Source organism: Citrobacter sp. L55, assembly GCF_002850715.1.
Taxonomy (GTDB): domain Bacteria; phylum Pseudomonadota; class Gammaproteobacteria; order Enterobacterales; family Enterobacteriaceae; genus Citrobacter; species Citrobacter braakii.
Genome location: NZ_KZ559408.1, coordinates 57,672 through 115,342, shown reverse-complemented (window position 1 = coordinate 115,342; position 57,671 = coordinate 57,672). Strand labels below are relative to the sequence as shown.

Here is a 57,671-nt window from a genome sequence, read left to right as displayed (position 1 = left end):
ACACTTCGGTTGGATAGGTAATTTGGCGAGATTATACGATGATCAAACAAAGGACTCTTAAACGTATCGTTCAGGCGACTGGCGTCGGTTTGCATACCGGCAAAAAAGTCACCCTGACATTACGCCCTGCGCCGGCCAACACCGGGGTCATCTATCGTCGCACCGACTTGAATCCTCCGGTAGATTTCCCGGCCGATGCCAAATCTGTGCGTGATACCATGCTCTGTACGTGTCTGGTCAATGAGCATGATGTGCGGATTTCAACCGTAGAGCACCTTAATGCTGCTCTGGCGGGCTTAGGTATCGATAACATCGTTATTGAAGTTAACGCCCCGGAAATCCCGATTATGGATGGCAGTGCCGCTCCGTTCGTTTACCTGCTGCTTGATGCAGGTATTGAAGAACTGAGCAGCGCCAAAAAATTTGTTCGCATCAAAGAGACCGTTCGTGTCGAAGATGGCGATAAGTGGGCTGAGTTTAAGCCGTATAATGGTTTTACGTTGGATTTCACCATCGACTTTAACCATCCGGCGATCGACTCCAGTACGCAGCGCTACGCGATGAACTTCTCTGCGGATGCGTTCATGCGCCAGATCAGCCGCGCGCGTACTTTCGGCTTCATGCGTGATATCGAATATCTGCAGTCCCGCGGCCTGTGCCTGGGCGGCAGCTTCGATTGTGCCATCGTTGTTGACGATTATCGCGTATTGAACGAAGACGGCCTGCGTTTTGAAGACGAATTCGTTCGTCACAAAATGCTCGACGCGATTGGTGACTTGTTCATGTGTGGTCACAACATTATTGGTGCATTCACCGCGTATAAATCCGGTCATGCACTGAATAACAAACTATTGCAGGCAGTCCTGGCAAAACAGGAAGCCTGGGAATATGTGACCTTCCAGGACGATGCAGAACTGCCGTTGGCGTTCAAAGCACCTTCGACTGTACTGGCATAACGACATACGCTGTCGCATAAATTCGACTGGTAAATCTGGCACTCTCTCCGGCCAGGTGAGCCAGTCGTTTTTTATCTTTCGATTGCAAAACCACCTTATCTGAAGCGACTTTTTCCCCACCAACAGATTAAAACACCATTCGATCGCTGCTTTCTTAAGCATATTTACCCGCGACTTGCTGTCATTACTGCTGTGGAGCGTACGCTTTAATGGTAATATTTATGCGCAAAAAAATGGTTTTGCATTTGTAACCCCAAACGCAGGGTATATCAGGTGGCAATAACGTGAGTGGAATACTGACGCGTTGGCGACAGTTAGGCAGACGGTACTTCTGGCCGCATCTCCTGTTGGGGATGGTCGCGGCTAGTTTTGGCCTGCCTGCGCTCGGTAATGCTGCTGAACCTAATACTCCCGCGAAGGCGACCGCCAGCAATCACGATCAATCTGCCAAAGTTAACTTTAGCCAGCTTGCTTTGCTGGAGGCGACCAATCGCCGCCCGAATTTTACCGTTGACTACTGGCATCAGCATGCCATTCGTACGGTCATTCGCCATCTTTCTTTTGCCATGGCTCCTCAGGCGCTGCCTGTTGCCGAAGAGCCGTTGCCAATCCAGGCGCACCATCTTGCGTTACTGAATACGCTCAGCGCGATGCTGACGCAAGAAGGCAGACCGCCCGCGACCGTGAGTCGCGTGACATATGCCCATTTTACCTCTCAGGCCGCATTTAGCGTTCCGGTCTGGATCAGCCAGCTGCAGGGTATCCGTGCTGGCCCTCAACGCCTCAGCTAAAAAAGAACCTTCCAACTTATAATTTTTGACTCCGCACCGCGGGGCGTTTGAGATTTTATTATGCTAATCAAATTATTAACAAAAGTATTCGGTAGCCGTAACGAGCGTACGCTGCGTCGTATGCGTAAAGTGGTCAATGTCATCAATGCAATGGAACCGGAGATGGAAAAACTCTCCGATGATGAACTGAAAGCGAAGACCGCTGAATTCCGCGCCCGTCTGGAAAAAGGCGCCAGCGTTGAAAGCCTGATCCCGGAAGCGTTCGCGGTGGTCCGCGAAGCGAGTAAGCGTGTGTTCGGCATGCGTCATTTCGACGTACAGCTGCTGGGTGGTATGGTGCTTAACGATCGCTGCATCGCGGAAATGCGTACCGGTGAAGGTAAAACCCTGACCGCAACGCTGCCAGCCTACCTCAACGCCTTAAGCGGGAAAGGTGTACACGTGGTTACCGTGAACGACTACCTGGCTCAGCGTGACGCCGAAAATAACCGCCCGCTGTTTGAATTCCTCGGCATGACCGTGGGTATCAACATGTCTGGCCTGCCTGCGCCAGCCAAGCGTGAAGCCTACAATGCCGATATTACTTACGGTACCAACAACGAATACGGCTTTGACTACCTGCGCGACAACATGGCGTTTAGCCCGGAAGAGCGCGTTCAGCGTAAACTGCACTATGCGCTGGTCGATGAAGTCGACTCCATCCTGATCGATGAAGCGCGTACGCCGCTGATCATTTCCGGTCCGGCTGAAGACAGCTCGGAAATGTATAAAAAAGTGAATAAAATCATCCCGCACCTGATTCGTCAGGAGAAGGACGATTCCGACACGTTCCAGGGGGAAGGCCACTTCTCTGTTGATGAGAAAGCGCGCCAGGTCAACCTGACCGAACGTGGTCTGGTACTGATTGAAGAGCTGTTGGTTAACGAAGGCATTATGGATGAGGGCGAGTCGCTGTACTCTCCGGGCAACATTATGCTGATGCACCACGTGACTGCTGCACTGCGCGCGCACGTGTTGTTTACCCGCGACGTTGACTATATCGTGAAAGACGGCGAAGTTATCATCGTTGACGAACACACCGGTCGTACTATGCAGGGCCGCCGCTGGTCCGATGGTCTGCACCAGGCTGTTGAAGCCAAAGAAGGCGTAGATATCCAAAACGAGAACCAGACGCTGGCATCTATTACCTTCCAGAACTACTTCCGTTTGTACGAAAAACTGGCCGGTATGACCGGTACAGCAGACACTGAAGCCTTTGAATTCAGCTCCATCTACAAACTGGATACCGTGGTTGTGCCGACCAACCGCCCGATGATCCGTAAGGATTTACCGGATCTGGTGTACATGACTGAAGCGGAAAAAATTCAGGCGATCATTGAAGATATTAAAGAGCGTACCGCAAATGGCCAGCCGGTGCTGGTTGGTACTATCTCTATTGAAAAATCGGAAGTGGTTTCTAATGAGCTGAACAAGGCGGGTATCAAACACAACGTTCTGAACGCCAAGTTCCACGCCAACGAAGCCGCAATCGTCGCCCAGGCGGGTTATCCGTCCGCCGTGACTATCGCGACAAACATGGCGGGTCGTGGTACCGATATCGTGCTGGGTGGTAGCTGGCAGGCGGAAATTGCCGAGCTGGAGGACCCGACTCCAGAACAAATCGCGCAGATCAAAGCCGAGTGGCAGGTTCGCCATGATGCGGTGTTAGCAGCAGGTGGTTTACATATTATCGGTACCGAGCGTCACGAATCTCGTCGTATAGATAACCAGCTGCGTGGTCGTTCTGGTCGTCAGGGGGATGCGGGGTCTTCTCGTTTCTATCTGTCGATGGAAGATGCGCTGATGCGTATTTTTGCTTCTGACCGCGTGTCCGGCATGATGCGTAAACTGGGCATGAAGCCTGGTGAAGCGATTGAACACCCGTGGGTGACTAAAGCGATTGCAAACGCGCAGCGTAAAGTAGAAAGCCGCAACTTCGATATTCGTAAGCAATTGCTGGAATATGATGACGTTGCCAATGACCAGCGTCGCGCAATCTACACCCAGCGTAACGAACTGCTGGACGTCACTGACGTTAGCGAAACCATTAATAGCATCCGTGAGGATGTCTTCAAAGCGACAATTGATGCCTATATTCCACCGCAGTCTCTGGAAGAAATGTGGGATATCCCGGGTCTGCAGGAACGTCTGAAAAACGACTTCGATCTGGAAATGCCTATTTCAGAGTGGCTGGATAAAGAGCCTGAGCTGCATGAGGAAACGCTGCGCGAACGTATTCTGGCAAACGCCATCGAAGTTTATCAGCGTAAAGAAGAAGTTGTGGGCGCGGAGATGATGCGTCACTTCGAAAAAGGCGTGATGCTGCAAACTCTCGATTCTCTGTGGAAAGAGCACCTTGCGGCGATGGATTACCTGCGTCAGGGTATTCACCTGCGTGGTTATGCGCAAAAAGATCCGAAGCAGGAATACAAGCGTGAATCCTTCTCTATGTTTGCATCAATGCTGGAATCACTGAAGTACGAAGTGATCAGCACCCTGAGCAAAGTTCAGGTACGTATGCCTGAAGAAGTAGAAGCGATGGAGCAGCAACGTCGTGAAGACGCTGAACGTTTAGCGCAGATGCAGCAGTTGAGCCATAAAGGTGACGATTCTGCCGCGGCAGAAGAGCTGGCAGCACAAACTGGCGATCGTAAAGTGGGTCGTAACGATCCGTGTCCTTGCGGTTCCGGCAAAAAGTACAAACAGTGCCATGGCCGTCTGAGCTAAGAAAGTAACTTACTGAAAAGGCGCAGAATTCTGCGCCTTTTTTATGGACGATAAAGATGAAAATACTGCAGATCGCCGTCGGGATTATTCGCAACCAGCACCATGAAATTTTTATAACCCAGCGTGCGGCTGATGCCCACATGGCAAATAAGCTGGAGTTCCCCGGCGGGAAAATTGAAGCAGGCGAAACGCCGGAGCAGGCGCTGATTCGCGAGTTACAGGAAGAAGTAGGCATTACGCCGACTCAAAGCTCACTGTTCGAAAAGCTGGAGTACCAGTTTCCGGACCGGCATATCACTCTGTGGTTCTGGCTGGTTGAAAGCTGGGAAGGCGAACCGTGGGGGAAAGAGGGGCAACCGGCGCAGTGGATTGCGCAAGATGCTCTGAATGCAGAAGATTTTCCGCCTGCGAATGCGCCGGTAATTGAAAAGCTGATTGCTGGTTAAAGGTGTTCCTAGGCCGGATTAGGCAACCCCACCATCCGGCAAATTAGGGCGGGGTCGCTACGCTTGCCCGCCCTACGTTTTAGCTGAATTACTTCTGCTCTTCACTCCAGTCGTCGTTTTCCGACAGATCACCAGAGCTTGGGATACGTTTCTCTTCTGCGGCCCACTCACCCAGATCGATTAACTGGCAGCGCTTGCTGCAGAATGGGCGAAACGGGCTGACTTCACCCCACACTACGGGTTTGCCGCAGGTTGGGCAGTTGACGATGGTTTGTTCAGACATGTTGACTCCTTAACAGCACGCCAGATCAAAATCGAGACGCTCAGGCACCTGGCCATTCTCGCTATCCAGCGGCATAAAGCGAATAGCAAAGCGGCTCTTATGACCAGAAATTTGCGGATAAAGCTGCGAATCAAGCGGCAGCTGCAAGCGAAGCAGATCGGCATCTTCGCCGTTGTCCTGATAAAAACCATTCAAGCTGGTTTGCTTACGGAATGGCGCAGAGTTGCGAATTAAATCCAGCACCAGCGACAGTGCCTGATTGAGCGGATTCAGACTTGCAAGCCATGTTTCAACCTGCGCGTCGCGATGCGACTGCGGTAGATGTAACCAAATATGCAGGGTCGGCAGATCGAAGCTGCAGCATCCGCCAGGAATGCTTAAACGCTGACGTACAAGGCCAATCAGACGATCTTCGCGCAGCGTCTGTCCAATACGCGGAGCCGAAATAAGAATGCTGCCCGCGCTTTTTAACTGCTGGCGCAATGCGTCGATCCTGTTTTGATCGACGCCGGGAACTTCAACCCAGGCCTGGAGTTTACGCTGTTGTCTTTCCAGCTCTTTGAGGAGTTCGGTACGGACTTCGCCGCGTTCAAAGACATCCAGTAAGTCTCCGATGTTGCGGAAAAAATGCAGTGCGCCTGCATGGTCCGCTATGGGTACATTAACGGAGAGCTGTTGGATTAAAAACTCTATGCGCAGCCATGTACGCATCTTCTCATTGAGAGGGTGTTCAAAAAGGACCTGGGTGTGCATTACGGTTTTTCCTGTGAGACAAACTGCAACGCGCATTGCAAATAGAGCGCGTGCAGGCGGGCGACATCCGAGGCGATGGCCTCCGGTGCGCCATTATTATCAATAACATCGTCTGCCACGGCCAGACGCGCTTCGCGCGTTGCCTGGGCAGCAAGAATTTGTTCAACATGCTCACGCGTGACGTCATCGCGCTGCATAGTGCGTCTGAGCTGTGTCTCGGGGGTAACATCCACCACGAGTACGCGGTTGGCTTTTTTATACAGCGAATTTTCCACCAGCAAAGGTACAACCCACAACAGATAAGGGGAGGTTGCTTGCTGAAACTGGCGCTGCGTTTCCTGCTGAATAAGTGGATGGAGCAAGGCATTCAACCAGCTTTTTTCCTCAGGACTGGAAAAAATGCGTTCGCGTAAAATGCGTCGCTGCAACGAGCCGTCGGCAGCTATAACTTCGTTACCAAAATGTTCTTCGATCGCCTTAAGGGCTGGGGTACCGGGTTCAACCACCTGACGCGCAATAATATCTGCATCAATGACGTTTATTCCGAGGTCAGCGAACGCATTTGCAACGGTACTTTTACCACTGCCAATGCCGCCGGTTAAGGCTACCGTATACCTCATAGATGCAGATCCTGGAGTTTAAGTTTGATTATCAAACAGTTAAAAGTTAAGCGTGCGACGGCGAGGCTGCTGCAGGATTAACCTACTATTCGCCAGGTAAATTTATGGGATTGTAGCGTAAAAAAAGAGAATTTCGCAGTCTTGCGCGGCATTGATTAGTGCGTATGATAGCGTCACTGGAGTTGTGAGTTTCGATTTTTCGCCATTAACCCCAGGAATCCGCACATGCGTATCGAAGAAGATCTGAAGTTAGGTTTCAAAGACGTTCTTATCCGCCCTAAGCGTTCTACTCTCAAAAGCCGTTCCGATGTTGAGCTGGAACGTCAATTTACCTTTAAGCACTCAGGTCAGACCTGGTCCGGCGTACCGATTATTGCCGCGAACATGGACACTGTCGGGACGTTTGCCATGGCAACGGCGCTGGCATCCTTCGACATCCTGACTGCGGTGCACAAACACTATTCTGTTGAAGACTGGACTGCTTTCATCGCAGAGAGCTCTGCTGATGTGCTCAAACACGTAATGGTTTCAACCGGCACCTCTGATGCAGATTTCGAAAAAACCAAACAGATTCTGGCGCTCAACCCGGCGCTGAACTTTATCTGCATTGATGTGGCAAATGGCTACTCAGAGCATTTTGTTCAGTTTGTGTCGAAAGCGCGTGAAGCATGGCCGACAAAAACAATTTGTGCGGGCAATGTGGTTACTGGAGAAATGTGTGAAGAGCTGGTACTTTCCGGCGCGGACATTGTTAAAGTCGGCATTGGCCCGGGTTCTGTATGTACCACACGTGTAAAAACCGGCGTTGGCTACCCACAGCTTTCTGCGGTTATTGAATGTGCCGATGCCGCTCACGGTCTGGGCGGCATGATTGTCAGTGACGGCGGCTGCACAATGCCGGGTGACGTGGCAAAAGCGTTCGGCGGTGGCGCGGACTTCGTTATGCTCGGCGGTATGTTGGCCGGTCATGAAGAAAGCGGCGGCAAAATTGTTGAAGAGAACGGTGAGAAATTCATGCTGTTCTACGGCATGAGCTCTGAATCAGCCATGACGCGTCACGTCGGTGGTGTTGCACAATACCGCGCTGCGGAAGGTAAAACAGTTAAGTTGCCTCTGCGTGGCCCGGTTGATAATACTGCACGCGATATCCTTGGCGGCCTGCGTTCTGCCTGTACCTATGTCGGTGCATCTCGCCTGAAAGAACTGACCAAACGTACAACGTTTATTCGTGTACAGGAACAAGAAAACCGCGTTTTCAATAGCCTGTAAGAACAGGTAGTACTATGACATGCCGGATAAGCTGTGCGCCATCCGGCATTTGAATTTATCCCACCCCGCTCATCGCATCTCCTAAATGAAAAATCGGCAAATACATCGCAACGACCAGCGTACCGATTATCAGCCCCGTAATGACCAGTAACGCAGGCTCGAGTAGCGCAGCCAGATTCTCTGCCTGAGACAATGTTTTCTCGCCGTGGTGATGGGCGAGATTACGCAGCATTGTATCCAGCGAGCCGGAAGCCTCACCTGTTCTGACCAACTGTATGCACAATGGGCTGAATTCACCGCAATTTTTTAGCGCTAACCAGACCGGTTGTCCGGCGCTGATGTCGTAATGTACCTGCGCTAAGCGTTGCGACCAGAAAGGGTTGGCCAACGTTTCAGTGACGCTCTCAAGGCCTTGCAGAAAAGGAATACCTGCATTTTGCGTTAACGCCAGAACAGTGAAGATCTGCGTGAGTTTTTGCCCTCTCACCATCGGCCCTATGACCGGGAAGCCGAGCAGCAATTTCTGGCGCAGAGTGAGCCAGTATGGCTGCTGCTTCATCAGGTGATATGCCGCACCCGCTACCAGGCTGAATGCTCCCGCCAGCCATCCCCATTGGCTGCTAAAATGCGCGATGGCAATAATCCACTGAGTGAGTGCCGGTAGCGGGGTGTTAAACGACTGGTAAATGGCGGCAAACTCAGGGAGTACAAACTGCAGCATCGCGAACACCACCATCACCGCCATCGTGATAATGAAAATCGGATAGCGTAGAGCTTTTTTAACTTTATCCGCCAGTTGCTGTTGATTCTTCTGCTGGCGGGCGAGTTCAAAGCAGCAGTCGTCCAGCTTACCCGTAAGCTCTCCGGTACGGATCATTGCCTGATAAAGAGGCGGAAAAACGTGTTGCCACTGAGATAGCGAGGTGGAGAGAGAAATACCCTGTTCCATATCGTGAGCCAGCGTACGCAGTAGCGCTTGCCATTGGCTGCTGGGATGCTGTTCAGCCAGCAAAGCTAAACTTGCCGAGAGTGTTAGCCCTGCTTTCAGCAACGTCGCCAGTTGATGTATGGTTTCAGCGCTTTTTTCACGGCTCCAGTGTGAGGCTTTGACACGCATACGATTAATGCGCAGCGGCGTAATATGCCGTTGCTCAAGAGCAAGCATCAATGAGGGGCGGGTATCGGCCCAAAGTACGCCTTCCAGTGGATTACCTTCGTTGCTAATACCTTGCCAGCGCCAAAGCAGTTTAGCTGACATGGGGCATGCCCAGTACGCGTACCAACTCTTCAAATGTTGTTAACCCTTGTTCGACGGCCTTGCAACCATTTTCGAAAAGCGTGCTCATCCCCAGTTGCTGAGCATTCGATTCCACTCCGTCTACGGACGTACCGTTGGCGATGCTCTGGCGCAATGCAGGTGTCACGGGGAGAACTTCAAACAATGCCGTACGGCCATAAAATCCGTGATAGCAATGTTGGCAGCCCGGAGCCTGCCAACGAGGCAGTGGCGTAGGCCAGATCGCTTCCGGGAGCATGATCGGCGTTTCCAGGCGTTGTCGGCAATGGGGACACAATTTTCTCACCAACCGCTGCGCAATAACGAGCGTCAGCGCGGAGGCGATCATCCAGCGTGCAACCCCCATTTGCTGCAAGCGTATTAGTGTTTCTGTGGTGGAATTGGTATGCAGTGTTGATAGAACCAGATGACCGGTTTGTGCGGCTTTAAGGGCTATTTCAGCCGTTTCGCCATCACGGATTTCACCCACCATGATAATGTCGGGATCCTGGCGCAGCAGCGCGCGCAATACTCCCTGAAAAGTGAGACCGGCACGTGGATGAATTTGTGTCTGGTTAAGACCTGCGATCGGGATCTCTACTGGATCTTCCACGCTACAGAGGTTAACGTCCGGAGTGTTTCGGGTCTGCAGCGCACTGTACAGCGTGACCGTTTTACCGCTTCCGGTCGGTCCGGTGACCAGAATCAGCCCCTGAGGCTGCTGCAACGCTTGTGAAAATGCTGCCAGCTGCGCGTCCTGCATTCCCAGCGCGGTGATTTCCAGCGCTTGATCGACCTGATGCAGTAGCCGTAGCACCACTTTTTCGCCAAAGCGACAGGGCAAGGTGGCGATGCGAAACGAGACCGGCTCTCCTGAAATTTCAACGGTAAATTGGCCGTCTTGCGCAAGTCGGTGCTCGGCAATATCCAGACTGCCTAAAACTTTTAGTCTGGCAGTGATGGCGATACCCATCTCGGTCGTGACGTCCGGTAAAGCATGCAGTACGCCATCCACACGTAATCTGATTCGATAGTGATTTTCCGCTGGCTCAAAATGAATATCAGAAGCCCGTTGCACCAGGGCGGATTGAAACGTCTGATTCAGCAAATCTGCTGCGCTGGCGCTGCTTTTCGTGACCACTGCCGGGAGCATTTTCTGTGGCGTATGCGTGTGGCCTTCCATTTGTTGACGCGTCCAGCAGACGATGTCGATACGTCGGGTGGTGGCAAAATGCAGTGCGTCCAGCAATTCGTGGGACGGAGCGTCCACGACGGCGATGTGCACCACTTCATTGTCTGCATCCAGTAATATTCCCTGATGACGTTGGCACAGCGCCGTAAGTTGGGTGGTATTCATCTCTTTTCCTTAATTGATATCGAAACGGAAAACGTCTTCACAGGCCTGTTGCAATGCGCTGTCATTCTGGATAACGCAGTTACGACTCCAGCCGGTAATACCGTTGGCATTGTCCCAACCCGGCGTCATGGTGATGCTTAACCCGTTCAGGCTTTCTTGTCCGCTGAGGCTGACCACCCCTTTTTCAACGCTCATGGCTGAGACATAACGGGTGGTGGCTGGAGAAGGGATGCCATTCGTTCCGGCATCACAGGTTGTTGTTCCGCCATGCTCCAGCGCACAGAGCTCAACCGCCGTGCGATAGGGAACAAAGGTTTGCAGCATGTCTGTTAACGCGGCTTTGCGCAGATAGTTTTGATAAGCCGGAATACCGATGGCGCTAAGGATGGCAATAATGCCAATGACCACCATGAGTTCGATAAGTGTGAAGCCTCGTTGCTTGTCCATCGTTCGCTCCTTGAGTTAGCTGGCGCTACTTTGGCAAACGCTCGGGGTCACGGCGAGAGGCAAAAAACAGAACGGGAAGGCGGGTTCCGAGGATTTTTATGAAATTACAGAGTCAGACACCGTATTTGCGAAGAGGCTCCAAGAAACAGCCGTATGGCGGCGGAAACGCTTTATCCGGCCGATAGAAAAACCGACGTGATGGGCCCGATAAGTGAAAGTACTATCGGGCTACACCATCAGTAATTAGCGAAAACGCATAGAGAGATCGAGCGCGCGAACATGCTTGGTCAGCGCGCCAACAGAGATGAAATCCACGCCGGTTTCGGCAAATTCGCGCAGAGTTTCATGAGTGACGTTACCCGACACTTCCAGACGCGCCTGGCCGTTGGTGCGTTTTACCGCTTCCCGCATTTGGTCAGTTTCGAAGTTATCGAGCATGATGATGTCGGCCCCTGCTTTCAGCGCGTCGTCCAGTTCATCCAGGCTTTCTACTTCGACTTCAACCGGCACATCCGGGTGCAGCCAGAAGGCTTTTTCAACGGCCTGACGTACCGAACCTGAAGCAATAATGTGGTTTTCTTTAATCAGGAAAGCGTCAGAAAGGCCCAGACGATGATTTGCGCCGCCGCCGCATAATACGGCGTATTTCAGCGCGGTACGCAGCCCCGGCAGAGTTTTACGTGTATCCAGCAGTTGGGTTTTTGTTCCCGCCAGCAGGTCGACATATTTACGCACCTCGCTCGCCACACCCGAAAGCGTCTGTACAAAATTAAGCGCGGTACGTTCGCCAGTTAGCAGCACGCGGGAAGGGCCGTCCAGTTCAAATAGCGGCTGATTGGTCTTAATGCTGTCGCCATCTTCGACATGCCAGTTGATGTTGACATCATCGCCAGCCAGTTGAATAAAGACCTCTTCCACCCAACGTTTTCCACAAAAAATGCCATCTTCGCGGGTGATCACGGTGGCGTGGGAGCGCATCTCCGCGGGTAAAAGCTGTGCGGTGATATCGTTATTGGCATCAACTTCTCCGCCTAAATCTTCACGCAGCGCCTGAGCTACAGCGGCAGGGATATCCAGATTTATGCGTTCCAACAGCGCGTCACGTCGGTAGTCAGGGTTATAGCGGCGAGGCGGCATGATAAAACTCCAAATTGCTAACGAATCATAAGGTGGAAACATGCTACCCTGAACCTGATATGAGCACCACCAATAAGGAGATTCTGCATGTTGTTAGACGAGGGCTGGCTGGCAGAGGCGCGACGCGTTCCCTCTCCTCATTACGATTGCCGCCCGGATGACGAAAACCCTTCTCTGCTGGTGGTGCATAATATCAGCCTGCCGCCCGGCGAGTTTGGCGGCCCGTGGATCGATGCGCTGTTTACGGGCACGATTGATCCCAATGCCCATCCTTATTTTGCCGGGATCGCCCATTTGCGCGTTTCGGCACATTGTTTAATTCGCCGTGACGGTGAAATCGTGCAGTATGTCCCCTTTGATAAACGCGCCTGGCATGCTGGCGTGTCGAACTATCAAGGCCGCGAACGCTGTAATGATTTCTCAATTGGTATTGAGCTGGAAGGGACGGATACGCTGGCCTATACCGATGCGCAGTATCAGCAACTGGCAGCCGTGACGAATGCCCTGATTACGTGTTATCCGGCCATTGCCAACAACATGACAGGACATTGCAATATTGCGCCCGAGCGTAAGACCGATCCCGGGCCCTCTTTTGACTGGGCAAGGTTTCGCGCCCTGGTCACCCCCTCGTCGCACAAGGAGATGACATGACGCTGTTTACAACATTACTGGTGTTGATTGTTGAACGCCTGTTTAAGCTGGGTGAGCACTGGCAGCTTGATCACCGGGTTGAAGCTTTTTTCCGCCGGGTGAAGCATTTTTCGATGATGCGTACGGTAGGCATGGCCCTTATTGCGATGGGGGTGACATTCCTGCTGCTGCGCGCACTTCAAGGCCTGTTGTTTAACGTGCCTTTGCTGGTGGCGTGGATCTTAATTGGTTTGCTGTGCATCGGCGCTGGCAAGACGCGTCTTCATTATCATGCCTATCTGAACGCGGCTGCTCGCGATGACGCTCACGCCCGTGAAGCGATGGCCAGCGAGCTGACCCTGATTCATGGGATTCCGCCTGAGTGCGATGAGCGTGAGTTCTTGCGCGAACTGCAGAACGCGCTGTTATGGAACAACTTTCGCTTTTATCTGGCGCCGTTATTCTGGCTGATTGTCGGTGGCCCGTGGGGACCGGTGACGCTGGTGGGTTATGCCTTTCTACGTGCCTGGCAGTCCTGGCTGGCGCGCTATCAGACGCCACACCAGCGTTTGCAATCAGGTATCGATGCGATCCTGCATGTGCTGGACTGGATCCCGGTGCGCCTGGCGGGTGTCGTCTATGCGCTGCTGGGGCACGGCGAGAAGGCGTTGCCTGCCTGGTTTGCGTCGCTGGCGGATCTGCATACTTCGCAATATCAGGTGCTTACTCGCCTTGCGCAGTTTTCTTTAGCGCGTGAACCACATACCGATAAAGTCGCAACGCCAAAAGCCGCGGTTTCGATGGCGAAGAAGACCTCGTTTGTGGTGGTGGTGGTCATTGCCGTGTTGACCATTTATGGAACATTAATTTAAGCCATTATTATTGGTGGATGGCGTTGCGCTTATCCGTCGAGGAAAAAAGATTGGCCCGGTCGCTTGGTGCTTGCGGGCCAATCTTTCAAAGCGTATCAGCAGGTGGGATGCCAAAATCTGGCATCCCGTTTTCGTTCCAGCGCACCAGCTTCAGACGAGTGTGGCGGTTTGGGTCGTACAGCGGATCGCCCTCGATTTCAGTGTAATTTCTCGCGTGGTACACCAGCACATCTTCACCTTCCGGCGTTTGCGTAAAGCTGTTGTGCCCCGGCCCGTATTGGCGGTTTTCGTAGCTGGTGGTAAAGACCGGGCGCGGCGATTTGTGCCAGTTCTGCGGGTTGAGCGGATCGGCATTGAGATCAATCCACAATAATCCCATACAGTAGTTCTCATCGGTGGCGCTGGCGGAATAGCTGATAAACAGCTTATCGCCGTGAACCATGACGGCCGGGCCTTCGTTGACCCAAAAACCCCGGCATTCCCAGTCATACTCTGGATGACTGAGCATTACCGGCTCGCCTTTAATCGTCCATGGATTTTCCAGTTCGGCGAGATAGATATTGGAGTTTCCGGCGATATCGGGGGATTTCTGCGCCCACAGATACCACTGTTTTCCCTGATGGTTAAAGGTGGTGGCATCGAGCGCGAAGGTATCAAACTGCGTTTTAATCTGCCCTTTCACTGTCCATTGGCCAGTCAGCGGATCGGCGTCTGCACATTCGAGCGCAAACATACGGTGCTGGAACATCCCCTGCTTGTCGAGCGCCTGTGTGTGGGCGGCGGCAAAATAGATGTACCACTTGCCTGCCAGATGATGGATCTCAGGTGCCCAGATCAGCTGGCTCATGGGGCCGTTTTCTGGTTTGCGCCAGACGACAACCGGGACGGCGGTGCGTAACCCTTCCAGCGAGTCCGCCCGGCGGATCTCCAGACGATCGTATTCGGGCACTGAAGCAATGAAATAGTAGTGGCTACCGTCACGTAAAATAAACGGGTCGGCACGCTGTTCAATAAAGGGGTTTGGCCACTGATTCATTAGGCTTTCCTTACGTTTTCAGTCGTTTTTATATCGTGGTACTCATTCAGTTCACGGTAGTTGGCGCGGCGCTTTTCTAAATCTGTCTGGATTTGTTGCATAAACTCGCGGTCAACTTTCAGCAGACGAACTACGCCTGCGGTAATCAGGTAGCCTACACCCGGTATGATGGTAAACAGCAACATAATACCGTTAATGGCGGAGTCGCTTTGCGCTTTCGCCCCTGCGTCGTAGCCGTACCAGGAGAGCAGGAAACCAACCATCGCTCCGGCAATCGCCAGGCCCAGTTTCAAGAAGAACAGGTTGCCGGAGAAGCTGATTCCGGTGATACGTTTACCGGTTTTCCACTCGCCGTAATCATCGACATCCGCCATCAGCGACCAGTGCAGTGGGGATGGGATCTGATGCAGAATGTTGAGCAGGAAGTAAAGCACCATAATCATCATGGTGGCTTTAGGATCGAAGAAGTAAAACGCGCCGGAGAAAATCGCCAGGATGATATTGGTCCAGAAGAAGACTTTCAGTTTGCACCAGCGATCGGTTAACACCTTCGCCAGCATGCTGCCGATCATCATGCCCACAACGCCAAGGCTGATAAACAGCGTTGCGAACTGAGTGCTTTGCTGCATAACCCAGGTTACGTAGTACATGGTGGCGGCCATGCGAATAAAGCCTGGACAGACGTTGCATAGGGTTAACAGCAGGATTTTTACCCACTGATCGTTCTTCCATACGTCTTTCAGGTCGGCTTTTAAATCGTCGTTAGTCGGGACGGCAGGACGTACGCGCTCACGGACGGTTGCAAAGCAAAACAGGAACATACACATGCCGATGAAGGCCAGCACTGCCATCGCCATCTGATAGCCTTTAGCTTTGTCTTCCCCGCCAAACCAGTCCGCCATTGGCAGTAAGGTGAGGGAGAGCAGAAGGGTTGCAATTCCTACCAACACAAAGCGATATGACTGGCAGGCGACACGTTCCTTTGGATCGTTAGTGATGACGCTGCCGAGCGAGCAGTAAGGGATATTGATCGCCGTATAGGTGATAGAGAGCAGGAAGTAGGTGACGAACGCATAGATTACTTTGCTGTTATATGTCCACTCAGGGGTGGTAAACATGAGTACGCTAAATAATGCGTATGGGAAAGCCATCCACAAAAGCCATGGACGAAATCGACCATATTTGCTGCGGGTGCGGTCGGCCATCGCGCCCATAATAGGGTCGGTAACGGCATCTATAACGCGTACTGAGAGCAGTAACACGCCGACCAGGGCCGGTGCCAGACCAAAAATATCTGTGTAAAAATAGTTAACAAACAACATGATGGCGCCAAAGATGATGTTGCATCCGGCGTCGCCCATTCCATAGCCGATCTTTTCTTTCACCGTGAGCTTACTGGTTTCCATCAACTGCACTCCATTAATAAGATATGGAGATAATTATTGTCTGGCAGAGGTGTTTTTGCGTTGCAGGATAACGCCAGTGATATGGACGAAACAGTCGTGAGTGGGAAAGTGTGAGGCAGGTAACAACCCCCACCTGATGCAGGTGGGGGAGGGAGAATTAATGCGCTTTAGCTACTTTGGCGGTTTTCTGTTTGCACAAATAGCCGATGCCAAGAATGGCAATCCATACCGGGATTAAGTACACCGAAATCGCCATGCCCGGCGTCATCAGCATAATCACCAGCACTGCAGCCATGAAAATCAGACATACCCAGTTACCAAGCGGATAGAGCAGCGCCGGGAAACGGGTGGTAACGCCTTGCTGCTGTTTGGCTTTGCGGAACTTCATGTGCGCCAGGCTAATCATTGCCCAGTTGATCACCAGTGCGGAAACCACCAGCGCCATCAGCAGGCCAAAGGCGGATTCCGGTGCCAGATAGTTGATCAGTACACACAGAGCCGTAACCAGCGCGGAGACCAGAATGGTGTTCACCGGTACGCCGCGTTTGTCGACGTTCATCAGCGCTTTTGGCGCGTTGCCCTGCTGTGCCAGACCGAACAGCATACGGCTATTGCAATATACGCAGCTGTTATAGACAGAAAGGGCAGCGGTCAGCACTACGATGTTCAGAGCATTGGCAACAAAGGTGTCGCCCAGCTCGTGGAAAATAAGGACAAACGGGCTGGTATCAGCCGTGACGCGCGTCCACGGCATCAGGGAAAGCAGAACAGCCAGCGAACCTACATAGAAAATAAGGATACGGTAGATAACCTGGTTGGTTGCTTTGGGAATGCTTTGCTCCGGGTTATCGGCTTCTGCTGCGGTGATCCCGACCAGCTCCAGCCCACCGAAAGAGAACATAATAATAGCCATCATCATCACCAGACCGGTGAAGCCGTGCGGCAGGAAGCCACCCTGACTCCACAGGTTACTGACGCTGGCCTGCGGGCCGCCGTTGCCGCTAAACAGCAACCAGCCGCGAACAGAATCATCGCAACCACGGCAATGACTTTAATAATGGCGAACCAGAACTCCATTTCCCCAAACACTTTCACGTTGGTCAGGTTGATGGCGTTGATCAGCACGAAGAAGGCTGCAGCAGAAACCCAGGTGGGGATCTCCGGATACCAGAACTGGATGTATTTACCTACGGCAGTCAGTTCAGCCATGGCAACCAGGACGTACAGTACCCAATAGTTCCAGCCAGAAGAGAAGCCCGCAAAACCGCCCCAGTATTTATAAGCAAAGTGGCTAAAGGAGCCTGCAACCGGCTCTTCAACCACCATTTCACCTAACTGACGCATAATCAAAAAGGCGATAAAGCCGGCAATTGCGTAACCCAGAATAATACCCGGTCCTGCAGACTGGATAACGGATGCGCTACCGAGGAATAACCCGGTACCAATCGCGCCACCCAGCGCGATTAGCTGTATATGGCGGTTCTTAAGACCGCGCTTGAGCTGATCGCCATGCTGTTGACTTTCCATCATTAAACCTCGTGTGTGGTTTTACTCTTCATATTTCGAGTACTTATTTTTTGAACTACGCAGCAATGCGTGTGTAAGTTTGCAATTCCGTTTGTTGTATTTATTTGTTTACAGATGCTTTAGATAAAATGTTGCCTCAATGCTTTTGTCTTGATCAGAATAATGATATGCGAGCGCGAATGCACCTGCTTTATGCGGGCAAGATGACGAGTTGAATAAAAAGAAACCATTTGTAAATGCGAGTTTATCTACCACAAAATTTCCATTTTGAATTTTTATTCACTAATTGTGGCTAATGTGTCGATAAATAATCAGGTGAATCGGTTCAGATGAGATATTTTTTCGTTTCAATTCCGTTAAAACTACCCCGTGGTGGGTAAATTTAACATTTGTGCATAGTTACATGTTTGAAACGTTATTTCTGTAATGTTGTTAAAATATGCCCCCTTTACTGATTTCAATCAAAACCTGTATGGACAGAAGGTGAATACTTTGTTACTTTAGCGTCAAGAACATGAAATTGGTAAGACCAATTGACTCCGGGCAAATGGCTTAAGACAGGAAATCATGGCCTACAGCAAAATCCGCCAACCAAAACTCTCCGATGTGATTGAGCAGCAGCTGGAGTTTTTAATTCTTGAGGGGACACTTCGCCCCGGAGAAAAACTCCCACCGGAACGCGAGCTGGCAAAACAGTTCGACGTCTCCCGCCCCTCCTTACGCGAGGCGATCCAACGCCTTGAAGCGAAGGGGTTACTGCTTCGTCGTCAGGGCGGTGGCACTTTTGTTCAGAGCAGCCTGTGGCAGAGCTTTAGCGACCCACTGGTAGAGCTGCTCTCCGACCATCCTGAATCCCAGTTTGACCTGCTTGAGACGCGCCATGCGCTGGAAGGTATTGCAGCCTATTACGCTGCACTGCGCAGCACGGATGAAGACAAAACGCGTATCCGTGAACTCCACCATGCGATCGAGCTTGCTCAACAGTCCGGCGATCTTGACGGCGAATCTGACGCGGTACTCCAGTATCAAATTGCTGTCACCGAAGCGGCACATAATGTGGTGCTGCTCCATTTGCTAAGGTGTATGGAGCCAATGCTGGCCCAGAACGTTCGGCAAAACTTCGAATTGCTGTATGCGCGTCGCGAGATGCTGCCGCTGGTGAGCAGTCACCGTACCCGCATCTTTGAAGCAATTATCGCCGGGAAGCCTGAAGAAGCGCGTGAAGCGTCTCACCGTCACCTGGCGTTTATCGAAGAGATTCTGCTGGACAGGAGCCGTGAGGAAAGCCGTCGTGAACGCGCCTTACGCCGTCTGGAGCAACGAAAGAATTAGTGATTTTTCTGGCAGAACGTTAACCAGAAGATGTTGTAAATCAAGCGCTATCGAAAGGCGCGGCAACTAAACGCAGAACCTGTCTTATTACGCTCTCTGGTGAGAACGTAATGGGACAGGTTCCAGATAACTCAACGTATTAGATAGATAAGGAATACCCCCATGTCAGAACGTTTCCCAAATGACGTGGATCCGATCGAAACTCGCGACTGGCTACAGGCGATCGAATCGGTCATCCGTGAAGAAGGTGTTGAGCGTGCTCAGTATCTGATCGACCAACTGCTTTCAGAAGCTCGCAAAGGCGGCGTGAAAGTAGCGGCAGGTGCTGGGGCCAGCAATTATGTAAACACTATTGCCGTTGAAGATGAACCGGAATACCCGGGCAATCTGGAGCTGGAGCGTCGTATTCGTTCTGCTATCCGCTGGAACGCCATCATGACCGTACTGCGCGCGTCTAAAAAGGACCTCGAGCTGGGTGGCCACATGGCATCCTTCCAGTCCTCCGCAACGGTGTATGATGTTTGCTTCAACCACTTCTTCCGTGCACGCAACGAACAGGATGGCGGCGATCTGGTTTACTTCCAGGGCCACATCTCTCCGGGCATCTACGCTCGCGCATTCCTGGAAGGCCGTCTGACTGAAGAGCAGATGAACAACTTCCGTCAGGAAGTACATGGCAAAGGCCTGTCTTCCTACCCGCACCCGAAACTGATGCCGGAATTCTGGCAGTTCCCGACCGTATCTATGGGTCTGGGCCCAATCGGTGCAATCTACCAGGCTAAATTCCTGAAATATCTGGAACACCGTGGCCTGAAAGATACCTCTAAACAAACCGTTTACGCCTTCCTGGGCGACGGCGAAATGGATGAGCCAGAATCTAAGGGTGCTATCACCATCGCGACCCGTGAGAAACTGGACAACCTGGTCTTTGTTATCAACTGTAACCTTCAGCGTCTTGACGGTCCGGTCACCGGTAACGGCAAGATTGTTAACGAACTGGAAGGCATCTTCGCGGGCGCTGGCTGGAACGTTATCAAAGTCATGTGGGGCGGTCGTTGGGATGAACTGCTGCGTAAAGATACCAGCGGTAAACTGATCCAACTGATGAACGAAACCGTTGACGGCGACTACCAGACCTTTAAATCCAAAGATGGCGCATACGTACGTGAGCACTTCTTCGGTAAATACCCGGAAACCGCAGCTCTGGTTGCTGACTGGACTGACGAGCAGATTTGGGCTCTGAACCGTGGTGGTCACGATCCGAAGAAAGTCTACGCTGCACTGAAGAAAGCGCAGGAAACCAAAGGCAAAGCAACTGTAATCCTGGCCCATACCATCAAAGGTTACGGCATGGGTGACACCGCCGAAGGTAAAAACATCGCTCACCAGGTTAAGAAAATGAACATGGACGGCGTGCGTTATATCCGCGACCGTTTCAACGTTCCTGTGACCGATGAGCAGGTTGAAAACCTGTCTTACATCACCTTCCCGGAAGGTTCTGAAGAGCACACTTATCTGCACGCTCAGCGTCAGAAACTGCACGGCTATCTGCCTGCTCGTCAGCCGAACTTCACCGAGAAGCTGGAACTGCCTGCTCTGGAAGACTTCGGTGCGCTGCTGGAAGAGCAGAACAAAGAAATCTCCACCACTATCGCTTTCGTTCGTGCCCTGAACGTGATGCTGAAGAACAAGTCGATCAAAGATCGTCTGGTTCCGATCATCGCTGACGAAGCGCGTACTTTCGGTATGGAAGGTCTGTTCCGTCAGATCGGTATCTACAGCCCGAACGGTCAGCAGTACACCCCGCAGGACCGTGAGCAGGTTGCTTACTATAAAGAAGACGAGAAAGGTCAGATCCTGCAGGAAGGCATCAACGAACTGGGTGCTGGCGCATCCTGGCTGGCTGCTGCGACCTCCTACAGCACCAACGATCTGCCGATGATTCCGTTCTACATCTACTACTCCATGTTCGGGTTCCAGCGTATCGGTGACCTGTGCTGGCAGGCAGGCGACCAACAGGCTCGCGGCTTCCTGGTAGGGGGAACTTCTGGTCGTACGACGCTGAACGGCGAAGGTCTGCAGCACGAAGATGGTCACAGCCATATTCAGTCTCTGACTATCCCGAACTGTATCTCTTACGATCCGTCTTACGCGTACGAAGTAGCGGTCATCATGCACGATGGTCTGGAGCGTATGTACGGTGAGAAACAAGAGAACGTTTATTACTACATCACCACGCTGAACGAAAACTACCACATGCCGGCAATGCCAGCAGGTGCCGAGGAAGGTATCCGTAAAGGTATCTACAAACTCGAAACCCTCGAAGGTAAGAAAGGTAAAGTTCAGCTGCTGGGCTCCGGTTCTATCCTGCGTCACGTGCGTGAAGCAGCACAGATCCTGGCGAACGACTACGGTGTTGGTTCTGACGTTTACAGCGTAACCTCCTTCACTGAACTGGCGCGTGATGGCCAGGATTGTGAACGCTGGAACATGCTGCACCCGATGGAAACTCCGCGCGTTCCGTACATCGCTCAGGTGATGAACGACGCTCCGGCAGTGGCATCTACTGACTATATGAAACTGTTTGCCGAACAGGTTCGTACTTATGTACCGGCTGATGATTATCGCGTACTGGGTACTGACGGCTTCGGTCGCTCTGACAGCCGTGAAAACCTGCGTCACCACTTCGAAGTTGATGCTTCTTATGTGGTTGTAGCGGCCCTGGGCGAACTGGCTAAACGTGGCGAAATCGATAAGAAAGTGGTTGCTGACGCAATCATCAAATTCAACATCGATGCAGATAAAGTTAACCCGCGTCTGGCGTAAGAGGTAAAAGAATAATGGCTATCGAAATCAATGTACCGGACATCGGGGCTGATGAAGTTGAAATCACCGAGATCCTGGTCAAAGTAGGCGACAAAGTTGAAGCTGAACAGTCGCTGATCACCGTAGAAGGCGACAAAGCCTCTATGGAAGTTCCGTCTCCTCAGGCAGGTATCGTTAAAGAGATCAAAGTCTCTGTTGGCGACAAAACTGAGACCGGCAAACTGATCATGATTTTCGATTCCGCCGATGGTGCAGCAGCCGCTGCACCTGCTCCGGCAGAAGAGAAGAAAGAAGCAGCTCCGGCAGCAGCACCTGCTGCGGCAGCGGCGAAAGAAGTACACGTACCGGACATCGGCGGTGACGAAGTCGAAGTTACCGAGGTTATGGTTAAAGTGGGCGACACCGTTGCGGCTGAACAGTCTCTGATCACCGTTGAAGGCGATAAAGCGTCGATGGAAGTTCCGGCGCCGTTCGCGGGCACCGTTAAAGAGATCAAAATCAACACGGGCGATAAAGTGTCTACCGGTTCTCTGATTATGGTCTTCGAAGTTGCAGGCGCAGCGCCTGCTGCAGCACCGGCTCAGGCGGCAGCTCCAGCAGCAGCGGCGGCTCCGGCAGCTTCTGGCTCGAAAGAGGTTAACGTTCCGGATATCGGCGGTGACGAAGTTGAAGTCACTGAAGTGATGGTTAAAGTGGGCGATAAAATTGCCGCTGAGCAGTCACTGATTACCGTTGAAGGCGATAAAGCGTCGATGGAAGTTCCGGCACCGTTCGCGGGCACCGTGAAAGAAATCAAAATCAGCACTGGCGACAAAGTCAAAACCGGTTCTCTGATTATGATCTTCGAAGTTGAAGGCGCAGCACCTGCTGCCGCTCCAGCTGCCGCGGCTGCTCCAGCCTCTGCAGCTGCACCGGCTCAGGCTGCTAAACCAGCCGCAGCTCCGGCCGCGAAAGCGGAAGGTAAATCTGAGTTCGCTGAGAACGACGCTTACGTTCATGCAACACCGCTGATTCGTCGCCTGGCGCGCGAGTTCGGTGTAAACCTGGCGAAAGTGAAAGGTTCTGGCCGTAAAGGTCGTATCCTGCGTGAAGACGTTCAGGCTTACGTGAAAGACGCGATCAAGCGTGCTGAAGCTGCTCCGGCAGCAGCAGGCGGCGGTATTCCGGGCATGCTGCCTTGGCCGAAAGTGGACTTCAGCAAGTTTGGTGAAATCGAAGAAGTGGAACTGGGTCGTATCCAGAAAATCTCTGGTGCTAACCTGAGCCGTAACTGGGTGATGATCCCGCACGTTACTCACTTCGACAAGACCGATATCACCGATCTGGAAGCGTTCCGTAAACAGCAGAATGCCGAAGCTGAAAAACGTAAACTGGATGTGAAATTCACGCCAGTGGTCTTCATCATGAAAGCCGTTGCCGCCGCTCTGGAACAGATGCCGCGCTTCAACAGCTCTCTGTCTGAAGACGGTCAGCGTCTGACCCTGAAAAAATACATCAACATCGGTGTCGCGGTAGATACGCCGAATGGTCTGGTTGTTCCGGTCTTCAAAGACGTGAACAAGAAGAGCATTACCGAGCTGTCTCGTGAACTGACCACCATCTCCAAGAAAGCGCGTGATGGCAAGCTGACCGCTGGCGAAATGCAGGGCGGTTGCTTCACCATCTCCAGCATCGGTGGCCTGGGTACGACCCACTTCGCGCCGATTGTGAACGCGCCGGAAGTGGCTATCCTCGGTGTCTCCAAGTCCTCTATGGAGCCAGTGTGGAACGGTAAAGAGTTTATGCCGCGTCTGATGATGCCGATTTCGCTCTCCTTCGACCACCGCGTAATCGACGGTGCTGATGGTGCGCGCTTTATCACCATCATCAACAACATGCTGTCTGACATTCGCCGCCTGGTGATGTAAGCGAAAAAGCCGGCCCGACGGCCGGCTTTTTTCTGGTAATCTCATGAAGTCAGTGAGGTTATTGTGCGAAAGACAAATCGGTTGCCGTTTGTTGTTTCAAAATTGTTAACAATTTTGTAAAATACGGGCGGATAGAACGACCCGGTGGACGACGGGTATAAATTAAGAGGTCATGATGAGCACTGAAATCAAAACTCAGGTCGTGGTACTTGGGGCAGGCCCTGCAGGTTACTCTGCTGCCTTCCGTTGCGCAGATTTAGGTCTGGAGACCGTCATCGTAGAACGTTACAGCACCCTCGGTGGTGTTTGTCTGAACGTCGGCTGTATCCCTTCTAAAGCGCTGCTGCACGTAGCAAAAGTTATCGAAGAAGCCAAAGCGCTGGCTGAACACGGTATCGTTTTTGGCGAGCCGAAAACCGATATCGACAAGATTCGTACCTGGAAAGAAAAAGTTATCACTCAACTGACCGGCGGTCTGGCGGGTATGGCCAAAGGCCGTAAAGTGAAAGTGGTTAACGGTCTGGGTAAATTTACCGGGGCGAACACCCTGGAAGTTGAAGGTGAAAACGGCAAAACCGTGATCAACTTTGACAACGCGATCATCGCGGCGGGTTCCCGTCCGATCGAACTGCCATTCATTCCGCATGAAGATCCGCGCGTGTGGGATTCCACCGATGCACTGGAACTGAAAACTGTTCCTAAGCGCCTGCTGGTAATGGGCGGCGGTATCATCGGTCTGGAAATGGGTACCGTGTACCACGCGCTGGGGTCAGAGATCGACGTGGTTGAAATGTTTGACCAGGTTATCCCGGCGGCCGATAAAGACGTGGTTAAAGTCTTTACCAAACGCATCAGCAAGAAATTCAACCTGATGCTGGAAACCAAAGTGACCGCCGTTGAAGCGAAAGAAGACGGTATCTACGTTTCCATGGAAGGCAAAAAAGCGCCTGCTGAAGCTCAGCGTTACGATGCGGTGCTGGTGGCTATCGGTCGTGTACCGAACGGCAAAAACCTCGACGCGGGTAAAGCTGGCGTGGAAGTTGATGACCGTGGCTTCATCCGCGTTGACAAACAGCTGCGCACCAACGTGCCGCACATCTTTGCTATCGGCGATATCGTCGGTCAGCCGATGCTTGCGCACAAAGGTGTTCACGAAGGTCACGTTGCCGCTGAAGTTATCGCCGGTAAGAAACACTACTTCGATCCGAAAGTTATCCCATCCATCGCATACACTGAACCAGAAGTTGCATGGGTTGGCCTGACTGAGAAAGAAGCGAAAGAGAAAGGCATCAGCTTTGAGACCGCCACCTTCCCGTGGGCTGCTTCTGGTCGTGCTATCGCTTCCGACTGCGCAGACGGTATGACTAAACTGATTTTCGACAAAGAATCTCACCGTGTTATCGGTGGTGCGATTGTCGGTACCAACGGCGGCGAGCTGCTGGGTGAAATCGGTCTGGCGATCGAAATGGGTTGTGATGCTGAAGACATCGCGCTGACCATCCACGCGCACCCTACTCTGCACGAGTCTGTGGGCCTGGCGGCAGAAGTGTTCGAAGGTAGCATCACCGACCTGCCAAACCCGAAAGCGAAGAAAAAGTAATCTTCCCGCTTTTGTGAAAACGCCTCTTCGGAGGCGTTTTTTTTGCCTGAAAGCTACCAGTTTTGGTAACGTTGCCGCACTGCGCCAGGGCACGTCCGGTATCAAGCTGCAAACCAGCAGCGCGCAGGGCGATCGCGCAAAATACCAGACCCGCGTCGTGTCTAATGCCAACAAAGTGAACCTGAAGTTCGAAGAAGCGAAACCGGTTCTGGAAGCGCAGCTGGCGAAATCCGTCGCTAACATCCTGTAATCTCTCGTGAGTTGGCCGGAGGGGCTTCGCTTCCCCGGTCAACTCACTATTTGACTGGCATTCAGGGCGCTACGGGCTGCCAGTTTTTATCCAGATGATATGCGGTTAACGCCTGGGCTTTCTGCTGTGCATCAGCGCCGAGATCGGCCTGATAGACTTTATCATCACCGTTAATCATAAAACTCATAACGCCAGTGTGATCGTAGCTGACGGGCCAGGCAACCATCGCAAAGCCGCTGGTTTTATCGGGAAGGATACGGAAACGATAGCCGTGATAGCCCGTGCCAGGCTCCTGCGGACTAAAGGCCGGGCCAAGAGGGCTTGGCGCTTCGCCGGGCGAAACAGGCCAATACAGACCATCTTTTTTCCCTTCAGAACTGACAATCTTTTGCGCGTATTTTTGGTTCATCGCAAAGTAGCTTTGCTGAGCATCTACATAGGCGTGTAATGCTTCAATAGCCGCAAGTTCGTTGCGCCCAATCTCACGGGTCAGGATCTCTTCAGCCGCTTCCTTGATATCAAATTGCCAGCCGGAAGCGGTTTTAACAACCGGGATCGGCAGTTGCCAGTCGCTGTCCCCGACCACCAGGTGTGCGGTATTGCCGTCGATGACGGTATTATGGCGGACCTTCCAGTCGCGCAGGAAGCGATCAACCGCATCAGGATCGACGCCTTCCGGTGGCAGAAACTCGCGCCAGTTTTCCCCGAGCAGGTTGTTCATCGCGCTTTCATTCTGCTCGCTTATCGCGGTTGCCAGGGCATCGGTCGCCTGGTCTGGTGTGCTGAAGGATTGCTGTGCCATCGCGGTGGTCGAAACCATGAATAACACCATTCCACTGAGTAGTTTATTTTTCATGTCGGTTCCCTTAACGATGACGGAATTCACGGTGTTCAGCACGGTCGCCGGATAGCTGGCGAGATGGCTGGTTGCGGGCGACCTGCCTGCTTTGAGCCCCTCGCTGCTGCTGCGCCTGCCAACTGGCGGAGCGACTGTCGTTGCCGCTCAGCGCATTGGCCCGCGGTTGGCTGGTCCGTTGTTGAAGATTGCGCTGCTGCACGTTGCGTTGCTGCGCTGGTTGCGTGACCCGTTTCTCTTGTCGCTGAGTGGCGGCCTGGCGATGTTCATGTTGCTGAGCGTTTGCCCGTTTTGCCGTTTGCGGTTTGCTATCGTAACCACGGTAGTTATTACGCTGGGAAATTTGCTTTAGTTGTTGGCTGGATGCCTGACGCTGGGCGTCTTTCGTTCCCGTACGCGCCGTCTGGGGGAAGGTTTTCCCCGTTGATTTTTCCATCTGGCTCAACGCTGCCTGACGCTGGCTATCACGGTTGACCGGTCTTTGCTGGGTTGAGCTTAGGCCAGTAGCCGTGTTAGTGGAGTGGAAGCGGTTATTGAGCTGGCTATTAGGGTACGGCACCCCTTCGCGATAGGCCGGGTTGTGCTGCCAGGTACGGTTGGCATCCGTCAGACGCTGTCCACTGATTTTATTGAAGTTATCTACGTTGATATTGATGTTGTTATCACCGTTGCGGTTATAGCCGCCATGGTTATCCCAGTCATCGTTATGATGGTGATCCCAGTCATCGTCGTCATCCCAGTCAATATTGCTGAAGATGGCATAAGTTGTGGCGACGCCGAGGCTGAAGCCTAAACCGTTAACGAAGCTGTTGCCAAACTGCTCGCCGGGCGTTGGCGGTAGATAGGTTGGTGGATAGGCGGTGTTCGGCCAGGTACCGTAAACCGTATTTGGGTTATAGGTGGGAACGTAAACTACCTGCGGGTCGGCGGATTCAATTTTGATTACCGTTGGGCTTGCTGAGGCGGCGGTCGTGGCTGTTGTGGTCGTTGACTCGCTGGTGACAGTTTTAGTCGGTGCTGCTTTGGCCACGGTGGTAACGGTCTGCTGCGGTGTTGATTGTAACGCTCCGGTCTGTTGCGCCAGCGCACGCAGGCGTTGAACGGAATCCATAACCTCTTTCGGCTGCGCAAGGAATGCATCGCCCAGGCTCTGTACCCACGGCGGATTTTCACCCATCAGCGACATCAGCTGTGGAAACGCCACCAGCGATTTCACGCTGGGATCCCAGGGTTGGCTAGCAACGGCCTGAATGGCGGCATCACCCTGCATTTTGGGATTGTCTTTTGACCACTGCGCGGCCTGGATGACGTTGGCCGGGTAGGTTGAGGCCATCAAAATTTGCGACAGCAGTGAATCCGGATAGAGCGCGATAGGCGCAACCCACTGATCGATTTGTGCCGATGTGTACGTAGGGGCTGCGGTGGGCGCTGGTTGATCGGCCGGGGCAGGGGCCGCTACGGGAGCTGGAGCCGGTGCGGACGGTTGCTGTGCGACGGGGGCTGGAGCTGCTGGCTCCGTTGCGCGACTTTTAACGAACATCACGCCAGAGGCGGCAAACAGCCCGGCACTGCACAGAAGGACAAGCAGATGTGGCTTAAAGGGCAACTTCATAAAATGACTCCAACGAGACAAGCGCTGTGCCGTGAGGCGTTCTGTTGCCGCGAGTATTATTCACCCGTGTTAGATAGTTTTGACTTTTATTGGGGATTCACCCGACAGGTCCGGAAAAAGAGTGTGAAGATTTATTACACAATTATATCTGATGGCTGAAAAATCGCTGGAATATTCAGCATGTCGCGCTTGAAAATCAACCATTTCACATCGTTTTTAGGGAACCCAAATTACGCCCCGCCTTGTCGCTACACCATTCTTAACGATTCAGCCAATTTTTTATGTTGCTTTTTTGTAAACGGATTAACACTTAATGAAAATCCTGTTATTGTGCCTTACGCGGTACCGGGCATTTACCCTACTAACTACTGTCTCACAGGAGCGTGAAGAGAATCGCCCATCTACAAAAGCGCCGCATTATGACAATGAGAGCGAGGAGATATCGTCGTGCTAGAAGAATACCGTAAGCACGTAGCTGAGCGTGCTGCCCAGGGGATTGTGCCAAAACCGTTAGACGCAACCCAAATGGCCGCACTTGTCGAGCTGCTGAAGACCCCGCCTGTGGGCGAAGAAGAATTCCTGTTAGACCTGTTGATCAACCGCGTTCCTCCTGGCGTAGATGAAGCCGCTTATGTTAAAGCGGGTTTTCTCGCTGCCGTCGCGAAAGGCGACACCACCTCCCCGCTGGTGACTCCAGAAAAAGCCATTGAACTGCTGGGCACCATGCAGGGTGGTTACAACATTCATCCGCTGATCGACGCGCTTGACGACGCAAAACTGGCGCCGATTGCCGCCAAAGCGCTCTCTTCAACGCTGCTGATGTTCGATAACTTCTACGATGTAGAAGAAAAAGCCAAAGCGGGCAACGAATATGCGAAGCAGGTAATGCAGTCCTGGGCCGATGCCGAATGGTTCCTGAACCGTCCAGCTCTGGCTGAAAAAATCACCGTTACCGTGTTTAAAGTGACGGGTGAAACTAACACCGATGACCTCTCTCCGGCACCGGACGCATGGTCTCGCCCGGATATCCCTCTGCACGCGCTGGCGATGCTGAAAAACGCCCGTGAAGGTATCGAACCGGACCAGCCGGGCGCGGTAGGCCCGATCAAACAGATTGAAGAACTGCAGAAAAAAGGCTACCCGCTGGCTTATGTGGGTGACGTTGTTGGTACCGGCTCTTCGCGTAAATCTGCAACCAACTCCGTACTGTGGTTCATGGGCGATGATATCCCTCATGTACCGAACAAGCGCGGCGGCGGTCTGTGTCTCGGCGGCAAAATTGCACCGATCTTCTTCAATACCATGGAAGATGCGGGCGCACTGCCAATCGAAGTGGACGTCTCGAACATGAACATGGGCGACGTGATTGACGTTTACCCGTTCAAAGGAGAAGTGCGTAACCACGAAACCGGCGAATTGCTGGCAAGCTTTGAGCTGAAAACTGATGTGCTGATCGACGAAGTGCGCGCTGGTGGCCGTATTCCGCTGATCATCGGTCGTGGCCTGACTACCAAAGCGCGCGAAGCGCTGGGACTGCCTCACAGCGACGTATTCCGTCAGGCGAAAGACGTGGCGGAAAGCAGCCGCGGCTTCTCTCTGGCGCAGAAAATGGTGGGCCGCGCCTGCGGTGTGAAAGGTATCCGTCCGGGCGCGTACTGCGAACCGAAGATGACCTCTGTGGGTTCTCAGGATACCACCGGCCCGATGACCCGTGATGAACTGAAAGACCTGGCGTGCCTGGGCTTCTCTGCTGACCTGGTGATGCAGTCCTTCTGTCACACTGCCGCGTATCCAAAGCCGGTTGACGTGACCACGCACCACACTCTGCCGGACTTCATCATGAACCGTGGCGGCGTGTCGCTGCGTCCGGGCGATGGCGTAATCCACTCCTGGCTGAACCGCATGCTGTTGCCGGATACTGTCGGCACCGGCGGTGACTCCCATACTCGTTTCCCGATTGGCATCTCCTTCCCGGCGGGTTCTGGCCTGGTGGCGTTTGCTGCTGCGACCGGCGTGATGCCGCTGGATATGCCGGAATCCGTTCTGGTGCGTTTCAAAGGCAAAATGCAGCCGGGGATTACCCTGCGCGATCTGGTACACGCCATTCCGCTGTACGCGATCAAACAGGGTCTGCTGACCGTTGAGAAGAAAGGTAAGAAAAACATCTTCTCTGGCCGCATCCTCGAAATCGAAGGTCTGCCGGATCTGAAAGTGGAGCAGGCGTTCGAACTGACCGATGCCTCCGCTGAACGTTCCGCTGCCGGTTGTACCATCAAACTGAACAAAGAGCCGATCGTTGAGTATCTGAACTCTAACATCGTTCTGCTGAAGTGGATGATCGCTGAAGGTTACGGCGATCGCCGTACGTTGGAGCGTCGTGTGCAGGGGATGGAAAAATGGCTGGCGGATCCGCAATTGCTGGAAGCCGACGCTGACGCAGAATACGCGGCGGTGATCGACATCGATCTGGCGGATATCAAAGAGCCAATCCTGTGTGCACCGAACGATCCGGACGACGCACGTCTGCTGTCTGACGTGCAGGGCGAGAAGATCGATGAAGTCTTCATTGGCTCCTGCATGACTAACATCGGCCACTTCCGTGCGGCGGGTAAACTGCTGGATGCGCACAAAGGCCAGTTGCCGACGCGTCTGTGGGTGGCTCCGCCAACCCGTATGGATGCGGCGCAGCTGACCGAAGAAGGCTACTACAGCGTGTTTGGTAAGAGCGGTGCGCGTATTGAGATCCCAGGCTGTTCGCTGTGCATGGGTAACCAGGCGCGTGTGGCTGACGGCGCAACGGTGGTCTCGACCTCTACCCGTAACTTCCCGAACCGTTTAGGTACCGGGGCGAACGTCTACCTGGCTTCTGCGGAGCTGGCGGCGGTTGCGGCGCTGATTGGCAAACTGCCGACGGCGGAAGAGTATCAGACCTATGTGGCGCAGGTTGATAAGACGGCGGTGGATACCTACCGTTATCTGAACTTCGACCAGCTGTCTCAGTATACTGAGAAAGCCGATGGTGTGATTTTCCAGACCGCGGTGTAATACGCTAACGCGATTTGTGTAAAAACGCATCAATGCCCGGAGAAGTCTGCTTCTCCGGGCATTTTTATTTCTATTCCTTATACCCGCTACGCTTTTTTTCTGCCGCGCTGCTGCGATAATTACAGCAAGGCGCAATGCGGTATTGGCGCATTGCCGGGAGCAGAGGAAGACATTATGGATTACGAATTTCTGCGCGATATTACCGGACTGGTAAAAGTGCGTATGTCCATGGGCCACGAGGTGGTGGGGCACTGGTTTAACGAAGAAGTGAAAGAAAACCTGGCCTTACTTGATGAAGTGGAACAGGCGGCGCATGCGGTGAAGGGCAGTGAGCGCTCCTGGCAGCGAGCAGGGCATGAATACACGCTCTGGCTGGATGGTGAAGAAGTGATGGTGCGCGCCAATCAGCTGGAATTCTCCGGAGATGAAATGGAAGAGGGGATGAGCTACTACGACGAAGAGAGCTTTTCACTTTGCGGCGTAGAGGACTTTCTTCAGGTCGTGGCGGCGTACCGCGAGTTTGTACAACAACGCTAATCAACGCGGAGCCACTCGGCTCCGCATTACTATCGGGTGAGCGCTGTGCGCACCCGATAGCCGAGCACTTTTTCGCAGGCCCGTTATCGGGTGTATTCACTGGTAAAAGTAAGGTGAAATAACCTTGCGGTCATCTTTTGGTTCAGAAAAACGCAGGCACCTGACGACTGGAGTATAGGCTGGTAGCGCGACTGTTCGGCCTGGGGATACACGCAGGTGATAGTGGCGAGTTGCGCGAGAGGGACGGTCATCGCTCCTTGTTCGCTGTCCATACGCCATACCGCGAGCCACGCCTCATGCTCGTTACGTAGGCCAAAGGCCAACCACGGTGAGGATAATGTGGGCATACCCAACGGCCAGAAAGGCTGTAGATGCGGAATTTTCTCGCGAAACGTTTTATACAGCGCAATCCCTTCCTGAACCAGCGCAAAACGTTCTTCACTCAACTCCGCCAGATGACCACTCTGATGCACCCGCAGCAGCATGCTGTTAACCATATTCATCACCACTTCTTCCCGATCCCCCTCGCGCAGTGGATAAGACCAGATAGCAGCTTGCTCAGGAGTGACCGCTGACGCTGCGGCGGCAGCGATAGCCGCCATGAGCCGATAGTCGGTTTGATCGGTAACGGATTGAATACTGTGCTGTTGCAGCATCGCGTAATCCATCCGTAAACCACCGCTGCCGCAGTTCTCGATCACCAGTTGTGGGTAGCGTTGCATTGTTTTCTGCAGCCAGGTTAGATAGGCACGGTTATGCTGCAACAGGCCGTCGCCGCTGCTGTCGGCCTGGTAGTCAGTACCGCTGCCTGCATTGATGTTGTAATCCATTTTGATATAGCTAACACCGTAATCCTCGACCAGGCGCGTGATGATCCGTTCCGCATGTTCTTGTACCAATGGGTGGCGGAAATCGAGCTGATAGCGCTGGTGGTCGATAACCCGTTTGCCATGACGCTGGAAAAAACACTCATCGGGCAGCTTTTGCGCCAGCGGACAAGCTATGCCCATGACCTCAAGCTCTAACCACAGACCTGATTTCATCCCTTTGGCGGCAATATACTCAAGCGGTTCGTGGATCCCGCCAGGGAAACGCGCGGATGAAGGCAGCCATTCACCGACGCCATCCCACCATTCACCGTCCGAGTACCAACCGCAATCAATGCAGAAATATTCGCAGCCAGCCTTTGCGGCTGCATCAATCAACGGCAGCAACTTTTCAGTCGTAGGGTCACCTGAGAGGCCGTTCATATAATCATTGAAGATCACTGGTAGCTGCACATTATCCTGTGAAGGGCGCATTATTCGTCGACGATAGCGCGTTATCTCTTGTAGCGCCTCTTGCAGCCCGCCGTGTACCTGGCTTACGGCAACAGGCACGGAGGTAAAGGTTTCACCGGGTAGTAGTTGTTTCCACCAGTGATTTTCGTTTTCCGTTGGCCCGCTAGCCTGCAAATAGAGACGATTACGGAAATCGCCGATCTCCCATTGCCACGAACCGTTATGCTCAATTTGCCAGAGCAGTGTTGTTCCTGCCGACGTGTCTTCAAATGCCGCCATAGGAAGATAGCCAATACTGGACCAGGTTCCTGTGTTTTCGATAGCGATACGATTAAGGGAGAAGACATTCACCTTATCCAGCCCAAGCTCTGGTGGTGTGGCGCTTTTCCACTGTGCTTCGCCGTACCAGTTATTATGCGGTAGATGCAGGACGCTATTTTTTTGCCAGGGCAGGCTGTCGATGGCGAACAACGTCAGCGAACTGACATACTCCAGGCCGATAGTATCGGCGCTGGCGTTACGGATATCACACCAGACGCGGGCCGCCTGTAGCCCACGAAAATGCTGTAGATGCCAGCGGGCGTGAACCGCTGGGCTATGTAGATCTATCTCCAGTTTTTTCCCCTGCGCATTTTCGCTTTCCCGATGGGCGTGATAGCGCAGAGAGAAGCCTGGTTCGCTACCGGTATGCTTACGGGCGTGGTGATCGTTTTGATTATGGCCACTGACATGCACCTGAATAAGAGGGAATGCACCCTGTACATCACTCTTTCCGACAAGTAAAAACTGGCTGATATAAATTTGTTGTTCTTCATTTAACTCGAAGGAAATATGAAAGTTATCTTCTTTAAAGTCTATAAAGCTCATCTTGTCGCACCCTTGTATTATTGTCCGATATTTCGCAGTTTTTTTCCTGCCATCAGGTTTTGCTCAATGCGCTCCAGTGAAATATTTTTTGTTTCAGGCACAAAAAGATAGATGATCACGAGGGCGACAATATTCAGTAGCGCATATAAATAAAATGTATGGGCGCTACCTAAACTATTTAGCAATGACAGGAAGGTTGCACTGACAATCATCCCGGCGATGTGACAGGTAAAAGTAGAGCAGGTGATACCAAATTCTCGGCCTTTCAGCGGTTGAATCTCAGAGCACAATAACCAGATAAGCGGCCCGGCAGACATGGAGAAGCCGACGATAAACAGCAACAGCATGGTAACCGTGATACCTTTCTCCAGCGCTGATAACGCATCACCACCCAGCAACGTCCCTACGATGCTCATAGCGAAACCCATCGTGATAAAACCAGCGTACAGCATTGGTTTTCGTCCCCAGCGATCGACGAAGCCGACGGCAATAAAGGTGGCGAGCGTCATCACGAAGCCCACAATAACCGTGCCCCACATCTGCTCGGCTGTTGAAGTGAAGCCAATTTCATGGAATATACGCGGCGCGTAATACATCATCACATTTACGCCAGAGAACTGCTGCATGATTTGCAAAATAATTCCCAGGCTAACACTGCGACGAAAATTCCTGTTTTCTTTGAATAAATTCCAGCCTTGTTGCTTAACGTTGAGCTGTTCTTTAATTTCGCTAAGTTCATTCTCCACCTCTTCACGGCTATTACGCAGGCGGATTAACACTATCCGAGCCTCCTCTTCACGGCCATGCATCATGAGCCAGCGCGGGCTGCGCGGCAGGAATAGCGCCCCGAACAGAAAGACCAGTGAAGGGATGGCGACAACCAGCAGCATACCGCGCCAGTTGCCGCTGTAGCTAAAGGCGGTATTGGTCAGAAAAACCAGCAAGATGCCTAGCGCAATCATCAATTGATAGGCTGATATCATTGCACCGCGAATGTTTTTTGGCGTTATTTCAGAAAGATAGAGTGGTGTCGCATAAGATGCGACACCCAGACCGACGCCGAGGATCAGCCGTCCGACGATGAGCATCCCTGGGCCAACTGCGCAGGTACAAATAATCGCTCCTAAGCAAAAGGAAGCCGCGGCGATTAATAAAGCGTATTTACGGCCCAGGCGATAGGCCAGAAAACCGCTACACAGAGTTGCGACGGCGGCGCCGACCATCATTGAACTGACCACCCACTCCTGCTGGCTATCCAGCAGTTGATACTCTTTAGCGATCAGCGGGAGTGCGCCGGAAATGACGCCGATATCCAGGCCAAATAACAGCCCTGCGAGCGCAGCCAACAGGCAAATCCAGATGACTTGGGGGCGCGTTTTATGTTTTTTGGCCGCAGTTGGAAGCGTACTATCTAATGTCATGATATAAGTACCTTTGTTTGTATGATTATTTTCAGGGCTTTTTGTTTTAATACTTAATCGATTTCGTATTGTTTTATGCTAGATCTGAAAAATAATGATTTCAATGGTTGTAACTGCATAATTGTGATCGTTGCTACACAATAAAGTCGTGTCGAAATGTTTTTTATTGTCACGTAAAAACTAATCAGTTAAATTGGCAGGAATATCCTTGTTCAGAGCTATTTAGTCCATAATAAATATGAATATAAAAGAGCTGGCAGCGTATCTTAATCTTTCGACAGCGACGGTTTCGAAAGCGCTAAATAATAAAAGTGATATCAGTAACCACACCCGTAAAAAGGTACTGGAAGCGGCGGATAAACTGGGTTACCGGCCAAATGCATCAGCCCGCTATTTGCGTAGTGGTAAAACAGGGGTCGTGGCTCTGCTGCTGCCTGCAGCGGATGATGGCAATATCCATACCGCCTCGTTCTTTATGGCTATCGCCAGGGGGCTACAGGCTAGTTTAAAAGAGAGTGCCATCGATCCGGTCATCCATATTTCTACCGATCGCGAAAGTGAGCTACAACTGCTGCATAAAATTGTTGAGCAGAACCGTGCTGACGCGATTATCCTGACAGACACTCGTATTGATGATGAACGGATCCTTCTGCTTGATGAACTAAAGTTTCCCTTTGTGACGATGGGGCAAAGCCGCTCGCTGGGCGGGAACTTCAATTGGGTCGATTTTCATCATGAGGAGATGGGGAAACAATGCGTGCGTGCGGCACTGCGTCTCGGAGCGCAACGTATTGCCATTGCGACGCTTGGCCCGGACAGTATGCATGGCCGTCAGTTCTTGACCGGCTGTTTGCAGGCGTTGGCGGTGCAAGGGATTCATTACCATGACGGGTTGGTTTTCTTTGGCAGCGTAGCTGAATCTTCCGGTGAAGAGGCCGCGCGGCAATTTCTACAGCAGCCAGAGCGGCCTGATTTCATTATTTTCATCAACGACTTTTTACTGATGGGGGCGAGTCACTATCTGGCCTCGTTACCCGAGTGCGGACTCAATGAAAAAAACATGCTGTGTGCCACGGCAAGCAGCGATTTTTCTGTGCGAGTGGTGTCGTCGAGTTGTCTCTTTACCGTCGATCACGAAGAGGTTGGGCGGCAACTGGGGCTGGCGGTATTGAGAGTCACTAAAGGGGAAATCCAGGCAAAATCAGTGTTGCTGACGTTGCCGGTAAAAGAGTAAGCGAAGCTTGCTGGCTCCGCAACGCGGCTATTTAACGTAAGCCAACAGGCTCAGGGAGTCACGTGCCAGCGCTTTGCATTTCTTGGCCGTTGGGATGCCAATACCGCTGAGGTCGCGGTAGCTGTCTTCACCCAACGCTTTCATATTGAAGGTGTCGTAATTACTCAGGTCCCACTGGTTTTGCTGGGCAAAAAAGACCAGTGCGCGACGAATCTGCCCATTTGGCAAATTCTGGTATCCACAGTCATTTTTCAGAAAAACAAAAACTGCCGTTAAATCGGCCATATCTTCGGCTTCGGACTCACTAAGCGCGTAGCTGTTTGCGCATACGGCCATCAGGCTGCCGAACAAAACGGTTCTGAAAAACGTCTTCATTGCTTCTACCACTGCATCACGGAATTTAAACGTTAGCACACTGCGAGCGAAGCGACGACCTTTATTATTAGCCGTTTACTTGACCTTCCCGTAAGGGTAAGGCTTATGCTTAAAAGATAGCCTGCTTAAGCTGCTGAATATAAGGAAGTGATTATGCAACGTCGTGACTTTTTAAAGTACTCCGTGGCGCTGGGCGTCGCGTCAGCGTTACCTCTGTGGAGCCGGAGCGTATTTGCTGCAGACCGTCCCGCATTACCCATTCCAGACCTGTTAACCGCAGATGCCTCTAACCGTATGCAGCTGATCGTGCAAGCCGGACAGTCGAGTTTTGCCGGTAAAACAGCCACGACCTGGGGATATAACGGCAGTTTGCTCGGGCCGGCGGTCAAGCTGAACAAAGGGCAATCGGTGACGGTGGATATCCATAACCAGCTTGCCGAAGAGACGACGTTGCACTGGCACGGGCTGGAAATCCCCGGTGAAGTCGACGGTGGCCCGCAAGGTATTATTCCGGCGGGTGGGAAACGTTCTGTGACCTTCACACCGGATCAGCGCGCGGCAACCTGCTGGTTCCACCCGCATCAGCATGGGAAGACTGGTCATCAGGTGGCGATGGGCCTGGCCGGACTGGTGCTGATTGAAGATGAAGAGATTCGCAAGCTGCTGCTGCCTAAGCAGTGGGGCATTGATGATGTGCCGGTGATTATTCAGGATAAACAGTTCTCTGCTGATGGTCAGGTTAACTATCAACTGGACATCATGACCGCTGCCGTCGGCTGGTTTGGCGATACGCTGCTGACCAATGGGGCGATTTATCCTCAGCATGCTGCACCGCGCGGTTGGCTGCGTCTGCGTCTGCTAAATGGTTGTAACGCACGCTCACTGAATATCGCGGCCAGCGACAATCGTCCTTTGTACGTTATTGCCAGCGACGGCGGACTGTTGGCGGAGCCAGTAAAAGTAACCGAACTTCCTATGCTGATGGGCGAACGCTTTGAAGTGCTGGTGGATGTGAGCGACGGTAAAGCGTTTGATCTGGTCACTCTGCCTGTGGGTCAGATGGGCATGGCGATTTCACCATTTGATAAGCCGCATCCGGTGATGCGCGTTCAGCCGCTGCTGATTACCGCTTCCGGCACGCTGCCGGATACGCTGACATCCATGCCGGCGCTGCCATCGCTTGAGGGGCTGACGGTGCGCAAACTGCAATTATCGATGGACCCAATGCTCGACATGATGGGCATGCAAATGTTGATGAAGAAGTACGGCGCTCAGGCTATGGCGGGTATGGATCATGGGAAGATGATGGGCCATATGAATAATGACAATATGGGCCACGGGAACATGAAGCATGGCAATATGAACCACGGTGAGATGGGGAATATGCAGCATGGTGACATGGGCAACATGAAGCATGGAACATTCGATTTCCATAATGCCAACCGGATTAATGGTCAGGCGTTTGATATGAATAAACCGATGTTTGCCGCGGCGAAAGGTCAACACGAACGCTGGGTAATTTCCGGTCAGGGCGACATGATGCTGCATCCGTTCCACATTCACGGCACGCAGTTCCGTATTCTGTCTGAAAATGGCAAAGCACCTGCTGCGCACCGCGTGGGATGGAAAGATACGGTGCGGGTTGAGGGCGGCGTGAGCGAGGTGCTGGTGAAATTTGACCACGACGCGCCAAAGGAACATGCCTATATGGCGCACTGCCATTTGTTAGAGCATGAGGATACCGGGATGATGCTCGGTTTTACCGTATAAACAGCGGCGGATAGCGGTGGCGCTATCCGCTAAATGTTTATTTCAAAAACGGATTATTACTCTATCGTCGAGTAAAGGCATTCATATACTGATGAGGTTAATCACTCATCACGAGGTATTCATGACCCTTTTGCGTAAAGTACTGACGGCATCTTTTATTATGCTTCTGGCGGTTTCGGCACAGGCTGCGATGAAGATGGAACGCCAACAGATTTCAAAACTGAATTTAAGTCTCGAAATTCCGCAGACGCTCACGCCGATGCCGGACGAAATGGCAAAAATCAAATACCCTTCTGAAAACCGTCCACAGGTGATTTACGGTGACGAACGAGGTAAAGCGTCTCTAGGTATTACCGCCGGGCGCAACGCGTTGCATGCCGCTCAGTTGGATATGGCAAAGGATACGACACTGAAGATGCTGACCAATTTCAAGCCGCAGGCGGAACCTGTCACGATTGATGGACATAAAGCGTGGCTGATTACTTTCCGTTCTCAAGCGCCGGATACTGAAATTCTCAATATGCTGCTGATTACCTCGCAAAACGAGAAAGCGGTGCAGGTCTCCTTCAATATGACCAGAGATCTGGTGGCTCAGTATCAGGAAGCCGCAAAAGCGTCGTTACTGTCACTGAAGTTTGAATAAAAAAACGCCCGCTGATTAGCGGGCGTTTTCCATTTTACTTCGCGTCGTCCGGCAACGCATATGCCACAATATAATCGCCCATCTTGGTGCCAAATGAGCCGTGGCCCCCGGCGGATATCACCACATACTGCTTACCGTTAACTTCATACGTCATCGGCGTTGCCTGGCCGCCTGCCGGAAGCCGACCCTGCCACAGTTTTTCACCGTTGCTCATGTTGTATGCGCGCAGATAGTTATCGGCAGTCGCGGCTATAAACAGCACGTTACCCGCGGTGGAGATAGGTCCACCCAGCATCGGCATCCCCATATTGAACGGCACCGGAACTGGCATTGGGAATGGCATGCTGTCCTGTGGCGTACCAATGCGTTTTTTCCACACCACTTGATTGGTTTTCAGATCTACGGCGGAAATGTAGCCCCATGCTGGCTGTTTACACGGCAGGCCAAATGGTGAAAGGAATGGATTAAGCGTTACGCCGAATGGTACGCCGTACTGCGGCTGAATACCGGACTCTGTGCCAGTACCTTTGGCATCTTTCGGCGGCTCCATCGGATTGCCGGGACCGCGTGGGATCAGCTTAGAAACGAACGGCAGCGCCATCGGGTTGGCAATGGCTACCTGACGGTTGGGATCAACGGAAATACCGCCCCATTCGAACATGCCGAGGTTACCCGGGAACACCAGAGTGCCTTGCTCTGAAGGCGGGGTAAAAATGCCTTCATAGCGCAGTTGGTGGAACATTACGCGGCACACCAACTGGTCAAACATGGTTGCGCCCCACATATCCGCACCACTTAAATCTTTTTGCGGACGGAAACTGAGATCGGAGAACGGCTGGGTTTTGCTGACATAATCACCTTTGGCTGCACCTTGCGGCACCGGTTTTTCCGGGGCAGGCACCACCAGTTCACCATTACGGCGGTCGAGCACAAAGATATTACCGGTTTTTGCCGGGGCATAAATGACCGGGATTTTCTCTCCATTGACGTTGATATCCGCCAGGGTTGGCTGTGCCGGTAAGTCCATATCCCACAGATCGTGGTGAACGGTCTGATAGCTCCAGGCCAATTTCCCGGTCGTGGCATTTAACGCCAGAATGGCGCTGGCGTAACGTTCCTGTTCCGGTGTGCGGTTACCGCCCCAGATATCCGGCGTGGTAACGCCCATGGGCAGATACACCAGATCCAGCTTCGCGTCGTAGGCCGCAGGCGCCCAGGAGTTGGGTGAGTTAAAGGTGAAGGTATGTTCATCTGACGGGATGAAATTAGGATCCTTGGCACCGGGATCAAACGCCCACAGAAGCTTGCCGTTATTGACGTCAAAACCACGTATCACCCCGGATGTTTCGCGGGTTGAGTAGTTATCGGTTACCGACCCGGCAATAACGATAGTTTTATCGGTGATTATCGGGGGAGACGTCGGTTCGTACAGGCCCGGTGAGGTATCCGGCATATTGGTCTGCAGATTCAAAATACCTTTATTGGCGAAGGTTTCGCACAGCTTGCCGGTCTCGGCATTCAAGGCAAACAGTCGACCATCATTGACCGGCAAAAGGATGCGGCGCGGACAGTCGGCCATCACCTCTGCAGAAGCCGTATCCGCTTTGGCTTCATGATAAGAAACGCCGCGACAGGTTACGTGCTGGAAGCTGGTATTGGTATTGAGTTGGGGATCGAAATGCCACTTCTCTTTACCGCTGGCCGCATCCAGGGCGAACAGCCGCTGGTGGGCGGTACACAGATAAAGAGTATCCCCCACTTTTATTGGCGTGACTTCATTGGTGATTTCACCGGGATCGTTGGGTTGTTTTAAATCCCCGGTACGAAATACCCAGGCTTCTTTCAACTGATGAACGTTGTCAGCGTTAATTTGTTTTAACGGTGAGTAGCGTTGACCTTCCTGATTGCGACCGTAAGCCGGCCAGTCCTCGTCGGCAACCGCTGAGATTGCATCGGCCTGAGAGGTATCTGCACTCAGCGTGCCGTGAACCTCTTGTGGATCGTTGAAGCCAGCCCAGGTCAGGATACCGCCGCTAATCAGCAGGGCCACCACCAGCGCCGCTACTGCGCCACTGGAAGGGATAATCAGGCGATGCCAGACGAAAGGCAGGATAAGCCAGATACCAAAGAAGACCAGGATGTCGCTACGCGGCGTCAGCGCCCAGAAATCAAAGCCGACTTCCCAGACGCCCCAAATCATGGTGGCGAGAAGCAGGGCGGCATACAGCCAAAGGGCGGATCGGTTACTGCGCCACAACAGGAGAGCCACACCGAGCATGGCAAGGCCCGCGATCGGGTAATACCAGGAGCCACCGATGGCGACCAGCCAGCCTCCACCAATCAGGAGATATAGTCCACAAAGTGCCGCAAACAGGGCGCTCAGGGTCACGATAAGCCGTTGAGAACGTACTTTGTTATTTGCCATAAAAAATACCATCACAGGTGTTATTTCTTTAATAGCAGTTAATTATAGGAGCTAAAACGCGTGATAAACGTCACATTATGAACTTTATCAACAGATGCCGCGTATGAATGCTTTTGCTGGTATACTGCGTGCCTTGCGCTTAGATGCTGGCTTATTAAAAGTTAGCATTGAGTGATTTGTTTTTAAATCATATGGTTAGAGATATGAAACATACTGTTGAAGTCATGATCCCGGAAGCGGAGATCAAAGCGCGTATTGCTGAACTGGGACGTCAGATTAACGAACGTTACAAGGACAGCGGCAGCGATATGGTGCTGGTTGGTCTGTTACGCGGCTCATTTATGTTTATGGCCGACCTGTGCCGTGAAGTGCATGTCTCCCACGAAGTCGATTTCATGACTGCTTCCAGCTATGGCAGCGGAATGTCCACCACGCGCGATGTTAAAATCCTGAAAGACCTGGATGAAGACATTCGTGGCAAGGACGTGCTGATTGTCGAAGACATCATCGACTCCGGTAACACGTTGTCCAAAGTGCGTGAGATTCTGAGCCTGCGCGAGCCGAAATCCCTGGCTATTTGTACGCTGCTGGACAAACCTACCCGTCGTGAAGTGGATGTTCCGGTTGAGTTTATCGGATTCTCTATCCCAGATGAGTTTGTTGTCGGCTACGGCATTGACTATGCCCAGCGTTATCGCCATTTGCCGTACGTTGGCAAAGTGGTGCTGCTGGACGAGTAATGTCGGGAGCGCCTGATGGCGCTTTGCTTATTCGGCCTGCACGATACTTCCCCGCAGGCCGAAAAGCGACTTAAGCGTCGCTGCCGCTTGTTGGTATCTGCTTGTGATTGGTATGTTTCTGGCTGAGGTTAGACAGCCCCTGGCGATAGCGCTGCTCCAGCGTCTCGCGACTGGTGGCGGTGACGTCCAGATCGCGCAGCAGGCCATCATGAATACCGTAAGCCCAGCCGTGAATGGTAACTTTCTGACCGCGCTTCCAGGCTGAACGCATGATGGTTGAGTGGCCCAAGTTGTAGACCTGCTCCATTACATTCAGTTCGCACAGGGTGTCAATGCGACGTTCCTGCGGCATTTCGCCCAGCAGTGAACTGTGTTTAAACCAGATATCGCGAATATGCAGTAACCAGTTATCAATCAGCCCCTGTTCTTTATTTTCAATAGCAGCCTGTACGCCACCACATCCATAGTGGCCGCAAATAATAATATGTTCCACTTCCAGCACATCCACCGCATACTGAACCACTGAGAGACAGTTCAGGTCGGTGTGAATAACCAGATTGGCAACATTACGGTGAACAAATAATTCACCCGGCTCAAGACCGGTTAAACGTTCTGCGGGAACGCGACTGTCGGAACATCCAATCCATAAAAAGCGCGGATTTTGTGCGTGAGTCAGCGTTTCAAAAAATCCGGGATCCTCTTCTACCAGCATCTTTGACCATAGCGCGTTGTTGCTGATGAGTGTATCTATGTCTTTCATGGAGGCTGTAACCAATTGAATTGCGTTGCGCTAATATAGGGTAACTCCTGATTTATTAAAACCAAATATCAAGCATTAGAATGTAAGGTAAGTAAAAAACCATGACCATTGCTCTGGAACTTCAACAACTTAAAAAAACCTATCCCGGTGGCGTTCAGGCGTTACGCGGAATAGATTTGCAAGTCGAAGCGGGGGATTTTTATGCGCTTTTGGGACCGAATGGCGCAGGCAAGTCCACCACCATCGGGATAATCAGCTCGCTGGTGAATAAAACCTCTGGGCGGGTGAGCGTCTTCGGATACGATCTTGAAAAAGATACCGTTAATGCGAAACGCCAGCTTGGTCTGGTACCGCAGGAGTTTAACTTTAACCCGTTTGAAACCGTGCAGCAGATCGTAGTCAACCAGGCGGGTTATTACGGCGTTGAGTATAAAGAGGCGGTCAAACGCAGCGAACTATATTTAAAGCAGCTCGATTTATGGGAAAAACGTAACGAGCGCGCGCGCATGCTCTCCGGCGGGATGAAACGCCGTCTGATGATTGCCCGCGCACTAATGCACGAGCCTAAATTACTCATCCTTGATGAACCGACGGCGGGGGTCGACATTGAGCTGCGTCGTTCAATGTGGGGTTTTTTAAAGGATTTAAACGACAAAGGCACCACGATTATTCTGACCACTCACTATCTCGAAGAAGCGGAAATGCTGTGTCGCAACATCGGCATTATTCAGCATGGCGAGCTGGTGGAAAACACCTCGATGAAGAGCCTGCTCTCTAAGCTGAAATCCGAGACCTTTATTCTCGATCTGGCGCCGAAAAGCCCGCTGCCAAAACTGGAGGGCTATCAATACCGGCTGGTGGATACCTCCACGCTGGAAGTGGAAGTCCTGCGTGAACAGGGGGTCAACAGCGTGTTCTCACAGCTGAGCGCCCAGGGCATTCAGGTATTGAGTATGCGAAACAAAGCGAACCGACTGGAAGAACTGTTTGTTTCTCTGGTGCATGAAAAACAAGGAGATCGCGCATGATGCAGCTTTATTGGGTTGCGCTGAAAAGCATCTGGGCGAAAGAGATCCACCGCTTTATGCGAATCTGGGTCCAGACTCTGGTTCCTCCCGTCATTACTATGACGCTCTATTTTATTATCTTTGGTAACCTGATCGGCTCGCGTATCGGCGAAATGCATGGTTTTAGCTACATGCAGTTTATCGTGCCAGGGCTGATTATGATGGCGGTAATTACCAACTCGTACGCCAACGTGGCATCGTCATTCTTCAGCGCCAAGTTTCAACGCAACATTGAAGAGTTACTGGTCGCTCCGGTACCGACGCACGTGATCATCGCCGGCTTTGTTGGCGGCGGCGTGGCGCGTGGCCTGTGCGTAGGGATCCTGGTAACAGCGATTTCGCTGTTCTTTGTGCCGTTCCAGGTGCATTCCTGGGTCTTTGTGGCGCTTACGCTGGTGTTAACAGCGGTGCTGTTTTCGTTGGCCGGTCTGTTGAACGCGGTTTTCGCTAAAACCTTTGACGATATCAGCCTGATCCCTACCTTCGTGCTGACTCCGCTGACCTATCTGGGCGGCGTTTTCTATTCGTTAACGCTGCTGCCGCCGTTCTGGCAGGGACTGTCCCATCTGAACCCGATTGTCTACATGATTAGCGGTTTCCGTTACGGCTTCCTGGGGATCCATGATGTTCCGCTGGTCACCACCTTTGGCGTGCTGGTGGTGTTTATCGCAGCATTTTATTTGCTGTGCTGGTACCTGATTCAGCGCGGACGCGGCCTGCGCAGCTAAGTCTTTCTTCCTCTCCTTGCCCGGGAGAGGAAGACTTTTGATGCTTATCACCATTACGGATTTATCACCCTGATAAACTACTTGCCTGCTAAGGAGGTAGGCAATGCTAGGTTGGGTAATTACCTGTCATGATGATAAGGCACAGGATATGCTGCATCGTCTGGAGAAAAAGTACGGCCCGTTGGTTCAATGCCAGGCGGTGAGTTTTTGGCGTGGGCTTAGCTCGAATATGCTAAGTCGCATGATGTGCCATGCCCTGCATGCTACAGACTCTGGCGAGGGTGTGATATTCCTGACGGATATGGCCGGGGCCGCGCCTTACCGAGTGGCTTCGTTAATGAGCCATAAACATCCCCAGTGTGAAGTGATTTCAGGTATCAGTTATCCATTGCTTGAGCGAATGCTTTCGTCGCGGGAATCGATGAGCAGTTCTGCGTTTCGTGATAGCATCGTTGCGCTTGGCGGGCCCGAAGTCTCTAGCCTCTGGCATCAACAACAGAAAAATCCCCCCTTCGTGTTGAAGCATGATTTGTATGAGTATTAATCATTGGTATTGATGGCGCTTTTGCTACAATAGCCGGGGTTTCTCGCCTCGGTTATCTCATATGGTGATGCGCGTTCTGCTTGTTTTATTGCTCCTGTTTTCTGGCAGCATAGCTGCGGCTTTGCCTGCTCGCTACATGCAAACCACCGAAGCGGCCGCCGTGTGGGCGCAGATTGGCAACAAGATGGTGACGGTAGGAAATATTCGCGCCGGGCAGATCCTCGCCGTTGAGCCAATTGCGGCAGACTATTACGAATTTACCTTTGGTTTTGGTACCGGTTTTATTGATAAGGGGCATCTGGAGCCTGTGCAGGGGCGGCAGAAAGTCGACGATGGTCTGGGCGATCTCAATAAACCCCTCAGCAACCAAAGCCTGATCACCTGGAAAGATACGCCTGTTTATAACGCTCCGGATGTTGGTAGCGCCCCGTTTGGCGTGCTGGCGGATAATCTGCGTTATCCGGTTATCAGCAAGCTTAAAGACCGTCTCAACCAAACCTGGTACCAGATCCGTATTGGCGGCAGACTGGCCTATATCAGCGCTCTGGATGCGCAGGAAGACAACGGTATCCCGGTGTTAACCTATCACCATATTCTGCGCGATGAAGAGAATACCCGTTTTCGCCACACCTCCACGACAACCTCCGTACGCGCCTTCAGCAACCAGATGGCCTGGCTACAGGACCGCGGCTACACCACGTTGACGATGTACCAACTGGAAGGCTATGTTCGCAATAATATGAATCTCCCGGCGCGGGCGGTGGTGCTGACTTTTGATGATGGTCTGAAGTCGGTGAGTCGTTATGCTTACCCGATTCTGAAGCAGCACGGCATGAAGGCAACGGCGTTTATTATCTCCTCACGTATCAAGCGCCACCCGCAGAAGTGGGATCCGAAATCACTGCAGTTTATGAGCATCGCGGAACTGAATGAGATCAGGGACGTGTTCGACTTCCAGTCGCATACCCATTTTTTACATCGGGTTGATGCGAATCACCGGCCAATCCTGCTGAGTCGCAGCTATCACAATATTCTGTTTGATTTTGCCCGTTCGCGTCGGGCGTTGTCCCAGTTTAACCCTCACGTTCTTTATCTTTCTTACCCGTTTGGTGGCTATAACGCCACGGCAGTAAAAGCGGCAGGCGACGCGGGATTCCACATGGCGGTCACCACGGTGAGAGGGAAGGTTAAACCGGGGGATAATCCGTTCTTATTGAAAAGACTTTATATTTTAAGAACGGATTCGCTGGAGACGATGTCGCGGCTGATAAGTAATCAGCCGCAGGGGTAAGGGCTGTCAGGCAACCTGTACCGGAATGGCTTTCGCGGTGCGCTTCATTTCGTTGTCGCCTTCAAAATAGGCCACTTTCGGACGCCAGGTGCGGGCTTCTTCATCAGACATGGTGACGAAGCTGGCGATAATCACAATGTCGCCGACTTCAGCACAGTGTGCCGCTGCGCCGTTCACCGAGATGATTCTGGAGCCGCGTTCAGCCGCAATCGCGTAGGTTGAGAAACGTTTACCGTTGGTCACGTTCCAGATATCAATAGCTTCGTTTTCCAGAATACCAGAGGCATCGAGGAAATCCTGGTCGATGGCGCAGGAGCCTTCGTAGTGCAGGTCCGCCTGCGTGACTTTTACGCGGTGGAGCTTGCCTTGCAGCATGGTGCGAATCATAACTTCTATACCCTGTCGTTTACCTTGGCTAAGCAGGCACTACTGGCCTGCTTTGAGAAATTCTCAGGCAGTATTGCCTGATTTTTAACCCCTGTCTACTGGGCTAATGTAACGCTTTGATTATCGATCAGACGTGCCTGACCCAGCCAGGCGGCGGCCAGAATCACCGCGCGTTTACTGGTTTCCGTCAGCTCCAGCAGCGTGTCGGCATCACGAATCTGAATATCGTCGGCACGGAAGCCTTTTTCATTCAGTTCCTGCTCGGCAATGGCAATAATCTCTTCCTGGTCACGATGGCCGGCAAGCAGCTTTTCAGCGATGCCGTTCATCACTTTGTGCAGACCCGGCGCAATTTTTCGCTGCTCTGCGGTCAGATAACCGTTACGTGAGCTAAGCGCCAGACCGTCTTTGGCGCGAATAATCGGCACGCCAACGATCTCAATGTCATAACCCAGATCCGCCACCATTTTGCGGATCAGTGCGAGCTGCTGGAAATCTTTCTCGCCAAAGCAGGCTATATCTGGCTGGATCAGGTTAAACAGCTTGCTGACGATAGTGGAAACGCCACGGAAATGGCCTGGACGGCTGGCGCCTTCCAGCATGGTGGAGAGACCGGGAACTTCAACGAACGTCTGGCCTTCCAGACCCTGCGGGTAGATTTCCTCAACGGCTGGCGCAAAAACATAATCGACTTTACGCTTGTTCAGCTTTTCACAATCTTCCTGCAGCGTGCGCGGATAGCGCACCAGATCGTCCGGTCGGTCAAACTGCATCGGGTTGACGAAAATGCTGACAATTACCACATCAGCCCGCGCTTTTGCCTCATCGACCAGCTTCATATGGCCGTCGTGCAGGTTGCCCATGGTGGGAACCAGAGCGACGCGTTTGCCTTCCTGACGCAGACGACGAATATGCTGGCGCAGCAGCGGCAGGGTTTCAATGATTAACACGACAAGACTCCTTGAGTTGCCTGAGGAACCGTAGGCCGGATAAGACGTTTACGCCGCCATCCGGCAACATGCAGCGAACCGCCTGATGGCGCTACGCTTTTCAGGCCGATATATGGCCTGAAAAATTAGTGGAAACTGTGTTCTTCGCCCGGATAAACGCCGGACTCCACTTCAGCCATATACTGCCGCACTGCGGCGCGCATGTCGCCTGCTTCATTGAGGAAATTCTTCGCAAATTTCGGGATGTGGCCACCGGTAATGCCAAAGGCATCGTGCATGACGAGGATTTGTCCATCGGTGACGTTACCAGCGCCGATACCGATAACCGGAATCGACAGCGCTTCGGTGACGCGCTTCGCCAGCTCAACCGGCACGCACTCCAGCACCAGCAACTGAGCGCCAGCGGCTTCTAAGGCCAGCGCGTCATCCAGCAATACCTGCCCGGCGTCGCCGCGGCCCTGAATTTTATAGCCGCCGAAAATATTCACCGACTGCGGTGTTAATCCCAGATGACCGCAAACCGGTACGGCGCGTTCGGTGAGCATTTTTACCGTATCCACCAGCCAGGCGCCGCCTTCAATTTTGACCATATTAGCGCCCGCCCGCATCACCACCGCGGCGTTTTCAAATGCTTGTTCCGGCGTGGCGTAAGCCATAAATGGCAGGTCGGAGAGCAGCAGACAGTTGGGAGCACCACGACGTACGGCACGAGTGTGGTAAGCAATATCTTCAACGGTGACCGGTAGGGTGGAGTCATGCCCCTGAATCGTCATGCCCAGTGAGTCGCCAACCAGCATCACATTAATGCCTTCGTCGGCAAATAACTTAGCGAAGCTGTAGTCGTAGGCTGTAATGGTCGCGAAGCGTTTTTTCTCTTGCTTGCATTTCTGCAGCAGTGAAATGGTGGTGGGTTTCATAACATTTCCTGATGATGAAAGTCATATTTATCGGCATTCTAACAGTCACATTCAGGGGGGCAATTGTTTTAAGCAACCGTTTGGCACTAAAGTAGTAAACGCTGAAGGGGGGAGGATACTTTACCAGTGTGCAGGTTTTGCGGCACCAAGATGGGTGAGTAGCTGATGCAGGCTGATACCCTCCGGGAAGATAAGCTCAGGTGCGATTTCAGCGAGCGGCCACAGCATAAAACCACGGTTTTTCATGTCGTAGTGCGGCACGGTCAGACGTTCGGTATTAATCACTTCATCGCCAAACAGCATAATATCGAGGTCCAGAGTGCGCGGCCCCCAGCGTTCGGCTTTACGTACGCGTCCCTGTTGCAGCTCAATGCGTTGGGTATGATTAAGCAATTCTTCGGGAGCGAGAGTGGTTTCCAGCGCCACGGCAGCGTTCAGGTAATCTGGCTGATCCTGTGGGCCTAATGGCGGTGTGCGGTAAAAGGAGGAAACAGCGACGATACGGCTGTCGGGAATGTCGCCAATCGCTTTTACGGCAGCATTAACCTGCTCCAGAGGAGAGGCCAGATTACTGCCGAGAGCGATATAGGCGATGGTCACGCGGAACCTTCACGGCGCGGGGCGCGTTTACGCGGGCGACGATGACGACGGCGTTCCGGTTCTTCGTCGAGTTCGTTGAGCATGCCTTTTTGTTCCGGCGGTGCTGAAACCTGGAATTCTCCCCACCACTGCGCCAGACGCTGCAGCTCAGCGTTGTTTTCCACTTCGGCACGCAGGGCCAGCAGATCGTAAGCTGCGCGGAACTTCGGATGCTCCATCAGCTTCCAGGCGCGTTTGCCCTGGCGACGAGACATGCGTAGCTGCAACTGCCAGATATCACGGGTCAGCAGGTCAGACGTTTCGGAATCGCCAGCGAGCGGCAGGCTTCATCCAATACGTCGTTCATCGCCAGTGCGAAGGCATCGTAGTATGCCAGACCGCTTTCCTGGGCAATTTTCTGCGCAGCTTCCAGTAACGGATACCAGAACATGGCGGCGAACAAGAACGCCGGGTTAACGCGCATATCATTGTGGATGCGGTTATCGGTATTCTTCAGCACCTGAGCGATGATGCGTTCCATTGGGCTGTCACCGTCTTCGGTGAAATAGCGCGTAATGGTGGGGAACAGCGGCTGGAACAGGCTGTACTCACGCAGTTTTTTATAGGTTTCATACCCATAGCCCGCCTGTAACAGTTTGAGTGCTTCTTCAAACAGGCGTGCGGGGGGAATATCGTTAAGCAGTGTTGCCAGACGCGGGATTGGCTCAGCGGTTTCCGGGCTGATACGCATGTCGAGCTTGGCGGCAAAGCGCACGGCCCGCAGCATACGTACAGGGTCTTCGCGGTAGCGCGTTTCCGGATTACCGATCAGGCGAACGATGCCCTCTTCGAGATCCTGCATGCCACCAACGTAATCACGCACGGTGAAATCGGCCACGCTGTAATACAGGCTGTTAATCGTGAAGTCGCGACGCTGGGCATCTTCTTCGATGGAGCCGAAGATGTTGTCGCGCAGCAGCATACCGTTTTGTCCGCGCTGTGAGGTTGTGCGATCGGACTCGCTGCCTTCATGATGACCACGGAAAGTTGCCACTTCGATAATTTCCGGGCCAAACATGACATGGGCCAGACGGAAACGGCGACCAACCAGACGACAGTTACGAAACAGTTTTCGCACCTGATCTGGCGTGGCGTTAGTCGTGACATCAAAATCTTTCGGCTTTTTGCCCAGCAAAAGATCGCGTACGCCTCCGCCAACCAGCCATGCCTCGTATCCGGCCTTATTGAGCCTGTACATTACCTTCAGGGCATTTTCACTGATATCTTTGCGGGAGATAGAGTGCTGCTCACGCGGGATTACCGTCATATGTGGACGGGCGACGGCGAGCTCGGCCTCGCGCTCCTCGCGGCTTAGCACCTTGCGGCAAAAATTAGCGACTCGGGTAAAAATAGTGCACCTCGGTAGTGTCAAACTTCAATCAGAACAAGTGTTGCTGTGTAAAAATAGCGGCTAATCATAGCTCAGCATGATGCATTTGAGAATGGCGGATTTACGATCGCCGATTCTGGCACCGCTGTCAGACTCCAGTTTTCAATGGCAAACGTGAGAATCTGATCCACGCGCATCTCCTGCCACGGGATATCGGAGTGCTGGCCGAGAAAGCGCAGCGCAGCAACAATCACCGGGCGTGGATCGCCTTGCGGCAGTGCAGGTGCATGATTTTGTTTTGAAAGTTTAGCGCCTTGTTCGTTGAGCGCCAGCGGCAGATGAATATAGTCCGGCGCTTGCCAGCCGAACTGTTGATACAACGAAATTTGCCGTACCGTCGGTTCGATAAGATCGGCACCGCGCACAATTTCCGTCACGCCCTGGAAGTGGTCGTCTACCACCACCGCGAGGTTATAGGCAAACAGCCCGTCGCGACGGTGAATAATAAAATCTTCCTTTGCAAGCCGCGGATCAGCCTGAATCACACCGCGCAGTTGGTCCGTAAACTGCATCACCGGATGGCGTTGCTTAATGCGGACCGCCGCCTGTTCAGGCCCGTGGCGTAGTTCACGGCAATGACCGTCGTAAATACCGCCGACGCTTTGAATACGCGCGCGTGTACAGGTGCAGTAATAGCTCAGATCCTGCTGATGCAGCCAGGCCAGCGCCTCGCGGTAGGCGTCATGACGCTGGGATTGCCATAAAATATCGCCATCCCAGTGCAGCCCGTAATGTTCCAACTGACGCAGAATCGTGTCTGCAGCACCGGGAACTTCACGAGGGGGGTCAATATCTTCAATGCGTACCCGCCAGATTCCGCGACGAGCACGGGCCTGCAGGTAACTCCCGAGGGCGGCAATCAGTGAACCAAAATGGAGTTCGCCAGAGGGGGAAGGGGCGAAGCGGCCAATATAATGTGAATCGCTCATTTTGCGGGCTAACAAATAATAAGGCGGGAGAAGCTCCCGCCTGTAGTAAACGTGGTAAAAATGACCGGAATTAACCTGCCATTTGTTTTTCGCGGATTTCTGCCAGCGTTTTACAGTCGATGCACAGATCGGCTGTCGGACGCGCTTCCAGACGGCGAATACCAATTTCTACGCCGCATGATTCGCAGTAGCCGAAATCTTCGTCTTCTACTTTCTTCAGCGTCTTCTCGATCTTTTTGATCAGTTTGCGCTCACGATCACGGTTACGCAGCTCAAGGCTGAATTCTTCTTCCTGTGCGGCGCGGTCCACCGGATCAGGGAAGTTAGCCGCTTCGTCTTGCATATGAGATACGGTGCGATCAACTTCATCCCTAAGTTGATTACGCCATGCCTCAAGAATACGCCTGAAGTGCGACAGCTGGGCTTCGTTCATATACTCTTCGCCCGGTTTCTCCTGGTACGGCTCCACCCCAGCGATGGCGAGAATACTCAGGGACGATGTTTTACGGTTTTGCCCTTCTTGCATGTTGCTTCTCCTTAACACGCACTATCGATCCCCATGTTCGGGGGAAAAATCAGGTCGCTATAAATAGCAGATGCTTTTCCGGATAGCAATTATCTAAACGTAACACTTGACAACCCTGTGAGGAAAAGCGTATTTGCCCACGCGCCCAGAATACTAATTAACCGAATATTTACACCATTACAAGGTAATGGGCAACGGCTCTTTAAGAGTCATACCATGGGCAGAAAGTTCCGCTTTATAAACCAGAATTTCTACCCCCTTAAGCTGTGCTTCAACTAATAATTGCGCATATTTTGCATCGATATGGCGCGCGGGTGAAAACTGTGTAATGGCTGAATGCAACACCGCGAAAAATATCACCGCGCGCTTGCCTTCGGCCGCTACGCTCATCAATTCCCGAAGATGTTTCTGACCTCGTTCAGTGATGGCATCGGGAAAATAACCCTGATCTTTTTCCGCCAACGTGACTGATTTCACTTCAATATAGCAGTCAGGTCGGGAATCCGCCTGTAACAAAAAGTCGATGCGGCTCCCTTCGGCGCCGTATTTTACTTCACTTTTCAAGGTGCTGTAGTCTGAAACTTCCGAAATTAACGAACGCTGAATAGCCTCTTTCGTTAATCTATTGGCCCACAGCGTGTTAACACAAATAAGTGCACCGGATTGGGTTTGCGTTAATTCCCAGGTATGTGGATATTTTCGTTTGGTATTTTCTGATGTCGAATACCAGACAGTATCTCCCGGCGTTGCGCAGCCGGTCATGGCTCCCGTATTGGGGCAGTGTAGCGTTAACGTTGTGCCATCCGGTGTGATCACATCCGCTAAAAAACGCTTATAGCGCTGAATGAGCGTTGCAGGTTGTAAAGGTGGAGAAAATTGCATGAACAGTTCCTTTGATTATTCAGTCAGCGTCCAGCGTTGCAACTGCGTGTAACGCGTGCGTCCTCGCATGAATGAGGAGGAATAAAGCCCAAACTCCGTTACCGGAAACGACCAGCCAAACCCTGGCGGAGGGATAGATACCGCGTGACCGGCGTCACGCAGCAGCGTGATATGCGGGTGAAACGGCTGCGGGCTCTGGTGGCACCCACTGCGTGCGGCTTGTGCCCGCAACATGTTCGCCAACTGCAGCAGCCCGCGCGGCGGCTGACGCATTCCCAACCACACGACTCGCGAGCGCAGCCATTGCCCGGCATCGTCGAGTTTGAGCGTAAAACCCGGCTGGCGAATACGCCCTGCAAGCTGCGTTAACGCATGCTGCTTCTCAGCGCTGACGTCGCCCAAAAAGGCGAGCGTCAGATGCAGATTATCGGCGGCGACGGGACGACCCGCTTCAGGGGGGAACTGCGCGGCCCGCCAGTGGATTAACTGCTCCCGAACCTCGCCAGGCAATTCAATCGCAAAGAACAGCCTTTTTGGCTCAGACATGATGGATACTCGGTTATGAATTAACGCGATGCTACAATGCAGCGCGAAGAATGTTAACCCTCTGGAGTCATTTGTGACGTCGTTGCCCGTTGCCGCCGTAGTGCCTGAACTACTTACCGCCCTTGATGCCTCGTCGCAGGTTCTGCTGACGGCGCCGACCGGTGCCGGGAAATCAACCTGGCTGCCGTTGCGACTCCTTGAACATCGCGGTATCAAGGGACGGATTATTTTGCTGGAGCCGCGGCGTCTGGCAGCACGCAATGTGGCGCAGCGGTTGGCGGAATTGCTGAATGAAAAGCCTGGCGAGACCGTGGGGTATCGCATGCGTGCGCAAAGCTGCGTAGGGCCGCTGACCCGCCTTGAGGTGGTGACGGAGGGGGTTCTGACACGCATGATCCAGCGCGACCCCGAATTGACGGGCGTTGGGCTGGTCATCCTCGACGAATTTCACGAGCGGAGTTTGCAGGCCGACCTGGCGCTGGCGCTGTTGCTGGATGTGCAGCAAGGGCTGCGTGACGATCTGAAACTGTTGATCATGTCCGCCACTTTGGACAACGGACGTTTGCAGCAGATGTTGCCCGATGCGCCGACGATCGTTTCTGAAGGCCGCGCTTTTCCCGTTGATCGACGATATCAGCCGTTGGCGGCGCATCTGCGTTTTGCTGAAGCGGTAGCGGTAGCGACGGCAGAACTCCTGCGCCATGAAAGCGGGTCGCTGCTGCTGTTTTTACCGGGTGTAGGGGAAATCCAGCGCGTGCAGGAGCAACTGGCAACACGTGTGGGCAGCGATGTGTTGTTGTGCCCACTGTACGGCGCGCTGACGCTTGCCGAGCAGCGTCAGGCGATTTTGCCCGCGCCGCAAGGCAAGCGCAAAGTGGTGCTGGCGACCAATATTGCCGAAACCAGCTTAACTATTGAAGGCATCCGGCTGGTGGTGGACAGCGCCCAGGAGCGCGTGGCGCGCTATGACGCGCGTACCGGTTTGACGCGACTGATTACCCAACGCATAAGCCAGGCCTCGATGACCCAGCGAGCGGGACGCGCGGGCCGTCTGGAACCTGGTATCTGCCTACATTTGCTTGCCAAAGAGCAGGCGGAAAGAGCGGCGGCGCAGGGAGAACCGGAGATTTTACAGAGCGACCTGTCCGGACTGCTGATGGAGTTGCTGCAATGGGGATGCACCGACCCTGAGCAACTGAACTGGCTGGATACACCGCCCGCCATCAACCTGCAGGCGGCAAAGCGGCTGCTGCAGATGCTGGGGGCGCTTGAGGGTGACAGGCTCAGCGCCAGGGGGCAGAAAATGGCGACGTTGGGTAACGACCCCCGTTTAGCGGCTATGCTGGTTAGCGCCAACAATGACAATGAAGTGGCAACGGCGGCAAAACTGGCTGCGATTCTGGAAGAGCCGCCGCGCGGTGGCAGTACCGATCTGGCTGTAGCGTTTTCACGAAATCAGCCCGCCTGGCAGCAGCGCAGCCAACAATTGCTGAAACGGCTTAACGTTCGCAGCGGACAGCCGGACAGCGCGCTGCTCCCCTCATTACTGGCGCAGGCGTTTGCCGATCGGATCGCGCGTCGGCGCGGGCAGGAAGGGCGCTATCAACTGGCGAATGGCATGGGGGCAATGCTGGATGCCGATGACGCCTCCGGACGCCATGAATGGCTGATTGCGCCGCTGTTACTGCAGGGCAGCGCTTCGCCGGATGCGCGTATTCTGCTGGCTCTGCCGCTGGATATTGAGGTGCTGATACAGGCATGCCCTGAACTGCTACAACAATCTGACACCATCGAATGGGATGAAACTCAGGGAACGTTAAAAGCATTGCGTCGGTCGCGCATTGGCCAGCTAACGGTAAAAGTACAGGCGCTGGCCAAACCCTCGGAAGAGGAGTTGCACCTGGCGATGTTGAACGGCATTCGCGATAAAGGGCTAAGTGTGCTCAACTGGACGCCGGAAGCCGAGCAGTTTCGCCTGCGTCTGCAATGTGCGGCAAACTGGTTGTCAGAGTATAACTGGCCCGCGGTAGATGAGGATTCTCTGCTGGCGACGCTGGAGAGCTGGCTGCTGCCGCACATGAGCGGTGTGCACTCGTTACGCGCGTTAAAAGCGCTAAATGTGGGTCAGGCGTTGCGCGGTTTGCTGGATTGGTCAATGCTGCAACGTCTGGATAGTGAACTGCCAGCGCATTACACTGTGCCGACGGGAAGCCGGATTGCCATTCGCTATCATGAGGATAACCCTCCGGTATTGGCGGTTCGGATGCAGGAAATGTTTGGTGAAGCGAAGACCCCAACCATCGCCGAGGGGCGCGTGCCGCTGGTGCTGGAACTGCTGTCTCCGGCCCAACGACCGCTGCAGGTAACGAGTGATTTGAGCGCGTTCTGGCAGGGATCGTACCGTGAGGTGCAAAAAGAGATGAAAGGGCGCTATCCCAAACATGTCTGGCCGGACGATCCGGCGAATACCGCGCCAACGCGGCGAACAAAGAAGTATTCGTAATGAAACTGTAGGCCGGATAAAGCGAAGCCGTCATCCGGTATAAACACGGCAGTAAATTGAGAGATTTCTTCTTCTGTTAACTGACGGAAGAACAGAGAATCGGGCCCTTGCGCCTGAATGTTGCGGAGAAAAAGCATGGCGGGGAATGACCGCGAGCCAATTGGACGTAAAGGGAAACCCTCGCGTCCGGTGAAACAAAAGGTGAGCCGTCGTCAACTCAGAGATGAAGAGTATGACGACGATTATGATGATGATGACTATGAGGATGAAGAACCGATGCCGCGTAAGGGTAAAGGCAAAGGGCGTAAGCCTCGTGGTAAACGCGGCTGGTTCTGGCTGCTGGTAAAACTGTCGATTGTTTTTTTGGTGCTGATCGCCATTTACGGCGTTTATCTGGACCAAAAAATTCGCAGCCGTATAGATGGTAAAGTCTGGCAGCTTCCTGCGGCAGTATATGGCCGTATGGTTAACCTTGAGCCAGAAATGCCGATCGGCAAGAACGAGATGGTGAAACTGCTGGAGGCTACGCAGTATCGTCAGGTGACGAAAATGACGCGCCCTGGCGAATTCACCGTGCAGGCGAAAAGCATCGAGATGATCCGTCGTCCGTTTGATTTTCCGGACAGTAAAGAAGGTCAGGTGCGCGCGCGTCTGACCTTTGATGGCGACCATCTGGATACCATCGAGAATATGGATAACAACCGCCAGTTCGGTTTCTTCCGTCTCGATCCGCGACTGATTACCATGCTCTCTTCGCCTAACGGTGAGCAGCGCCTGTTTGTCCCGCGCAGTGGATTCCCGGATCTGCTGGTGGACACGCTGCTGGCGACCGAAGATCGTCACTTCTATGAGCATGATGGTATCAGCCTCTATTCCATTGGCCGCGCGGTGCTGGCGAACCTGACGGCGGGGCGCACGGTACAAGGGGCCAGTACGCTGACCCAGCAACTGGTGAAAAACCTGTTCCTGTCCAGCGAACGTTCCTATTGGCGTAAAGCCAACGAAGCCTATATGGCGCTGATCATGGATGCGCGTTACAGCAAAGACCGCATTCTTGAGCTGTACATGAACGAAGTCTATCTCGGTCAAAGCGGTGACAATGAGATCCGCGGCTTCCCGCTGGCGAGCCTTTACTACTTTGGCCGTCCGGTGGAAGAGCTGAGCCTCGACCAGCAGGCGCTGCTGGTAGGGATGGTTAAAGGGGCGTCAATCTATAACCCGTGGCGTAACCCGAAGCTGGCACTGGAGCGTCGTAACCTGGTGCTGCGTTTGCTACAACAGCAGCAGATTATCGACCAGGATCTGTATGACATGCTGAGC

At 52.9% G+C, this 57,671-nt stretch carries 47 protein-coding genes and 3 pseudogenes (1 of these 50 only partly in view); 24 read left to right on the top strand and 26 right to left on the bottom strand.

Annotated elements, in window-relative coordinates:
* Positions 1-38 precede the first annotated feature (38 nt).
* From lpxC to mutT, 4 genes are all read left to right on the top strand, one after another.
* Positions 39-956, top strand: coding sequence for a UDP-3-O-acyl-N-acetylglucosamine deacetylase (gene lpxC / locus B9P82_RS19110; RefSeq protein WP_006686706.1), 918 nt, complete (start codon positions 39-41; stop codon positions 954-956).
* Between the two features lie 284 nt (positions 957-1,240).
* Complete coding sequence (gene secM / locus B9P82_RS19105) at positions 1,241-1,747, top strand: secA translation cis-regulator SecM (protein WP_029139762.1); 507 nt, start codon at positions 1,241-1,243, stop codon at positions 1,745-1,747.
* A gap of 60 nt (positions 1,748-1,807) precedes the next feature.
* Positions 1,808-4,513 carry a preprotein translocase subunit SecA gene (gene secA / locus B9P82_RS19100; protein ID WP_016151702.1) on the top strand — a complete coding sequence of 902 codons (2,706 nt, stop codon included), beginning with the start codon at positions 1,808-1,810 and terminating at the stop codon, positions 4,511-4,513.
* A 56-nt stretch (positions 4,514-4,569) separates the two neighbouring features.
* Positions 4,570-4,959, top strand: coding sequence for an 8-oxo-dGTP diphosphatase MutT (gene mutT / locus B9P82_RS19095; RefSeq protein ID WP_046275370.1), 390 nt, complete (start codon positions 4,570-4,572; stop codon positions 4,957-4,959).
* Positions 4,960-5,047: 88 nt separating this feature from the next.
* On the opposite strand, the gene yacG is transcribed toward mutT, so the two are convergent.
* The 3 genes from yacG to coaE are packed head-to-tail and all read right to left on the bottom strand — an operon-like array spanning position 5,048 to position 6,615.
* The gene (gene yacG / locus B9P82_RS19090) at positions 5,048-5,242 is read right to left on the bottom strand and encodes a DNA gyrase inhibitor YacG (protein WP_016151704.1); all 195 of its coding nucleotides are present in this window, start codon (positions 5,240-5,242) and stop codon (positions 5,048-5,050) included.
* Positions 5,243-5,251: 9 nt separating this feature from the next.
* Positions 5,252-5,995, bottom strand: a complete 744-nt coding sequence (zapD, locus tag B9P82_RS19085) for a cell division protein ZapD (RefSeq protein ID WP_016151705.1) — start codon at positions 5,993-5,995, stop codon at positions 5,252-5,254.
* Positions 5,995-6,615, bottom strand: a complete 621-nt coding sequence (gene coaE, locus B9P82_RS19080; RefSeq protein WP_101700750.1) for a dephospho-CoA kinase — start codon at positions 6,613-6,615, stop codon at positions 5,995-5,997. The genes zapD and coaE overlap by 1 nt, the downstream gene beginning before the upstream one ends.
* 225 nt (positions 6,616-6,840) lie before the next feature.
* On the opposite strand from coaE, the gene B9P82_RS19075 reads away from it, so the two are divergent.
* Entirely contained in the window at positions 6,841-7,884 is a 1,044-nt protein-coding gene (locus B9P82_RS19075) for a GMP reductase (protein WP_019078378.1), read from the top strand.
* A 55-nt stretch (positions 7,885-7,939) separates the two neighbouring features.
* Here B9P82_RS19075 and hofC read toward each other — a convergent pair whose 3' ends face one another.
* The 4 genes from hofC to nadC form a co-directional block, all read right to left on the bottom strand.
* Complete coding sequence (gene hofC / locus B9P82_RS19070; RefSeq protein WP_101700749.1) at positions 7,940-9,142, bottom strand: protein transport protein HofC; 1,203 nt, start codon at positions 9,140-9,142, stop codon at positions 7,940-7,942.
* Entirely contained in the window at positions 9,132-10,517 is a 1,386-nt protein-coding gene (gene gspE, locus B9P82_RS19065) for a type II secretion system protein GspE (RefSeq protein ID WP_049269183.1), read from the bottom strand. The genes hofC and gspE overlap by 11 nt, the downstream gene beginning before the upstream one ends.
* A 9-nt stretch (positions 10,518-10,526) precedes the next feature.
* Positions 10,527-10,964, bottom strand: coding sequence for a prepilin peptidase-dependent pilin (gene ppdD / locus B9P82_RS19060; RefSeq protein WP_016151710.1), 438 nt, complete (start codon positions 10,962-10,964; stop codon positions 10,527-10,529).
* 243 nt (positions 10,965-11,207) lie between these two features.
* Positions 11,208-12,101, bottom strand: coding sequence for a carboxylating nicotinate-nucleotide diphosphorylase (gene nadC / locus B9P82_RS19050; RefSeq protein ID WP_094760807.1), 894 nt, complete (start codon positions 12,099-12,101; stop codon positions 11,208-11,210).
* A gap of 87 nt (positions 12,102-12,188) precedes the next feature.
* Here nadC and ampD point away from each other — a divergent pair, with 87 nt between their 5' ends.
* Both ampD and ampE read left to right on the top strand, forming a co-directional pair.
* A complete protein-coding gene (ampD, locus tag B9P82_RS19045) occupies positions 12,189-12,752 on the top strand; it encodes a 1,6-anhydro-N-acetylmuramyl-L-alanine amidase AmpD (RefSeq protein WP_101700748.1) in 564 nt (187 codons plus the stop codon).
* Complete coding sequence (gene ampE / locus B9P82_RS19040; protein WP_016155697.1) at positions 12,749-13,603, top strand: beta-lactamase regulator AmpE; 855 nt, start codon at positions 12,749-12,751, stop codon at positions 13,601-13,603. The genes ampD and ampE overlap by 4 nt, the downstream gene beginning before the upstream one ends.
* 85 nt (positions 13,604-13,688) lie before the next feature.
* On the opposite strand, the gene B9P82_RS19035 is transcribed toward ampE, so the two are convergent.
* From B9P82_RS19035 to aroP, 3 genes and pseudogenes are all read right to left on the bottom strand, one after another.
* The gene (locus tag B9P82_RS19035; protein ID WP_101700747.1) at positions 13,689-14,639 is read right to left on the bottom strand and encodes a glycoside hydrolase family 43 protein; all 951 of its coding nucleotides are present in this window, start codon (positions 14,637-14,639) and stop codon (positions 13,689-13,691) included.
* Positions 14,639-16,045: a glycoside-pentoside-hexuronide (GPH):cation symporter gene (locus B9P82_RS19030; RefSeq protein ID WP_016151715.1), complete on the bottom strand. Its 1,407-nt coding sequence runs from the start codon at positions 16,043-16,045 to the stop codon at positions 14,639-14,641. Before B9P82_RS19030 ends, B9P82_RS19035 begins: the two co-directional genes overlap by 1 nt.
* Before the next feature lie 157 nt (positions 16,046-16,202).
* Positions 16,203-17,575: pseudogene (gene aroP / locus B9P82_RS19025) on the bottom strand (aromatic amino acid transporter AroP).
* 564 nt (positions 17,576-18,139) lie between these two features.
* On the opposite strand from aroP, the gene pdhR reads away from it, so the two are divergent.
* From pdhR to traT, 5 genes and pseudogenes are all read left to right on the top strand, one after another.
* Entirely contained in the window at positions 18,140-18,904 is a 765-nt protein-coding gene (pdhR, locus tag B9P82_RS19020; RefSeq protein WP_003018699.1) for a pyruvate dehydrogenase complex transcriptional repressor PdhR, read from the top strand.
* 162 nt (positions 18,905-19,066) lie between these two features.
* The gene (aceE, locus tag B9P82_RS19015) at positions 19,067-21,730 is read left to right on the top strand and encodes a pyruvate dehydrogenase (acetyl-transferring), homodimeric type (RefSeq protein WP_016151717.1); all 2,664 of its coding nucleotides are present in this window, start codon (positions 19,067-19,069) and stop codon (positions 21,728-21,730) included.
* Positions 21,731-21,744: 14 nt separating this feature from the next.
* A complete protein-coding gene (gene aceF, locus B9P82_RS19010) occupies positions 21,745-23,637 on the top strand; it encodes a pyruvate dehydrogenase complex dihydrolipoyllysine-residue acetyltransferase (protein WP_016151718.1) in 1,893 nt (630 codons plus the stop codon).
* 175 nt (positions 23,638-23,812) lie between these two features.
* A complete protein-coding gene (gene lpdA / locus B9P82_RS19005; RefSeq protein WP_016155701.1) occupies positions 23,813-25,237 on the top strand; it encodes a dihydrolipoyl dehydrogenase in 1,425 nt (474 codons plus the stop codon).
* Between the two features lie 67 nt (positions 25,238-25,304).
* Positions 25,305-25,487, top strand: a pseudogene (gene traT, locus B9P82_RS19000) (complement resistance protein TraT); the annotation flags it as partial.
* A 61-nt stretch (positions 25,488-25,548) separates the two neighbouring features.
* Here the strand turns inward: traT and B9P82_RS18995 are convergent.
* On the bottom strand, positions 25,549-26,343 hold the full coding sequence (locus B9P82_RS18995; protein ID WP_101700745.1) for a DUF2950 family protein: 795 nt from the start codon (positions 26,341-26,343) through the stop codon (positions 25,549-25,551).
* A gap of 10 nt (positions 26,344-26,353) precedes the next feature.
* On the bottom strand, positions 26,354-27,955 hold the full coding sequence (locus tag B9P82_RS18990) for a DUF3300 domain-containing protein (protein ID WP_101700744.1): 1,602 nt from the start codon (positions 27,953-27,955) through the stop codon (positions 26,354-26,356).
* A gap of 447 nt (positions 27,956-28,402) precedes the next feature.
* Between B9P82_RS18990 and acnB the strand changes: the two genes are divergently transcribed.
* Both acnB and yacL read left to right on the top strand, forming a co-directional pair.
* Positions 28,403-31,000, top strand: a complete 2,598-nt coding sequence (gene acnB / locus B9P82_RS18975; protein ID WP_016151723.1) for a bifunctional aconitate hydratase 2/2-methylisocitrate dehydratase — start codon at positions 28,403-28,405, stop codon at positions 30,998-31,000.
* 174 nt (positions 31,001-31,174) lie between these two features.
* A complete protein-coding gene (yacL, locus tag B9P82_RS18970; protein ID WP_101700743.1) occupies positions 31,175-31,537 on the top strand; it encodes a protein YacL in 363 nt (120 codons plus the stop codon).
* Positions 31,538-31,620: 83 nt separating this feature from the next.
* Here the strand turns inward: yacL and B9P82_RS18965 are convergent, their stop codons facing one another.
* Together B9P82_RS18965 and B9P82_RS18960 are read right to left on the bottom strand one after the other, a co-directional pair.
* On the bottom strand, positions 31,621-33,684 hold the full coding sequence (locus tag B9P82_RS18965) for a glycoside hydrolase family 36 protein (RefSeq protein ID WP_210404998.1): 2,064 nt from the start codon (positions 33,682-33,684) through the stop codon (positions 31,621-31,623).
* A gap of 17 nt (positions 33,685-33,701) precedes the next feature.
* Positions 33,702-35,105, bottom strand: coding sequence for a sugar porter family MFS transporter (locus B9P82_RS18960; protein ID WP_075847970.1), 1,404 nt, complete (start codon positions 35,103-35,105; stop codon positions 33,702-33,704).
* Positions 35,106-35,343: 238 nt separating this feature from the next.
* Here B9P82_RS18960 and B9P82_RS18955 point away from each other — a divergent pair, with 238 nt between their 5' ends.
* On the top strand, positions 35,344-36,339 hold the full coding sequence (locus tag B9P82_RS18955; protein WP_101700742.1) for a LacI family DNA-binding transcriptional regulator: 996 nt from the start codon (positions 35,344-35,346) through the stop codon (positions 36,337-36,339).
* Between the two features lie 27 nt (positions 36,340-36,366).
* Here the strand turns inward: B9P82_RS18955 and B9P82_RS18950 are convergent, their stop codons facing one another.
* The gene (locus B9P82_RS18950; protein WP_003018667.1) at positions 36,367-36,714 is read right to left on the bottom strand and encodes a YacC family pilotin-like protein; all 348 of its coding nucleotides are present in this window, start codon (positions 36,712-36,714) and stop codon (positions 36,367-36,369) included.
* Positions 36,715-36,867: 153 nt separating this feature from the next.
* Here B9P82_RS18950 and cueO point away from each other — a divergent pair, with 153 nt between their 5' ends.
* Complete coding sequence (cueO, locus tag B9P82_RS18945; RefSeq protein ID WP_101700741.1) at positions 36,868-38,484, top strand: multicopper oxidase CueO; 1,617 nt, start codon at positions 36,868-36,870, stop codon at positions 38,482-38,484.
* Positions 38,485-38,605: 121 nt separating this feature from the next.
* Positions 38,606-39,127 carry a hypothetical protein gene (locus B9P82_RS18940; RefSeq protein ID WP_101700740.1) on the top strand — a complete coding sequence of 174 codons (522 nt, stop codon included), beginning with the start codon at positions 38,606-38,608 and terminating at the stop codon, positions 39,125-39,127.
* 34 nt (positions 39,128-39,161) lie between these two features.
* Here B9P82_RS18940 and B9P82_RS18935 read toward each other — a convergent pair whose 3' ends face one another.
* Positions 39,162-41,552 carry a glucose/quinate/shikimate family membrane-bound PQQ-dependent dehydrogenase gene (locus B9P82_RS18935; protein ID WP_101700757.1) on the bottom strand — a complete coding sequence of 797 codons (2,391 nt, stop codon included), beginning with the start codon at positions 41,550-41,552 and terminating at the stop codon, positions 39,162-39,164.
* Positions 41,553-41,755: 203 nt separating this feature from the next.
* On the opposite strand from B9P82_RS18935, the gene hpt reads away from it, so the two are divergent.
* The gene (gene hpt, locus B9P82_RS18930; RefSeq protein ID WP_016151732.1) at positions 41,756-42,292 is read left to right on the top strand and encodes a hypoxanthine phosphoribosyltransferase; all 537 of its coding nucleotides are present in this window, start codon (positions 41,756-41,758) and stop codon (positions 42,290-42,292) included.
* A 70-nt stretch (positions 42,293-42,362) separates the two neighbouring features.
* Here the strand turns inward: hpt and can are convergent, their stop codons facing one another.
* Positions 42,363-43,052 (bottom strand): carbonate dehydratase, encoded by a 690-nt coding sequence (can, locus tag B9P82_RS18925; protein WP_016151733.1) that lies wholly within the window; start codon positions 43,050-43,052, stop codon positions 42,363-42,365.
* 101 nt (positions 43,053-43,153) lie between these two features.
* Between can and B9P82_RS18920 the strand changes: the two genes are divergently transcribed.
* The 4 genes from B9P82_RS18920 to B9P82_RS18905 all read left to right on the top strand — a co-directional run bounded on the left by B9P82_RS18920 (position 43,154) and on the right by B9P82_RS18905 (position 46,682).
* Positions 43,154-44,080, top strand: coding sequence for an ABC transporter ATP-binding protein (locus B9P82_RS18920; protein ID WP_046275357.1), 927 nt, complete (start codon positions 43,154-43,156; stop codon positions 44,078-44,080).
* Positions 44,077-44,847 (top strand): ABC transporter permease, encoded by a 771-nt coding sequence (locus B9P82_RS18915; protein ID WP_003829467.1) that lies wholly within the window; start codon positions 44,077-44,079, stop codon positions 44,845-44,847. Before B9P82_RS18920 ends, B9P82_RS18915 begins: the two co-directional genes overlap by 4 nt.
* 103 nt (positions 44,848-44,950) lie before the next feature.
* Positions 44,951-45,391, top strand: coding sequence for a PTS sugar transporter subunit IIA (locus B9P82_RS18910; protein ID WP_016151735.1), 441 nt, complete (start codon positions 44,951-44,953; stop codon positions 45,389-45,391).
* A 61-nt stretch (positions 45,392-45,452) separates the two neighbouring features.
* Complete coding sequence (locus B9P82_RS18905; RefSeq protein ID WP_016151736.1) at positions 45,453-46,682, top strand: polysaccharide deacetylase family protein; 1,230 nt, start codon at positions 45,453-45,455, stop codon at positions 46,680-46,682.
* A 6-nt stretch (positions 46,683-46,688) separates the two neighbouring features.
* On the opposite strand, the gene panD is transcribed toward B9P82_RS18905, so the two are convergent.
* The 9 genes and pseudogenes from panD to thpR all read right to left on the bottom strand — a co-directional run bounded on the left by panD (position 46,689) and on the right by thpR (position 53,848).
* On the bottom strand, positions 46,689-47,069 hold the full coding sequence (gene panD, locus B9P82_RS18900; RefSeq protein WP_000621526.1) for an aspartate 1-decarboxylase: 381 nt from the start codon (positions 47,067-47,069) through the stop codon (positions 46,689-46,691).
* 95 nt (positions 47,070-47,164) lie between these two features.
* Positions 47,165-48,019, bottom strand: coding sequence for a pantoate--beta-alanine ligase (gene panC / locus B9P82_RS18895; protein WP_016151737.1), 855 nt, complete (start codon positions 48,017-48,019; stop codon positions 47,165-47,167).
* 125 nt (positions 48,020-48,144) lie between these two features.
* Positions 48,145-48,936 carry a 3-methyl-2-oxobutanoate hydroxymethyltransferase gene (gene panB, locus B9P82_RS18890; RefSeq protein ID WP_003829230.1) on the bottom strand — a complete coding sequence of 264 codons (792 nt, stop codon included), beginning with the start codon at positions 48,934-48,936 and terminating at the stop codon, positions 48,145-48,147.
* 120 nt (positions 48,937-49,056) lie between these two features.
* Positions 49,057-49,536: a 2-amino-4-hydroxy-6-hydroxymethyldihydropteridine diphosphokinase gene (gene folK / locus B9P82_RS18885; RefSeq protein WP_016155713.1), complete on the bottom strand. Its 480-nt coding sequence runs from the start codon at positions 49,534-49,536 to the stop codon at positions 49,057-49,059.
* Positions 49,533-50,926: pseudogene (gene pcnB, locus B9P82_RS18880) on the bottom strand (polynucleotide adenylyltransferase PcnB). Before pcnB ends, folK begins: the two are co-directional and overlap by 4 nt.
* 71 nt (positions 50,927-50,997) lie before the next feature.
* Positions 50,998-51,894 (bottom strand): tRNA glutamyl-Q(34) synthetase GluQRS, encoded by an 897-nt coding sequence (gene gluQRS, locus B9P82_RS18875; RefSeq protein ID WP_016155714.1) that lies wholly within the window; start codon positions 51,892-51,894, stop codon positions 50,998-51,000.
* A 70-nt stretch (positions 51,895-51,964) separates the two neighbouring features.
* On the bottom strand, positions 51,965-52,420 hold the full coding sequence (gene dksA / locus B9P82_RS18870) for an RNA polymerase-binding protein DksA (protein ID WP_003018625.1): 456 nt from the start codon (positions 52,418-52,420) through the stop codon (positions 51,965-51,967).
* Between the two features lie 177 nt (positions 52,421-52,597).
* Positions 52,598-53,302 carry a DNA/RNA nuclease SfsA gene (gene sfsA / locus B9P82_RS18865; protein WP_101700739.1) on the bottom strand — a complete coding sequence of 235 codons (705 nt, stop codon included), beginning with the start codon at positions 53,300-53,302 and terminating at the stop codon, positions 52,598-52,600.
* Between the two features lie 15 nt (positions 53,303-53,317).
* Positions 53,318-53,848 carry an RNA 2',3'-cyclic phosphodiesterase gene (gene thpR, locus B9P82_RS18860; protein ID WP_016155716.1) on the bottom strand — a complete coding sequence of 177 codons (531 nt, stop codon included), beginning with the start codon at positions 53,846-53,848 and terminating at the stop codon, positions 53,318-53,320.
* Between the two features lie 73 nt (positions 53,849-53,921).
* Here thpR and hrpB point away from each other — a divergent pair, with 73 nt between their 5' ends.
* Positions 53,922-56,351, top strand: a complete 2,430-nt coding sequence (gene hrpB, locus B9P82_RS18855) for an ATP-dependent helicase HrpB (RefSeq protein WP_168188451.1) — start codon at positions 53,922-53,924, stop codon at positions 56,349-56,351.
* A gap of 135 nt (positions 56,352-56,486) precedes the next feature.
* On the top strand, positions 56,487-57,671 hold the beginning of the coding sequence (gene mrcB, locus B9P82_RS18850) for a bifunctional glycosyl transferase/transpeptidase (RefSeq protein ID WP_016151745.1). 1,356 nt of this gene lie beyond the right edge of the window; 1,185 of the gene's 2,541 nt are visible here — the first part of the coding sequence; it begins with the start codon at positions 56,487-56,489; its stop codon lies off the right edge, out of view.

Excerpts from the sequence above, each read along its gene's own strand:
- secA (WP_016151702.1), top strand. The coding sequence starts at position 1,808 with ATGCTAATCAAATTATTAACAAAAGTATTCGGTAGCCGTAACGAGCGT.
- cueO (WP_101700741.1), top strand. The coding sequence starts at position 36,868 with ATGCAACGTCGTGACTTTTTAAAGTACTCCGTGGCGCTGGGCGTCGCG.
- hofC (WP_101700749.1), bottom strand. The coding sequence starts at position 9,142 with ATGTCAGCTAAACTGCTTTGGCGCTGGCAAGGTATTAGCAACGAAGGT.
- B9P82_RS18960 (WP_075847970.1), bottom strand. The coding sequence starts at position 35,105 with ATGACATTAGATAGTACGCTTCCAACTGCGGCCAAAAAACATAAAACG.
- lpxC (WP_006686706.1), top strand. The coding sequence starts at position 39 with ATGATCAAACAAAGGACTCTTAAACGTATCGTTCAGGCGACTGGCGTC.
- aceE (WP_016151717.1), top strand. The coding sequence starts at position 19,067 with ATGTCAGAACGTTTCCCAAATGACGTGGATCCGATCGAAACTCGCGAC.
- B9P82_RS18910 (WP_016151735.1), top strand. The coding sequence starts at position 44,951 with ATGCTAGGTTGGGTAATTACCTGTCATGATGATAAGGCACAGGATATG.
- zapD (WP_016151705.1), bottom strand. The coding sequence starts at position 5,995 with ATGCACACCCAGGTCCTTTTTGAACACCCTCTCAATGAGAAGATGCGT.
- B9P82_RS18990 (WP_101700744.1), bottom strand. The coding sequence starts at position 27,955 with ATGAAGTTGCCCTTTAAGCCACATCTGCTTGTCCTTCTGTGCAGTGCC.
- B9P82_RS18955 (WP_101700742.1), top strand. The coding sequence starts at position 35,344 with ATGAATATAAAAGAGCTGGCAGCGTATCTTAATCTTTCGACAGCGACG.
- thpR (WP_016155716.1), bottom strand. The coding sequence starts at position 53,848 with ATGTCTGAGCCAAAAAGGCTGTTCTTTGCGATTGAATTGCCTGGCGAG.
- nadC (WP_094760807.1), bottom strand. The coding sequence starts at position 12,101 with ATGCCGCCTCGCCGCTATAACCCTGACTACCGACGTGACGCGCTGTTG.
- yacG (WP_016151704.1), bottom strand. The coding sequence starts at position 5,242 with ATGTCTGAACAAACCATCGTCAACTGCCCAACCTGCGGCAAACCCGTA.
- aceF (WP_016151718.1), top strand. The coding sequence starts at position 21,745 with ATGGCTATCGAAATCAATGTACCGGACATCGGGGCTGATGAAGTTGAA.
- ampD (WP_101700748.1), top strand. The coding sequence starts at position 12,189 with ATGTTGTTAGACGAGGGCTGGCTGGCAGAGGCGCGACGCGTTCCCTCT.
- B9P82_RS18965 (WP_210404998.1), bottom strand. The coding sequence starts at position 33,684 with ATGAGCTTTATAGACTTTAAAGAAGATAACTTTCATATTTCCTTCGAG.
- ppdD (WP_016151710.1), bottom strand. The coding sequence starts at position 10,964 with ATGGACAAGCAACGAGGCTTCACACTTATCGAACTCATGGTGGTCATT.
- B9P82_RS18905 (WP_016151736.1), top strand. The coding sequence starts at position 45,453 with ATGGTGATGCGCGTTCTGCTTGTTTTATTGCTCCTGTTTTCTGGCAGC.
- dksA (WP_003018625.1), bottom strand. The coding sequence starts at position 52,420 with ATGCAAGAAGGGCAAAACCGTAAAACATCGTCCCTGAGTATTCTCGCC.
- B9P82_RS18940 (WP_101700740.1), top strand. The coding sequence starts at position 38,606 with ATGACCCTTTTGCGTAAAGTACTGACGGCATCTTTTATTATGCTTCTG.
- B9P82_RS18950 (WP_003018667.1), bottom strand. The coding sequence starts at position 36,714 with ATGAAGACGTTTTTCAGAACCGTTTTGTTCGGCAGCCTGATGGCCGTA.
- B9P82_RS18935 (WP_101700757.1), bottom strand. The coding sequence starts at position 41,552 with ATGGCAAATAACAAAGTACGTTCTCAACGGCTTATCGTGACCCTGAGC.
- yacL (WP_101700743.1), top strand. The coding sequence starts at position 31,175 with ATGGATTACGAATTTCTGCGCGATATTACCGGACTGGTAAAAGTGCGT.
- pdhR (WP_003018699.1), top strand. The coding sequence starts at position 18,140 with ATGGCCTACAGCAAAATCCGCCAACCAAAACTCTCCGATGTGATTGAG.
- gspE (WP_049269183.1), bottom strand. The coding sequence starts at position 10,517 with ATGAATACCACCCAACTTACGGCGCTGTGCCAACGTCATCAGGGAATA.
- ampE (WP_016155697.1), top strand. The coding sequence starts at position 12,749 with ATGACGCTGTTTACAACATTACTGGTGTTGATTGTTGAACGCCTGTTT.
- B9P82_RS18995 (WP_101700745.1), bottom strand. The coding sequence starts at position 26,343 with ATGAAAAATAAACTACTCAGTGGAATGGTGTTATTCATGGTTTCGACC.
- B9P82_RS19075 (WP_019078378.1), top strand. The coding sequence starts at position 6,841 with ATGCGTATCGAAGAAGATCTGAAGTTAGGTTTCAAAGACGTTCTTATC.
- can (WP_016151733.1), bottom strand. The coding sequence starts at position 43,052 with ATGAAAGACATAGATACACTCATCAGCAACAACGCGCTATGGTCAAAG.
- gluQRS (WP_016155714.1), bottom strand. The coding sequence starts at position 51,894 with ATGAGCGATTCACATTATATTGGCCGCTTCGCCCCTTCCCCCTCTGGC.
- panB (WP_003829230.1), bottom strand. The coding sequence starts at position 48,936 with ATGAAACCCACCACCATTTCACTGCTGCAGAAATGCAAGCAAGAGAAA.
- sfsA (WP_101700739.1), bottom strand. The coding sequence starts at position 53,302 with ATGCAATTTTCTCCACCTTTACAACCTGCAACGCTCATTCAGCGCTAT.
- lpdA (WP_016155701.1), top strand. The coding sequence starts at position 23,813 with ATGAGCACTGAAATCAAAACTCAGGTCGTGGTACTTGGGGCAGGCCCT.
- B9P82_RS19035 (WP_101700747.1), bottom strand. The coding sequence starts at position 14,639 with ATGAATCAGTGGCCAAACCCCTTTATTGAACAGCGTGCCGACCCGTTT.
- coaE (WP_101700750.1), bottom strand. The coding sequence starts at position 6,615 with ATGAGGTATACGGTAGCCTTAACCGGCGGCATTGGCAGTGGTAAAAGT.
- B9P82_RS19030 (WP_016151715.1), bottom strand. The coding sequence starts at position 16,045 with ATGGAAACCAGTAAGCTCACGGTGAAAGAAAAGATCGGCTATGGAATG.
- panD (WP_000621526.1), bottom strand. The coding sequence starts at position 47,069 with ATGATTCGCACCATGCTGCAAGGCAAGCTCCACCGCGTAAAAGTCACG.
- B9P82_RS18920 (WP_046275357.1), top strand. The coding sequence starts at position 43,154 with ATGACCATTGCTCTGGAACTTCAACAACTTAAAAAAACCTATCCCGGT.
- B9P82_RS18915 (WP_003829467.1), top strand. The coding sequence starts at position 44,077 with ATGATGCAGCTTTATTGGGTTGCGCTGAAAAGCATCTGGGCGAAAGAG.
- mutT (WP_046275370.1), top strand. The coding sequence starts at position 4,570 with ATGAAAATACTGCAGATCGCCGTCGGGATTATTCGCAACCAGCACCAT.
- hpt (WP_016151732.1), top strand. The coding sequence starts at position 41,756 with ATGAAACATACTGTTGAAGTCATGATCCCGGAAGCGGAGATCAAAGCG.